Genomic DNA, 56,313 nt, shown 5'->3' with positions numbered 1-56,313 from the left:
TAATTCCAGCGATTTTATTTTTTCCCGAATATGTTCAGGTATTTCAGTTTTCTGCATATTTTTATTTAAGCATACAATTACTGCTTCTGAAGTGGCCACGATACTTTGCTGCTGTTCACTCCATAATAAATAATGCATTCTGACTGCACTATTCCGAATTTCATCAATTCGTGCCGCCACTTTTAATTGATCTGGATAAACCACAGGTTTTAAATAACGGCATTGATTTGAAGCCACTACTGTTAAAATATCTTCATCAAAAATATTTAATTTACCCAAATAAGCCAAACGGGCACTTTCTATATAACGGTAATACATGGCATTATTAACATGCCCAAACGCATCCATGTCTCCCCATGCAACAGTTTGCGAATAAATCACCGGATATTGTTGTAATTCTGACATTATTTCCTCAAATTCTGATTTCAATAAAATTAACATTCGATTCAAATACGGCATTTAACTGCTGTATTAAATCCTCTCTTCCCTGCAATACAGATTTAATTCTCAAATAGCTCATGCGGATGTCATCTGGATAGAGATCCAGCAATTGCTGAGCTTCTTCTACCCGGCCAGTCGCCTGTAGAATATGCCATTTGGCAAAACTTAATATTGGCAGTGCAGTATATTTTGCATCCCAAACTGAGATCTGTTGCTCAATATCTGCATAATCTGGAAACTGCTTTAATAACTGCTGCTGGAACCATAAATAAAATACATCCTGATTAAATTGGAGTTCCAGTAAATGTTTAGCAAGGCTTTCATGCTCAACGCTCATTTCCGGCATTCTAAATAACAGTTTCAACCATAATAGCTTGACTTCATAGTCACGATTAAATATGTCCTGTTTTAAATCCAGATAACGTTGTTTTAAATATTCCAAATCATCTTCAGTAGCCTGGTCATAAGCTATTAATAATTGCTGCAGCCATATTTTTTTTACTTCTTGGTCTAAATGCCCATATTTGGTTGAACGTAAATATAACCAGGGAAACTGTAAGGCAAATTGCCCCCATAAAGCATTTAAACGCTGCTCATAAGCGGTTTTCACCCGTCTTAACCAGGGAGATAACTCATGCTGATTTAAAAATTCTAAATGCGTTAATGCCTGCTGACCATCCTGCTGCGATAAATAGATTTCAATCCGCTGTAATTCTGCCAGTTCAAATGCCATTGGATTGGACTGATTTAAACTACTCAATGCTTCGCTATATTGTTGCTGTCCCCACGCTAATCGGGCATCAATAATATGCTTGAGCAATCCCGACTGATTAAAAGACTGCTGAATAAAATCCCGTTGATCCTGTGCAGCATTTAATAACCAAACCACAGCTAACTGCTCATAAGGATGCAGGCGGGCAAAGCTGAATACCGTTTCCTGTTTACGCTGTTTAAAGCTGAGATAACGCTTGGTCGCATACCACAGCATATGCATCATGAAGCTGATTACGATAAGCAAGCCCACCAGAAACCAGAAAGTGGTCTGGATCTGTAGTTCGCGCCAATACAGATAGACATAGCCCGCACCATAACCATAGCTCAGTACACTCAAGATCGCTAAGCCCAGCAAACCAACCAGTAAATAAGCAAGTAAAATCTGTTTCATAAGCAATTAACCGATCAGGGTACGCGTATTGAGCTGAGGAGTAGGCGTCTGAGGTGCTGCCTTGATTTGTTCCAGTCGCTGAATCCATTGTTTGCTTTGCGCATCCGGAAGTTGCGCCAATACCTCGATCACACTTTTCAGGGCTTGCTGGAAAGCTACCTGCTGTCCTTGTTGCACACTATTTTCTGCAATCAGTAAACGCAGCTGAGCTTCTTTTAAGACCAAATTGCGCTGCATTAAGACTGCACTCGGTTTCTCGACTGATTCAATCTGAATCCAGCGCTGCCAAAATGAGCTTTGGGCTGTAGCGCGGTGCTGATGCTGCACCTGGATTTCCTTTTCCATCTCAATATCAATCTGTTGCAGTAATTCTTTTAATTTATTCTGTTGTACTAAACGATTGTTGATGAACTGCTTAAGGACTTCCCGATCCTTGTCAATCGCCTGATTCAGGCTACCCAGAAGAGCAGGTGCCAGTTCTAGATGTTCAAGCTGATTGGATAATTGATTCAACTTTTCCATAGCCATTGCATATTGTTGCTGCTGCAAGGCAAACTCAACCAGATCCAGATATTGCTCGACCAAAGGCAGATCATCCTGCAAATCAGCCCTAGGAGTATCCTGAACTGTCCCCTTGTTCGGTGTTTCAGGGCTTAACGCTTGGCCCGTAGCAACTTGACGTTTTAAGGCCACCATCTGATCATTCAGATTGGCATTCTGCTGTTGCAGTTGCTTCAAATTCTGGGTCAATTCAGTCTGTGCTGAATTTAAGCCAAACAGGTCATAACTCAGCTTGGCAATCCACGCCAAGCTCAAGATGAAAAAAACAATAAATAATTTTTTCATGCGTTTCCTAGTACATCAGTAGCTGCTGCAAAATCGTCGATCCGCTTAAGTCCTCTAACTGAGCGAATTGAAAACCAGCCTGATGTTGCTGTTGATATTCCCCAAGCATGGCAGCCAAACGCGGCCCCAAAACCAAATACAATGCCCGATTAATGAGATGCGGATACGGCTGCATCAAGGCTAGCCAGTTAAGCCAGCTCGCTTCACTGCTGACCAAGACTGCATAACGGGGATTAGCTTCAAGGCTCGTCAAATGTTTAGCTAATATCTCGGAAGTCACTGGCGGACACTGACGATCATATAAAATGAAATTCAATATATGGATTTGCTGATCCTTTAAATGCTGCATCATAAACTGACGCCCACCTTCACCTCGCCAAAAGGCGACAGTTGATCCGGTAGCTAACTGCTGTAGCACAGGCAATTGCAGCATCCCTTCCGAAGTCTCCACATCAGGCACATAACTCTGGATACCGTAGCTTGCTAAAGCCTGCTCGGTAGCTTTACCTACAGCGACCCACTGGACACTTCCAAGATCATTCAATGATAGACCTGCCTGCTGCAAATATTGCATGCCCATCTGGGCAGCGGTCGGACTCACTACGACAATCAGTTTTGCTTGGGGTAGTTGTCTAAATAAACTGGCCAGCTCATCCGTATAAGGCTGCTGTAGCAGTTCTAGCAAGGGCAACTCTATCACCGGAATCTGCGCTGTCTGTAGGGCTTGCGTTAAATTTGCAGCACGATCACTCGGACGGGTATTAATGAACAACATTATTTTGAATAAAGGGCTTTCAGTAACTCGCCTGCGCCCTGATCTAGCAGATCTTTAGCCAGCTGCACGCCCAATTGCTCTGCATCTGCCATAGTTCCACTTTGCTGTGCGCGTAGCAAAGTTGCGCCATCTACGCTACCGACCCGGCCTTCAATCGAAATGACACCTTCATTTAAAGTGGCATAGCCTGCGATTGGCACCTGACAGCCACCTTCCAGATAGGCATTAAAGGCACGTTCGGCACGGACACAGGCATCAGTTTCTACATGTAACAGAGGCTGGATTAAATCTAATACCGCTTGATCTCCACTCCGGCATTCCAGGCCCAGTGCACCCTGTCCTACTGCGGGTAAACTTACTTCAGGCACAATACTATGACGAATCCGATCTGCAAGACCCAAGCGTTTTAAACCGGCACTGGCCAGGATAATTGCATCGTACTGACCTGCATCCAGTTTGGATAAGCGTGTACCCACATTACCGCGTAAATCGATAATCTCAAGGTCCGGACGCTGTTTTAAAATCTGGGTTTTACGGCGCAAGCTGGAAGTTCCAACTTTGGCACCTTGAGGCAATTCGTCAAAACTGGCATAAGTATTTGAGACAAAAGCATCCAGTGGATCTTCACGTTCACAGATGACTGCCAAAGATAAGCCTTCAGGCAAAGCCATTGGCACATCTTTCATTGAATGGACTGCCAGATCAGCACGACCATCTAGTAAGGCTGCTTCTAATTCTTTTACAAATAAGCCCTTACCGCCAATTTTAGCCAATGGCGTATCAAGAATTTTATCACCCTGTGTAACAAAAGTGACTAACTCGACCTGAAGTCCAGCATGCAGGTCCTGTAAGCGTGCACGGATATGTTCCGCCTGCCAGAGCGCAAGTGGACTTTGTCGAGTAGCAATTTTTAGGGTCTTCATAAATTTCAATAAACAGTCAATGAGAACAATAGTCTAAACTTAACCTGCTCACTTGAAAATGCAAGCGAATTTATACAAGTTTCAATACTGGTCCAGACGAACTCATTGATCCGTTTAGAGTTTCTGAATCCGTTCCCGCAAGAATGGCAAATGACGCCGGCTGACCGCCAGACGCTCTTCCAGTTCACGACAACGCACCTGATACTGGCCGGAACTCACCACTTCCAAGCCTTCCAGATAGTGAACCGAAACCAGTGCATTACGGTGAATCCTGATGAACTGATGTCCAAACTCCTGTTCCAACTCCTTCAGGGTTTCATCAATCAGGACACTGCCGTTTTTATGGCGTACGGTCACATATTTTTGATCCGCCAGAAAATAATAGATATTTTCAACTGGCACCAATTCGACCCCGCGATAGGTCTTTGCCGCAATTTGATGGCGGCTGATATTGATTTCTTCCATATTTTCTTTTTGTTTTAGTTGGCTCATTTGAGCTTGGGTAAGTTTAATTAGATGCTCTAAAACCTGTGCCAATTCCTGTTGCATCACCGGTTTAAGCAGGTAGCCGTCTGCATTAGACTTGAATGCATCCAGCGCGTGTTGGTCATAGGCCGTACAAAAGACAATAGCCGGCATCGGGTCGAGCTGACGCAAATGCTGCGCACAGGTCAAACCATCCATTTCAGGCATTTGAATATCTAATAAGATGACATCAGGTTCATGCTGGTGAGCCAGATCAATTGCTTGACGACCATGCGTAGCTGTTGCAACCACATCATGCCCCAGTTGAGAGACTAAACGTGATAGTCGCTCGACAGCCAAAGGCTCATCGTCACAAATCAGGACGTCCATTTCTCCTCCTTAATCCAGTCAACATTATTCATTTGATTATAAGTTAACTGTGATTTCCTTGATTTCTTTTTATTTATAGCGATATTGCACAACCGTGGTAAACACCCCTCCACCGGCGAAAGTTTGAAACGTCATCGTAGGTCCGTAATAGGCTTCCAGACGCTGTCTGACATTTTCAATTGCAATACCATGTCCCTTTTTTAATGTTTTATTATCCTGCGTATAGGGGTTTGTTATGATGATATTAATTTGATTTTGCAAGATTTCAATCAATATGCTTATGGTACTCTTTGTCAAAATTTTTTCAACTCCATGGAAAATACTATTTTCCACTAGGGGTTGTAAAGTCAATAATGGAATTTGGACTTGTGAGTATAAGTCTTTGTTTTCTAATTTCCATTCGACCTGTAAACGCTCTCCCAGACGAATCTGTTCAATCTCCAAATAGCGCTGGCAGAGTTCAATTTCTTCCTGCAACTTGACCAGTTTCAATTCCTGAAAACTGGCCCGAAATAAACGGGACAAATTCAGCAACATTTGTTCGGCTTTGTCCGGGTCAATACTGATCAGGCTGATCACGCTATTGAGACTATTAAACAGAAAATGCGGATGAATCCTGGCCTGCATGGCCTGAATCCGTGCATGTAATTCACTGTGCTGCTGCTGCGCCCATTGTTCACGCAAATACAGATAGCGAAAACAGAACATGCCTAACAGGATACCAAAACTCAGATGTAGGCCGACCTGATCCAGTGCGACTGCCAGACTCAGTCCCTGAAAATTCAAATTGCTGCCAAAATAAGTCAGCACATTCAGACTGGTCGTAGTTACCAAAACAATCGCCTGCAACAGCAGAAATCCGCAGATTAATGCCAGCTTAATCCCCATGCGCTGAAAATGCTGATGAAAAAGCTCGACTAACGCTGCAAAACATAACAATACCCAGTTGATATACAGCATATATTGAAGTAGATCTGCCAGATTAAGCGCCTGCCAGGACTGTGCTTTTGCCAAGGCTAAGACCATGGCCAGCACATTGCCGCCAATAAACATTTCCAGCAAATAGTGCAGCTTGCCGATCTGGCTAAAAAAATAAGAGCTTTGCACTGATCCGGTCGGAGATGTAAAAGATTGATCGACTTGGACTTCGGCAACGGGCTTTGAATTTGTTATACTCTTTTTCGTTCTACTGCTTTTAATCTGATTGAGCCGACATGACCACATCTTCTAATTCCTCAAATCCATCACAAGCCCAGACTTCGGGTATGTGGGGCGGTCGTTTCTCTGAAGCGACTGATGCTTTTGTTGCTGAATTTACAGCATCTGTTCAATTTGACCAACGTTTTTATAAACAAGACATTGCAGGCTCGATTGCACATGCAACCATGCTGGCAAAAGTTGGCGTACTGACTGAACAGGAACGTGATGACATTATCGAAGGTCTGACTGCCATTAAAGCAGATATTGAAGCAGGTAACTTCGAATGGCGCATTGACCTTGAAGATGTGCATATGAACATTGAGTCGCGCCTGACTCAGCGTATCGGCATCACCGGTAAAAAATTGCATACGGGCCGTAGCCGTAATGACCAGGTTGCCACAGATATCCGTCTGTATGTCCGTGATGAAATTGATGCCATCCTGGAATTACTGAAAAAATTGCAAAAAGGCATCCTGGGTCTGGCAGCTAAAAACACCAATACCATCATGCCAGGTTTTACCCATCTGCAAACTGCACAGCCAGTGACTTTTGGTCATCACTTAATGGCTTGGTTTGAAATGCTGGTACGTGACTCTGAGCGTCTGATTGATTGCCGTAAACGTGTTAACCGTATGCCACTTGGTTCTGCTGCTCTGGCAGGTACGACTTACCCGATTGACCGTGCTTATACTGCTGAGCTTCTAGGTTTTGAAGCTGTTGCTGAAAACTCACTTGATGCTGTTTCTGACCGTGATTTCGGTATTGAATTCAATGCTGCGGCATCTTTAATTATGATGCACCTGTCACGTATGTCTGAAGAAATGATCCTATGGACATCGGCTCAGTTCAAGTTCGTAAATATTCCAGACCGTTTCTGTACTGGTTCTTCGATCATGCCACAGAAGAAAAACCCGGATGTACCTGAACTGATCCGTGGTAAAACCGGCCGTGTATATGGTGATCTGATGAGCTTGTTGACACTAATGAAAGGTCAACCGCTTGCTTACAACAAAGATAACCAGGAAGACAAAGAACCATTATTTGATGCGATCGATACCGTCCGTGGTTCATTAATGGCATTTGCTGACATGATTCCTGCGCTTGTACCAAATATTGAAATCATGCGTGAAGCAGCGCTTCGTGGATTCTCAACGGCTACTGACCTGGCAGATTATCTGGTAAAAAATGGCGTGGCTTTCCGTGATGCTCATGAAATTGTGGGTAAAGCGGTAGCTCTGGGTGTACAGGAAGGTAAAGACCTGTCTGAACTGACACTTGAGCAACTGCAACAGTTCTCTGATCTGATTCAGGCAGATGTATTTGAAAAAGCTCTGACTTTAGAAGCATCTGTGAATGCACGTAATCACATCGGTGGCACTGCACCTGCACAGGTTGAAGCTGCGATCGAACGTGCGCATGCTCGCCTAGAGAAACTTTACGCTTAATTGCTTTCGCTTTAAATTGGAGTATTGATATGTCTCGACAAGTTTTTTGCCGTAAGTATCAACAAGAAATGGAAGGTTTAGACTTTGCACCATTCCCGGGTGCAAAGGGTCAGGAACTGTTTGATACGATATCTAAACAGGCTTGGCAAGAATGGCTGAAACACCAGACCACGCTGATCAATGAAAAGCGTTTAAACGTTTTTGAACCGGATGCGAAAAAGTTCCTTGAAGAACAACGCGAGAAGTTCTTTAACAATGATGAATCATTGGAAAAAGCTGAAGGTCTAAAGCCTGAAGAAAAATAAGGCGCTGCCTTATTTTTCTTCAAGACAAGCACCGAAGGTGCGCGTAGGTCAACATTTGAAAAGCTCCATAAACGGGGCTTTTCTTATATCAAAAGCACTGCTCCGCCACGCCGCAAGACAAGCAGCTATGCTGCGCGTAGGCTTTAAAAAGAATCTCCGTTATGGGAGATTCTTTTTTATGTACTGCTCTAAAAATTACTCAAGACAAGCGAAGCGCGTAGTTTCAAATGTCAAAAAAGAGCCTGACAAGGCTCTTTTTTTATGAATACTGCAAGAGCTAAACTGCGTTTTAACTAAGCAAGACAAGCGCATAATTTTACTTGTCAAAAAGGAAATCTATGAAAGATTCCCCTTTTAGTTTAAAGCCCTACTCTTTTTGTTTTTTACACAAGACAAGCAGCTATAAGTTCATAGAATAAAAAAACTCCTTACATGGAAATTTTTTTATCTAAGCTCAAGCTTTTCTCTTACGTAAATTAAGCGAAAGGTATCACTTCGAATGCTATAAAAAAGTAACCTATAAAAAGAATTCCCTTTTTAATTTGAAAATTACTTCTTCATCAGATCATGAGTTAAATACCTGACAAGAGACTCCTCGGATATTCTTTTTCTATAGATACTCTATTTCTCTTAAAAGCACTCTAAAAACTATTTTAACTTTCATGAAATCGAAAATTATTGACCTAAAAAACAGGCTCAAAACCTGTCATTTTCCTACCGTGTTTTTTAAATTTAAGCAGCCATTATCTTACTGAAAAGCAATCAGATTTGTATCAAAATAATCAATTGTAAATTCTGTATACATTGCTCTCACAAAACACAACATTCAGCTACAAGAAACCACATGATTTTGTGGAAGGTGCTCCCTATAATAACCAGCAAGAAGATGAGATATCTTTGAATAACTATAATAATAACTGAGAAATACCCCCGATTTCATCCCAGTTCTTCCCCCAAAGGCTGGGTATTTTTTTGCCTGCTATTTTTATATTTCCTATTTCAGCTATAAAAAAAAGCCCCTTTAAGGAGCTTTTATTGATTAAGGCTGTTTCAGATATGGCCAGGCTGCTTTTAGATAAATAAACATTGACCATAAGGTCAGTACCACAGCTGTATATAGCAAAGCATAAGCCAGCATTTCTAGCGGTGGCCAGTTCAGCAGGAAAACCGTAATTGCGATCATCTGGAACGCGGTTTTGTATTTACCCACTGTCGACACCGCCACACTGGTACGCGCACCGAGTTCAGCCATCCATTCACGTAAAGCTGAAACTGTAATTTCCCGTGAAATAATCACAATCGCTGCAAAAGCCATCGAGATCGAAGGTTGCCATTGCACTAAGACAATAAGCGCAGCAGCGACCATCAACTTGTCTGCAACTGGATCCAAAAAACGACCAAAAGCAGACGTCTGATTCAGAGTACGCGCCAGATAACCATCAAACCAGTCAGTGACTGCAGCCACTACAAAAATTGTCGTTAAGATAATATGCCGCGTCACATCAGGACTGGTTTCATTAAATCCCATTGCCGGTGGCCAATATGCGACCAATAAAAAAACCGGAATCAGGATAATACGAGCCAAGGTCAAGATATTTGGAATATTCAGGATACGACCTGTAGTCATAGACACCGCCAATTGTTCCCCTCATGTACGATGAAAATGCACACTTTTTTCGAGGTTTAATCCATCATTAATACGCTTCACTTTATACGAATTGACTTGAAGTGTCACTAGGCAAACACCGTCACTGTCTGTCTGGCCATCGCAATCAGCCGATTTTCTACATCCCACAGATAGGCATGTTCTGTTGAATAACCGTCAGCCGCATGGTCGGTAATCACTTTATATTTAAACCAATCATGTAGCTGATGCTGCACTGGATGCACATAGGTTACAGTCCAGGTCAGGCTGCTCGCTGGGGCCAGTGTCTGAAACATCGGTAACACCCCAGGTGGCCAGATGTCAAAAATGGCCATCAGGTCAGCTAACTGAAATTCACGGTCAGAATGTTGATCTGGATGGAAGCGGCACCAGCCTTCAAAATCAGGACGTACACTTGAACTGCACGGCAGATTCAAATCCGCCCATCTGAGTTCAAAATGATCAAAACACTTTGGAAGCTTGAACTGTGCAGGAATCTGGAACAGGGTTTCAGGAGGAGCATAATCCGGAGCCTGGATTTCCTGATGTACCTGAATGCTAGAATCGCGCGCTACGCCGAAACTGGCAATCAGAATGCTCTGAACAGCCTCATCCTGCCATAGACGCACTTCGATGGTAGTGACCGATTTGCCTTCACGCAGAATTTCCGCAGTTAGGCGTGCTTTGCCTTCCTGTACCGGGCCAACAAAAGTCACACTGGTACTCAGCAAACGTTTAGTAGGATCATTGATTATTACCACGGCTTTTTGCATCATGACTGCAGCTGCAAGTCCACCGTAGATGGTTCTTCCTTGTCCCCAGCCTGGCGGCATTTCAATCCATTCTTGCTGCGCAATTTGTGCGTACAGTGTTTGCAAAGACATATCGATCCTTCAACTTTGTCTGATGAACCGATATATTGCTGGAAAAATCTATGAATAGAAATGACCTTTGACTCGAAGGTCAATGTGCATTTTTGCACTTGTAATTGATATAAAACGATTACTCATGCAGAACTTTATAAATCATCCGGGCCATGACCGAACCCAGACCCGGTACCAGTTGCAGATCTTTTTCTGAAGCTTTAAGCACACCCTGAATCCCACCAAAATGGGTCAATAAATCACGACGGCGCTTCGGCCCCAGTCCCGGAATTACCTCCAGTACCGATGAACCCCGTTTTTTATCGCGTTTGGCCCGATGTCGGGTAATGGCAAAACGGTGGGCTTCGTCACGTACCTGCTGGATCAAATGCAGGGCCTTATGATCTTCTGGAAGCTGGATCTTACCGCCATCGGTAAAATGCAGGGTTTCCAGACCCGGCTTACGCCCTTCGCCTTTAGACACACCGACCATAAAGGCATCCAGCCCAAGTTCCTGCATGACTTCCATCGCCATATGCAATTGCCCTTTACCACCGTCAATCAGCAGCAAATCTGGCAGCATGGCTTTTTTATAACGACGGGTTAAGGCCTGACGCATCGCGGCATAGTCATCACCCGCCTGAATATCATTGATAGAAAACTGGCGATAATCGCGTTTGCGCGCGCCTCCACTATCAAAGACTACGCAAGAAGCAACCGTATCTTCACCCATGGTATGCGAGATATCGAAACACTCAATCCGATCTACCGGCCGTCCTACGACCTCCTCTAACTGATGGAAACGTTCATTCAGCTCAAAGTGATTGGCCAGCTTGCCCTGAATGGCATGTTGCACATTCATCTGTGCAAGTTCCAGCCATTCAGCACGGGTTTCCCGAACTTTGGATTTGATCTGAATTTTCTTGTCAAAATGTTGAGAAAGTGCGGTTTCTAGCTCCTTCCGATCTGGCATTTCAATATTTACGATCAGTTCAGAAGGAATTTCATCGGCAACCTGGAAGTAGAAGTTGGCAATAAAATCCGAGAGCATTTGTCCCAGATCGTCACTCAGCATATCCGGAAAATAGCCTTTACCGCCGAGCATCTTGCCATTACGCACATGCATGATCTGCACACAAGTTACTCCTGCTTGGTAGGCAATCGCCAGAATATCTGCCTCACCTTTGACTTTATAAATCGCCTGCTGGGCCTGTACATCACGCAGTAATGCCATCCGGTCACGATAAAATACCGCCTTTTCAAATTCCAGATTTTCTGCGGCTGCTTCCATCTTGGCAATCAGTTCCTGATTCAACTCTTTGGTATCGCCTTGCAGGAAGCGAATCGAATTATTGACATCTTCCTGATAATCCTCAGGTGAAATCAGGCCGACACAAGGGCCGGAACAGCGCTTGATCTGATATTGCAAACAAGGTCGAGTACGATTGGCAAAGAAACCATTCTCACAAGAACGTACATTGAATAATTTTTGCAGAATAACCAAAGTATCGCGGGCATTGTAAGCACTCGGATAAGGTCCAAAGAACTTGCCGACCTGATGTTTGCCCTTGCCACGACCGCTGGCAATCCGCGGATAGGGCTTGTCTGCAGAGACAAAAATATAGACATAGGATTTGTCATCACGCAGCATGATGTTATACGGTGGACGATGCAGCTTGATCAGGTTTTGCTCTAGCAATAAAGCTTCAGTTTCTGAACGCACCACCAAGGTCTGAATGTCATAAATCCGTGCCACCAAAGCTTGAGTCTTGGGATGATCAAGGGTTTTGACAAAATAACTAGATACCCGATTTTTCAGGTTCTTGGCTTTTCCCACATATAAGAGTTCGCCATCTTTGCCATACATCCGGTAGACCCCGGGTAAGGTGGTCATATTGGCCAAGATTTTTTCAATATGAGGGCGTGCGTTCTCGTTCACCTAAAACCTATTTTTCACCTGCAATATGCAGATATATGTGATGTTTAATGTGTCATTTTCAAGCGATGACACAAAATTCACCCGAACTGTCATCGAAAGTGAAACAGGTTATGCCCAGACCGCCGTATTTATAAGCAACCCAATATGGTCTGATTGCTAAAAGCTATAAGTCGCCTGAACTAACTTTGCTATGCTCGACAGGTTCAATCTCGAGATGATCCAAGATGACAAGTTCCCAATCCGGTATTCATGTTGTGCAACCTGCCACTTCTAGCCATAGCCAGTCTGAGCGTGACCGTTTAATTGGGAAACCGCGTTTTCATTTTGAACCTCTAGCTGTGATGCAGTTGCTACGGGAACGGATCATCGGTCAGGATGCCGCCTTAAATGAAATTGAAAAAATGCTGCATGTGGTCAAGGCTGACTTTTCCAGTCCTGAACGTCCGCTTTCGGTTACCTTAATGCTTGGCCCGACCGGTGTCGGCAAAACCGAGACCGTGCGTCTGATTGCCGAAGCAATTTATGGCCGTCCTGATGCTTTCTGCCGGATTGATATGAATACTTTGGCGCAGGAACATTATGCAGCTGCCCTGACTGGCGCGCCTCCGGGTTATGTGGGCTCTAAAGAGGGCCATAGCCTGTTTGATGAAACCGCTATTGCCGGAAGCCATCCCGTCCCGGCATCATACTGTTCGATGAACTGGAAAAAGCCAGTACTGAAGTAATTCGTGGCCTGATGAATGTACTAGATACCGGTCGACTGATGTTGACTGCTGGTACCAAAACCATCGATTTTCGTAACTGCATGATTTTTATGACCAGTAATGTCGGTGCACAGGCCGCGCAACAATATCTGGAAAAACTCAGCTATTTGCCGCAAAAAGTGCAGCAACTATGTCTGAAAAAAGTACCGACCCAGCAGATCATTGAAAAAGTCATGCAGCGCAAGTTCGATCCTGAATTTTTAAACCGGATTGACCGTACCTTGCACTATCAGGCTGTCCAAAATGATGCCCTGCCACGACTGGTTGAGATTGAACTGGATAAATTAAATCAACGTCTGCAACATCAGAAACGACAGATTCACCTCACTGATGCAGCCAAGGCCCATTTTTATCAGGGTCATGACATCCGTTATGGCGCCCGTCATCTGGGCCGAAAAATACGGACTGAACTGGAACCAATCTTAGCGATTTATTTCCTGAACCATCCAGAACAGCTACAACTCCATCTGGACTGTATTGATGGACAATTGCTAGTTCAGTCTCAATCATCCGATTCCAATTAAACTGTTTGATGCGCTTGAATCGCCTGAATCAATGCATCCGGGTCTTTAGGTGAAATCAGGATATATTTTTGCTGATCTGCCAATGTATAGCTAACTTTTAAACGCTTGAAAGACAAAGCAGGTGCAATTTCTGAGTGATCTGTAGGCTCGATATTCTGAATTGAACTGAGCGGAATTTGCCAGGTCAGCCACAAGCTTTTGATAATCAACTGCCCATCCTGGACGATATAACGGGTACTCCAAACCGGCCACCAGACCAAGAGGATTGTGAGTATATAAACTGCGGTATGCACCGGATATTGAGCCATCGTCCCTTTGGCCTGCATGGTCAGTAGCAATTGCAATAACAAACCACTCATACAGATCAAGAATGCCAGCAGCCACCAGTCTTTTTTGGAACGAAATACACGCATCATCTTCCCCCTATTTTGTTTTATCTTACACAAAATCAGGATGATGTGGTGAATCTCTGCAAGCAATAAAAAACGCCCATGTGGGCGTTTTATTTTTTTATGTTGCAGCTTAGACAAACAGATAAGGACGAACAAAGATCAGGAAGAAAATACCCAGCATCAGGAACCATTTCAGGAAATAGTACAGCTGGCGGTTTTGTGCTTTTAAAGCCTTAGCCTTGACCCGGAGTTGATAAACATAACCAAAGGCCTTGTTTAAGCCACCGGTCTGATCTCCGACTTCATTCGGTGAACTGGCCGCCGTCATTACTTTTTTGCCAAACCAGTGATTAAAGCGTTCCATCCAGCGGGTTTTTAAAGGTCGCTCGACATCAGCAAAGAAAATGATCCGGTTCTGGTCAGTCTTGTTTTCGGCATAGTGGATATAAGTTTCATCAAATACCACGCTCTCGCCGTCACGCCAGGAATAACGCTGGCCATCGACATCGATAAAGCAGCGGTCATCATTCGGGGTCATTAAGCCCAAGTGATAACGCAATGAACCGGCATACGGGTCACGATGACGGACCAGACGACTATCGGGTGCCAGCTCGGTAAACATGGCGGCTTTAATGGTGGGCAAGGTTTTGAGCAAGGCAGTAGTTTTTGGGCAGAGTTCTGCTGCAGAGGGATGCGCCGAGTCATACCATTTTAAATAGAAGCGTTTCCAGCCAGTCTTAAAAAATGAGTTAAACCCCAGGTCATCATATTTGCTCGAAGCCTTGATCCCGCCTTTCTGATAGAGTGCCTGTGCTTCGTCACGAATCATTTCCCAGTTTTCATCCAGCACTTTTAGGTCTTTAAAATGCTGCGTATCGATATAAGGCTGATTCGGTACGCGTGAAAAGGCGTACATCAGAAAATTGATCGGTGCAAACAGGGTCGAATGGTCAAAAAACTGGCGATAAAAAGAATGCCGAACTGTGCCACGTCGCTGAATATATAACGCTGAGATGACAAAGATGGCCAAAATAATCCACTTAAGCATATCAATACCCAAAAAATCCTAGCCCCAAAAAGAACAGGGAAAAATAAAAAAGTCACATCTGGGCCGCATTATAACAAAGCTGCTTTTGCTCTCCCTACCCGCTTGTAGAACACAGCGTTGCATACATTTTCTTACATCCATATCGGATGATTTGAATCTCAATTGACTATTTTGACCAAAACACCACACAGCAAACATTCCCTATCTGGTCAATTTGCGTTATAAAAACAGCGCAACAGCAATAAAAAAGTGAAATTGAAACAATAACTTCATTACACTGCGATAACGGTTCACTGTATTCCAGATATGACAACACCTTGATTGAGCGATGAAAATTGATGACCCTTGCGTCACGGCTTGATACAACTTGTGTTGTTCTTTTTGGATATAGTTATCGTAAGATTAGCGAAGTAAAAAAGTGCGCGGGAAATGCGCGCTTGCTTCACAACATCAACTTAGAAGTCCTCCAAAATAAAGGAGATCAGGGCATGATCCACGCTGGCAATGCCATTACCGTCCAAATGCTTGAGGACGGAATTGCAGAATTCCGCTTTGACTTACAAGGTGAGTCGGTTAACAAATTCAACCGTGCAACGATTGAAGATTTCAAGGCTGCGATCGACGCAGTTTCCGCTGCTGACATTCAGGGTTTAATCGTGACTTCAGGCAAGTCTACATTTATTGTAGGTGCTGACATTACTGAGTTCGGCGATAACTTTGCTCAAGGCGAACAGGCAATTGTTGACTGGGCACTACCAGTTCATGAAATTTTTAACAGCTTCGAAGACCTGGACATTCCTAAAGTTGCCGCGATTAACGGTATGGCACTGGGTGGCGGTTTCGAGATGTGCTTAGTCTGTGACTACCGTGTGATGTCAGAACAGGCGCAAGTCGGCCTGCCTGAAATCAAACTTGGTATCTTCCCGGGTTTCGGTGGTACGGTTCGTTTAAGCCGTCTGATCGGTATCGACAATGCAGTTGAATGGATGGCCATGGCTACTCCGAAGAAACCGGCTGCTGCACTGAAAGATGGTGCTGTTGATGCGGTTGTGGCTGCAGACAAACTGAAAGATGCTGCGATTGACCTGGTGAAACAGGCGATCCATGGCCGTTTAGACTGGCAGGCAAAACGCCAGGAAAAACTGGATCCAATCAAGCTGAACATGCTTGAGCAAATGATGGCGTTCAATACGGCGAAAGGTGCGGTTCTTGCAAAAGCAAACCCTGCTCAATACCCAGCGCCAAAACTATTGCTTGATTCTCTTCAGGCAGGTGCAAGCTTACACCGCGATGAAGCGTTAAAAGTTGAAGCTCAAGGCTTTGCGAAAGCTGCGGTAACTCCACAAGCAGGTGCGTTAATCGGTCTGTTCCTGAACGACCAGGTGGTGAAGAAAACTTCTAAGAAATATGAACAGGGTGCACATCCAGTGAACCAGGCTGCCGTTCTAGGCGCAGGGATCATGGGTGGTGGTATTGCTTACCAGGCGGCAAGCAAAGGCACTCCAATCATCATGAAAGACATCGGTAACCAGCAACTTGCACTGGGTATGTCTGAAGCAAACAAACTGCTGACCAAGCAGGTTGAACGCAAGAAGATGAAGCCGGCGCAAATGGGTGAAACCCTTGCTCGCATCCGTCCTACTTTAAGCTATGACGAGTTTAAAGAAGTCGACATCGTGATCGAAGCAGTAACTGAAAACCCGAAAGTGAAAGGTATCGTACTGAAAGAAACTGAATCTAAAGTACGTGAAAACACGATTATTGCGTCGAACACATCTACGATTTCAATTACGCGTCTGGCTGAAAATCTGGAACGTCCTGAAAACTTCGTGGGTATGCACTTCTTTAACCCGGTACACATGATGCCATTGGTAGAAGTGATTCGTGGTGAGAAGACTTCTGCTGAAGCGATTGCAACGACTGTTGTGCTTGCTCAGAAAATGGGTAAAACACCAATCGTAGTGAATGACTGCCCGGGCTTCCTGGTAAACCGCGTACTGTTCCCTTACTTCGGTGCATTTGACCTGTTACTGAAAGATGGTGCTGACTTCCAGCAAATCGACAAAGTGATGGAAAAATTCGGCTGGCCTATGGGTCCTGCTTACCTGATGGACGTGGTTGGTATCGATACTGGCGTTCACGGTGCAGAAGTGATGGCTGAAGGCTTCCCGGATCGTATGAAACCTGATTTCAAAGGTTCAATCCAAGTGATGTACGAAAACAACCGTCTGGGTCAAAAGAATGACGTTGGTTTCTATAAATACGAACTTGACCGTAAAGGCAAAAAAGCCAAAGTGGTTGATCCAACCGCATACGAACTTGTGGCATCTGTTGCAACTGCTGAAAAACGTGAATTTGATCCTCAAGAGATCATTGACCGTATGATGCTGGCTTTCTGTAACGAAACTGTTCGTTGCCTGGAAGACAACATTGTTGCAACTCCGGCTGAAGCAGATATGGCGATGATCATGGGTGTAGGCTTCCCTCCATTCCGTGGTGGTCCATGCCGTTATATCGACCAGACTGGTGTAGCTGAGTATGTTGCACTTTGCGACAAATACGCGCACTTAGGTAAGGCTTATGAAGCGCCGCAATCATTGCGCGACATGGCTGCTAACAACAAAAAATTCTACGGTTAAGGAGTGACGTGAATGGCTACTTTAAATCCACGTGACGTTGTGATTGTTGATGGCGTACGTACTGCCATGGGCAAATCGAAAAACGGTATGTTCCGCAATGTACGTGCCGACAGCATGTCAGCTGAACTTATCCGTGCGTTGATGGTTCGTAACGAATTCGACCCGAATGAAGTTGAAGATGTGATCTGGGGCTGTGTGAACCAGACTCTGGAACAAGGGATGAACATTGCGCGTAACATCGCATTGTTAGCTGACCTTCCTAAGACTGTTGCAGGTCAAACGGTTAACCGTCTGTGTGGTTCTTCTATGCAGGCAATCCACACTGCGGCTGCACAGATTGCGACTAACCAGGGTGATATCTTCATCATCGGTGGTGTAGAGCATATGGGCCACGTAGGTATGATGCACGGCATCGACCTGAACCCTGCTGCATCTAAGCACTATGCAAAAGCATCAAACATGATGGGCCTGACGGCTGAAATGCTGGGTCGCATGAACGGCATTACTCGTGAAGAACAGGATGCGTTTGGTGTTGAATCTCACCGCCGTGCCTGGGCTGCAACTGAAAATGGTCTGTTCCAGAACGAGATCGTAGGCATTGAAGGTCATAATGCTGACGGTTACAAAGTTCTGTGCGATATCGATGAAGTGATCCGTCCGGATGCCAACATTGAAACTTTCCGTGCTTTGCGTCCAGTATTCGATCCTAAAGGCGGTACAGTGACTGCTGCAACATCTTCAGCATTGTCTGATGGCGCATCTGCAATGCTGTTAATGTCTGCTGAACGTGCTCAAGCGCTTGGTTTGAAACCACGTGCTGTGATCCGTTCTATGGCGGTTGCAGGTTGTGATGCTGCGATCATGGGTTATGGCCCTGTTCCAGCAACTCAAAAAGCATTGAAACGTGCTGGTCTGACCATTGAAGACATGCAAACTGTAGAGTTAAACGAAGCGTTTGCCGCACAAGGTCTGTCTGTTCTTAAAGGCTTAGGTCTATACGAGAAACAGGACATCGTGAACTTGAGCGGTGGTGCGATTGCATTGGGTCACCCATTGGGCTGTTCTGGTGCGCGTATTACCACTTCCCTACTGAACATCATGGAACAGCAAGATACTCAAATCGGTCTTGCAACGATGTGTATCGGTCTTGGTCAAGGTATCGCGACCATTATCGAACGTGTTTAATTCTTAAATAATTCGAGACAGAAAACCCCGCTTATTGCGGGGTTTCTTTATTGCGAACTATTCATTCAAAGTTTTGTAAAATACACATAGCCTTATTTATGATAAAGTTGAATATTAAATATAAATTTAAAATAATTATGAAAAAATATTTAGCATTTACAGTTCTGAGTCTAAGCTTGGTAGGATGTGCCAGCACACCAAAAGCACCACAATCTGATTACTTTGCAAGAATTCAAAAAGAATTTAGAACCCAACCTGTGGCTATCTTGACAGATGCCTGCCTACTACGTAAAGAACTTGGTGACAGTCATATTTTACTGGATCAATCTAATCGTACTGCCGAAGCAATATCTCAATCATTGGTAAAACAGTTAAACCAGAATGCGGTTCAAGTGACCAAAACCTTCCAGCCAACACATCGCGGTTTCTTTGAAAAGCGTACCATTCAGACTTATAAAAAACGTAATACTTTAGAGTCGCAACCTGAATATTTAGGCACTTATCCTGTTTTGGCAGCCAACCAACCTGCAATTACTGATCTGGATGGTGCAAGTATCCAACTGCTGCTTCAAAAGAGTTTTAAAGCCAGCCATGGGCGTTATGCGTTAAGCAATAACTATCAACCTGTAGATATTGATATTACAGATCGCCTAACTGACCATCTCAAGCCTGTGTTAGGCACATCTAAGGTTCTGGTCATCCAGGTCTTAGGACAACAGCCTTCTTTAGGAAAACGGATTGGTAATATTGCCGGCACAGCTGCTTTCGCAGTTTTAACAATGGGTGTAGTTGTAGCAGATGATCCAGTACCTACAGAAGGCCAATACTATGTACTTTCTTATGTTGATTTGGATAAGAAACAAATTTTATGGTCTAAGCATCAAAAATTCGATGGAAAACTTTATCAGACCGGCCCAGTTAGCGTAACGACACCAAATATGCTAAAACCTTTGGGTCTTTAAAATAGAAATAAATAAAAAACCCTGTTTAATAACAGGGTTTTTTATTTAAAAGAATGTTATCCCTTTGTAAATTTAGTTGAATATTCAACCAATAAAAACTTATCCATCAGCCACTTATATTTGACAGGCGCATCATAACCCCACATTTCTCTCCTTTATTTATGGGGTTATGCATGAAAATGCTTAAAACACTTCTAGCAACTGCAATCGTTGCAACTTCAGCTTCTGCTATGGCTTCTGCAACAGTTTCTCCTGTTGCTGCAATGAAAGAACAAGCAAAAACTGTTGCCGCTCAAACTGCTCAACAAGCAACTGCGCCTGCACAAGCAAAAGTAGCGACTGCGACTGTTAAAGCACAAGACTCTGCTGCCAAAGCTACTGCTGAGAAACAAGCGGCTGTCGCTAAAGTAGAAGCAACTCAACAACAAGCTGCTCAAACTAAAGAAGCAGCAAAAACTGAAGCGGCTCAAAAAGTAGAAGCTGCAAAAGCTGCACCTGCAGATATGAAAAAAGTAGCGGATTCTAAAGTAGAAGCCGTGAAAACTGATGCAGCTGTAAAAACTGCTGAAGTAAAAGAAGCAACTGTAGCAAAAGCTGAAGAAGTAAAAGCAGCACCTGCCGAAGCAGCTGTAAAAGCCGAGAAAAAAGGGTGGTTCTCTTGGTTTAAAAAATCTGCTTAAGATATTTTAAATCCATAAAAAAAGATGTCCGAGTGACATCTTTTTTTTGTTTTTTGGCTCTTTCAGATTTAAAGTCAAAAATATAAAGACCTATAAATCTCTTATTAGACCTTTCGGGCTAGCATAGTCGCAAAATGCTGCTTGATCCGGTTGCCCTGCTCATCTACTCGGTGTAATTCACCGACATTTTCATTATATTTCACCAGATTCCAGCCTTCATAATAGGCACTAAGCTGTCCCGGCTTAAAACTAAACGGAAAGTCTGGCTGTACCGGAATATCATCGGTATCCATCGCACAGACAATCAGGTTATAACCGCCCGGCACTGTCGCCTGCTGCATCTGTGCAATAAGTGGTGGAATGGTATCGGCCTGCAGGAACATCATCACCACTGTACAGCAAATGAAGTCATATTGACCCTGAATACTGGGGTCAAGATTTAAATCCCGTTGCTGAACCTGAATATTCCCGATTTCTTCATTCTGAATGATCTGTCTTAAGGTCTGTAGACTATTTTCATTCACATCCCAGGCGTCGACTTCAAAACTGTTCTGACTCAAATACAACGAATTGCGGCCTGAACCACAACCGACATCCAGCGCACGACCACCCTTTAAATACGGCATAGCCGCCAGAATTTCCGAATGGGTCGGGCTTAGCTGATATTTCTTAGTGAAGTAATCCTCAGGTTTGCAGTAAAAACGCAGCTGACATTCTGCATCTTCACTAGCCGCAACGATCTTATGCCAGACCTGTGGCTCAATGAACGGCGGTTGCTGCTCTGGCGTAAATACATGTTCAGACTGTATATGACCTGACGGATCCAGCATGGCAAAATGCAGCTCACCTTTAAGAACGGTCAGCTTTGCCCAAGTGCCTGCTTTGGTATTGTGTGGCTGCTTGAACCCTTGTGGGATAGCTTGCTGCGTCCAGACCGGAAATTCTTTATAACATTTCAATTGTTGCATAAAAGATTGTGCTCCCTCTTCTCGCTTTCCGTCTGCAAGCATGCTTCTGGATATTCATTTTTCTCAAGCATAGCTGGTTCTATTACCAATGAGAACTGGTACATCTTTGATGTAAGCAATGCAGCAGGACTAATCGATCTAGCAAGAAAACATCATACAATTTAGGGCATAAGAAGCCATAAGATCTTTATGCTTAGAGTTTGTTCTCTGCTTCTTTAAGTGCCTGCTGATCGACTTGAGTCATTTGCTGGTTGAGCTGCACTATTTCCTGATACAGCTTATTGAATTGCTTTAAGGGTGCATCTTCATAGAACATAAAGGTCTGATTTTTCTTTTCCCATTTATTGTTTTTCAGCACCAGAAATAACTGGTCTGCTTTGGCCAGACTCTGTTTTTCAATTTCAAAAATTGCATGGGCATTATCCTGCTGCTGATTGGCTTTCAGATTATCTGCCAGCTGCTGACGATAACGGTTTTTAATATCCAGCTGTTTCACCTGCTCTAACTGCTGGGTTGCCCGCTGCTGAATTGTCTGTTCATAGCTATCGACAATTTCATGCACGCGCTTCAGCATGGCTTCAGTTTCTTTATAGTCTTGAGCCTGATCTTTGGCTAAGCGGTCAATGTCCAGAAAACGATCCCAGTTCGCTGCTTTGAGGTCACGTAAATACTGATTACGAGCCTCGGCACGATCACGCATCTGACCCAGAATAAACTGGGCCATTACGGCATAATCTCCATCCAAACGATCATCTTCCAGATCAATCTGAATCGGTTTAGACCAATCCTGTGCCTGTTGCAAAATAGATCGGGTTTTTTCTTCCAGTACCGTTTCATATTCTTGCAAATCGGCCTGCTGTTTCTGCTCTACAGAATTTTGATAAAATAACCAGATCAAAATTGCCAGTACCACTCCAGCGATAATCATAAAAACACGGGGCATCTACACGCTCCAGGTCTGTCATCCAGATCTTGTTGATTTTTTACACTATGCTTATTTTTCCAGCATAATTCAAGACATAGAGCTTTTCACATTTGTGAACGTGCTTCCTCAATACTGAAAAAATGAATCCAGTAAAAAGCCTGAAGAAAGGAAATAAGTTTTCAGACTTCCTTTCTTCATGACGTGATCTGGCTATACCGAAACTGACTGACCTGATCAGCCTGACCCATCGGATTGTGTGCTAGCGCGAACCAAAAGGCAGACTGAGCTCAAGCCGATTCGGATCAAACTGCTCCCTGACGATCTGGACATTGGTGGCATTCCGGTCAATGCCAAAAGGTTGCAAAATCACATAGATTCCATTTCTTGGATCTGAGGACTGCAAGCCTTGCGCTACTGCCAGTACATATTCCCGGAACACAGTAGGCAGACTGTCCAGATCTGGATTAGGCGCTGCTGCCCCCATGTCAATATTTGCAACGACATCACCATCGACACTATAAGCCTGGATATCGCGTTCAATTTTCATCAGGCGCATCTGCAAAGCCTTACGCTGGCTGGCACCTTCCTGATAAGGCGTTATTTCCGTCACAGCACGCATTTCAGGCTCTGCCATGACAGTTAAGGTGGGAAGTACCGTTGCTTCAGAATGAGCAGGAGCTGCATGACTCAGTACAGGGAGAGTAAAAGCAGTACAGGTCAGCATCAGGCCCAAGCTTTGAATGTATTTTAGGAGATTCATCTTATTACCCCTCGGTTGGAAAAGGGAAAGCGTCAGATTAAATCTTACAAGTAATACAGCTTCTTATTGTTAAGTTTGATAAACGGTCAATCGAATCCATTACACCCTCATAAAGCCAACCAGCACATCAGGAGCAAAGCTCCTAAAAAATATGAATTATTCAGAAGTTAGATTTAAAAAAGCAAAAATCCCCAATATGGGGATTGATTTGCATTACTGGCTCATCCTTTAAGGAGATCTTGGAAATTGCGCTACAGGAGATGGATTGTTGTAGTTTTCTAATAAGCCCAGATTCACCTTGTCCAGATTAATCTGTAGTTGAAGACCGCGTCCTGGTTGCAAGCTGCTGCTACGATCGATCCCGACATTCTCCAGCAGTGTATACAGCCCTTGGGTTGGATCACCAGATTGTAAGCCCTGGGCAATGGTCATCACATACTGTTGCAGTGCAGGTGACAGTAAACTCAAATCTGGAGCTTGGGTCGGCTTGATATCAAGGTTTGCCAGCACATTTGGATTGACCATGAAATTTTCTGCATCTTTGGTTCCCCGGATTACCTGATGCTGCAAAGCAAGACGATTGGCTTCATTCTCAATAAATGGAACATAGCCAGTCTCGTTACTCATTTCAGGTTCAGCCATAATGGTCATCGTAGGCAAGGTAAGCACCGGTTTCTGTTCTTCCGCATGCACTGCTATGCTAAATGTACCTAACAGAGCCCCAAATAAAGATGTTTTTAGACTATTCATGGGCTTTCCCCTACTTCAAATTTCACAACCTGAATGCCTTCATCGGTTGCTAGAGTCTGTATTTAATTTAATTATCTATTAGATTACCTTGATTATTTAGAGAACTCATTCTTGCTCAGATGAATGGCAAAACAAGTTAATTCTTAGGCTGAATCAAAAATCACAGGCGAAAAAAAACCTCAAACAATGTTTGAGGTTTTTTCGAATATGGTGGCGAGACCCAGGATCGAACTGGGGACACACGGATTTTCAATCCGTTGCTCTACCAACTGAGCTATCACGCCGATGCGGTGTATTAAGCCGTATCTAGACACATTAGTCAATCGAAATTATGAAAAAAAAGATTGAGTGTCTGAATTTTGGCCTAAAAAAAATCCCTGATGGGATCAGGGATTGAAAACTTTAAAATCGTTTTGAATATGGTGGCGAGACCCAGGATCGAACTGGGGACACACGGATTTTCAATCCGTTGCTCTACCAACTGAGCTATCACGCCGATGTCGCGTATTAAACAGTTTCAGCTCTTAATCGTCAAGTACATAACGTATAAAAATCATCAAATGTTTACTTTTCCATCGATTTACATGCTTATACAGCAATATTTTCACTATTCTCAGCAAATACCTGACTAATAAAACAAATTGAATCCGGTATTTATAAAAAAAGCAGCCCGAAGGCTGCTTGGAATTTATCTGTATCTAAATTTTTTCAAGATTTGCCAGACAACGGTGAATGGCACCGCATCCCGGTACGAATGCTTTTACTCCTTTTTCCTCTTCCATACGGCATGCCTCACTCACCAGCCTTTCTGCAACCCCGCGTCCACGGTTGGCCGGATGCACCACAATATTTTCCAGGGTTCGGCTTTCGCCTTGTCCCGTGCACCAGATGGCGCCGATGATTTTGGTGTTAAATTCTGCGGTATAAAGTAAGGTATACTGTGCAAGGTTTTGCTCTAGATGTTCAATGGCATCTGCCCCATCACTAAATTCAGGGCTAGTGTCATACAGTCGCTCAAGCTGGCTGCGCACTTCGTCGTTTTCTAGAGAAGTATAAGCATGTACGGTAATAGGCATTGATAAACCCTCCTGAGCAATCTAATATGCGGTGACGTCGTCACGGCGAAAATATTTTCTACATCAATCATTTTGACGTATTTGAGGAACGTGTCTATGACAGATCGTATCAGTGAAGTGGTAAGAAATACCAACGAAACCAAAATTCGAGTTCGTTTGAACCTCGATGGTACTGGTCAAGGCACTTTAAACACTGGTATTCCATTTTTAGATCATATGATTGATCAAATCAAGCGACATGGTCTGTTCGATATTGATATTCATTGTGACGGAGATCTGGAAATTGATGACCATCATACCGTAGAAGACTGTGGTATTACCTTAGGTCAAGCGTTCGCTCAGGCTTTGGGTGATAAAAAAGGCCTACGTCGTTATGGACACTTCTATGCGCCGCTTGATGAATCTTTAAGCCGTGTCGTGGTGGATCTGTCTGGCCGTCCGGGTCTGTTTATGGACATTCCATTTACCCGCGCCATGATTGGCCGTTTTGATGTAGACCTGTTCTCTGAGTTTTTCCAGGGCTTTGTCAACCATTCGCTGATGACTGTACACATTGACAACCTGAAAGGTAAAAACAGTCACCACCAGATCGAAAGTGTATTTAAGGCATTTGCCCGTGCACTGCGTATGGCATGTGAAGTTGATCCACGTGCTGCGAATACTGTTGCTTCAACCAAAGGTACCTTGTAATGACCCGTATTGCCCTTCTTGACTATGGCATGGGAAACCTACACTCAGCAGCCAAAGCACTTGAACACGTCGGTGCAACGGTAGATGTAACCAATGATCCAAAACTGATCGCTCAAGCCGACAAAATCGTTTTTCCGGGTGTGGGTGCAATGCGTGACTGTATGCAAGGCATGCATGAAGCCGGAATTGATGAAGTCGTACGTAATGCCGTGTTCAACAAACCGGTATTGGCCATCTGTGTCGGCATGCAGGCCCTGATGCAACGTTCCGAAGAAAATGGCGGTGCGGATGCACTGGGCATTTTTGCCGGTGAAGTCAAACACTTCCCGGAAATGGCAGGTTTAAAAGTACCGCATATGGGCTGGAACCAGGTACATCAGGCCGATCCAAGCCATCCGATGTGGAAAGACATTGCTCAGGATGCACGTTTCTATTTCGTACACAGTTACTATGTGGAACCACAAGATCCAAGCATCGTGGCAGCGACCTGTAACTATGGTATTGATTTCTGTACTGCCCTGCATAAAGACAACCTGTTTGCGACCCAGTTCCATCCGGAAAAGAGCCATACTGCAGGCCTTCAATTGCTAAAAAACTTTGTGGATTGGAATATCTAATCCAATACATTCAAAAAGCTCGCATCATGCGGGCTTTTTTATGGGCTACAGCTTAAAAGTTTATTTTTGAAAAATAATTCACATCCAAGCTTCCTTCTCTAAGGTATGCTCTATTCAACCTGAATATTCATCAATGGAAGATGCTTTAATCATGGATACCCAGCTTAACGATATTCTGCCGAGTAAAGAGGCAATAGCGACTTTTCCACCTTTTCAAAATATCGCGCCTGAAAATATTGTGGTGATTAACAGTATTCAGCAATGTGAAGCTCTACGCGAAGAACTTGAGCAGATCGCGGTCTTTGGTCTGGACACTGAGTCCAAACCGACCTTCAAGGTCGGTGAAGTGTCCACTGGTCCGCATCTGATTCAGCTGGCCACTCTGGAAAAGGCCTACCTGTTTCAAATGAATACTGCCATTTGGGATTTTCTGAAACCGATTTTTGCCAATCGTGACCAGATTAAAGTTGGTTTTGGCCTGAAAAATGATGCGCATCTCTTCCGTAAAAGAGGCATTGAGCTGAATAGTGTCATTGAACTGTCAAAGTGCTTTGGTGCGTTCGGCATTAAAAATCCTCTTGGATTAAAAAATGCGATGGCTTTGCTATTTCAGGTGAATTTTCCTAAATCGAAACGGGTTACGACATCGAACTGGGCGAAAAAACATCTCAGTCAGGCACAGATTGAATATGCGGCTGCAGATGCCTATGCACCTTTACTGGTCTTTGAAGAATTGCTGCACCGTGGCTTGGGTCCTAAGGAAGTTCCCAATACTTCACTAAAATTGAAAATTCGCCCGCATTCAAAAATTTGAACAAACAGAAGATCAGTTTTCTAGCGAAATATCATTTTGATATCAGACTCCATCAGGAGTATTGCAAAGAATAAAAAAATTGAAGAATAAAATCCTGTCACTCCAACATATCTTCAGACAGGTTTTCTTTTTTCATACCGTTTAAGAGTTAGAAATTTCGACTTTATTTGCTAAGATGAACTCACTGAAATTCATTCTAAAGATTAAGCAAGGAGCGAAAGCATGCTGATCATCCCTGCAATTGACCTGAAAGATGGCAAATGTGTCCGTTTAAAACAAGGTCGTATGGAAGACGATACCGTATTTTCTGACGATCCGGTGGCAACAGCACAGCATTGGGTAAATGAAGGCGCTCGCCGCTTGCATTTAGTAGATTTAAATGGTGCTTTCGCAGGTACACCGATTCATAAGCCAGTGGTAGAAGCCATTGCCAAATCACAGCCAGAATTGCCTATCCAGATTGGTGGCGGAATCCGCTCACTGGAAACTATCGAGCATTATCTGGAAGCAGGTGTATCTTTTGTGATTATTGGTACAAAAGCAGTGCAAAATCCTGAATTTGTGGAAGAAGCATGCAAAAAATTTGCAGGCCATATTATTGTGGGTATCGATGCCATGAACGGCATGGTAGCAACGGATGGCTGGGCGAATGTGACTGATGTAAAAGCGACTGATCTGGCAAAACGTTTTGCGGATGCTGGCGTGTCTAGTATTGTTTATACCGATATTGCCCGTGATGGCATGATGCAGGGTGTCAACATCGAGCAAACCGTACATCTGGCACAATATTCAGGTCTGCCTGTGATTGCTTCAGGTGGCGTAACCAATATGGATGACGTGCGTAATCTGAAAGATCAGCCTGGCATTTTAGGTGCGATTACCGGTCGTGCGATCTATGAAGGCACTTTAAATCTGCGTGAAGCACAATTATTGCTGGATGAACAAGAAGCGCTATAATAGCATCTGCTGAAAAAGAGGTCTGTGGACCTCTTTTTTTATTGTTCAATTTTTTTGATCCTCTCTCCCATGTCAACATCCGTTTCCCAAACTCCCTCTATCTGGAGAACTAAAGTTCCTCAACTTGCTCTGATCCTGATTACCATCATCTGGGGTGGCAGCTTTATCACTGTACAATATGGCCTGAGTTTCAGTAGTCCGGTGATCTTTGTCGGATTACGCTTTGCAGCGGCGGCAATTGCCGTAACTATGCTGTCGCTGAAGCACTTGAAAGGCATGACACTTAAAGAAGTGGCAGCGGGTGCCATCATCGGGGCTGTAATTGCAATCGGTTATGGAACCCAAACGGTGGGCTTGCAAACGATTAGTAGCAGTGAATCGGCCTTTCTGACTGCGCTGTATGTTCCCTTAGTGCCTCTACTGCTGTGGCTACTGTTCCGTAAAAAACCATATTTCATGACCTGGGTCGGTGCCCTGTTTGCCTTTCTCGGTCTGGTGTTTTTAACCGGTAATGGCTTTGGTGCCATCCAGCTGAATTTTGGTCAGGCGCTGACTTTGCTCGGCTCGATTGCCATTGCGCTTGAGATTATTTTTATCAGTCATTTTGCTCCGAAGGTGAATACCCGGCGTGTCACCGTGCTACAACTCATTTTTGCCTCGCTATTTTGTTTTCTGATGGCACCGATACTGGGTGAATCTCAGTTACCTGGCTTCCACTGGCATCTGGCAGGTATTTTGGTCGGTATCGGTATCGCCAGTGCCTGTATTCAGCTAGTGATGAACTGGGCGCAGGAAATGGTAGATCCTTCTCAAGCTGCGATCATTTATGCCGGTGAACCGATCTGGGCAAGTTTATTTGGACGTATGGCGGGAGAACGTTTGCCTGCGCTGGCACTTCTAGGCGGATTGATGGTGGTACTTGGGGTGATTGCCAGTGAGTGGAAACTCAAGTTTTTCAGAAAAGAAAAAATAGAAGAGTTGAAGGAAGATCTTTCCTAAGCTTATGAACTCCCCCTCTTAAAAAAGGGGGAGTTTTTTATCTAGAGAAATATAGCTAATCTTATTTGGTATACATCGGTCGATTGTCATTCAGACGCATAATGCCGCGAATCGCGCGATAGACAATCCAGATCCAGGAAACAAAGACCACAACCAGACAGAAAGTGGATGCACCAAAAGCAACCCCTGCAAACAGGTCCGGATCTTCATGGGTAAAGAACAGGAATAGGAATGGCACAAAGGCTACAATATTCCAGAATAGATACCACCAGAAACTGCGGATTTGCCAGGTAAAGTGACTTTCAAAAATCGAACCTCGTACATCCGAGCGCTTCACATAGTTAATAATCAGTGCAATCACTGCCAGCAAGCCACCACTAAAAATGGCCACGATATATAAGATATAAAGAATCAGGGTTAGCGTGCGATTTGAGTCTTTATCAATTGAATAGTTCATCTACGCTCCTGTGGTTGTTTCTAGATATTCAGGCTGTTAAAGGGAGAAATCAGCCATATAATCAAAATGATGTTAAAAGCTATAGTACAAAAATAAATTTGCCGGAAGGGTTGTTTTTGTGTTTTATGACGTAATTTTTGCTGTGCCAGCCAGGCTGCCGGCCACCCTCCCAGAAAAGCCACCAGATGCAGGGTATTTTCCGGAATACGACGATTGCCCAGTTGTGCCGCTTCCTTATCCTGGGCATATAGCCAGTAACTGAGGACATTCATCAGGCTCACCAGCAACAGGATCATTCCACTCAATAAGCCGGCTAAACTGAGTCCCGCCAGTACCAGAATATAGGCCACAGAAGCAACCTGCATCGGCTGCAATTTTTCTTGCTGGCTTCGGCCTGATATTTTAGTTTTTACTTTTGCCGTTTTGGTTTGTGATGCTTTCAGGTACATAACCTGCTGGGCACGATAACGGCCCTGCTCGTCCAGAATCACCAGATAATGCAGCGCACAGCCGACAATTGGCCGTGGACCGGGACGGGCAAAATCCTTGATATGCAAAAACACGCGATCTTTGGTTGGATCATTCGGCTGAATAAAGCCATAGCCTTTGTCATCAAACCATTCTACTAAACGTCCCTGATCGCGCATTTTGCCTGTTCCTGTTTATTTTAAATTTAAACTGTTACGAATTTTAAACGTTCAATCAGCATGTTACGCATCTCTTCCGGATTTTTTTGCAGAATATCTTCACCGGTGCGGCCTTCAGCCGCATTTTTCTGTGCCACTTGTAAACGCATCATCCAGAAACGGCCCGCAGCCATTGCCAGGTAAAGCTCCAGACATGATTTTTCATCCTCAGTCAATGGACGCACAGTTTCATAGGCTTTTAAAAAGGCATTGGCCTTTTCTTCATTTAAAGTAACTTCCGGATAATTGGTACAGAAGTCATTTAAAGTAATTGCAATATCAAACAGGAATTCATCTTTATTCAGCTCGTAAAAGTCCAGAATACCTTTCAGTTGGTCACCCTCAAACAGGGTATTGTCACGGAACAGATCCGAATGGATAAAGCCACGTGGACGATCCGGATATACTGCGGTTAAAGCTTCATACAGGCCCAGAAGTTTACCCAGTAAGACTTTATCTGCTGCGTTCAGGCTCGGTTTAATTTCCTGTGCTACGTTATACCAGTAGGCATGGTCACGGACAAAGGCACGCTCAAGTTTAAAATCTTTCAATGCCACATGCATTTTGGCCTGAGCAATGGCAATCGCTTCCGCCTGTGCGACGGTAGATGGCATTGGATGCTCGCCCATCATGCGTGGCGCAATTTGTGCCGGTTTATTTTTTAGTGTGTGAATGGCTTTGCCTGAGTGGGATAAAGGCACCGGTACGGCGAGACCTGCCTGACCCAGATGCTGCAAGACCGGCACCAGTTCTCCGGCGGCCTGTTCATCCATATCTTCAAAAACGGTCAGCACATATTGCTGGTTTTCGCAGACCAGAAAATAGTTCGTATTCTGGATACCTCCTTGAATGGGAATCAGATCAATCACCTCAAGTCCATAAGGTGCTGCGAAATCCTGAACTTCCTTTAAAGTCAAAGTGGTATAAACCGACATAGAAAACCTGCGAAAAAACTTACATATTTTTGCTAGAATACCGTTTCCATCTACCAAGGTGTAGCGCTTGCGTGGGTGAGTTTCATAATCGGCTGTAATAATTGGAAAAATTTATGCTAGCTAAACGTATTATTCCTTGTCTGGACGTCGACAACGGTCGCGTAGTCAAGGGTGTTCAGTTCCTTGATATTCGTGATGCGGGTGACCCGGTAGAAGTGGCACGCCGTTATAATGAACAAGGTGCCGATGAAATTACTTTCCTTGATATTACCGCTACACATCATGGACGCGACACCACTTACCGTACCGTTGAGCGTATGGCTGAATCTGTATTCGTACCGCTTACCGTAGGCGGTGGCGTGCGTAAAGTCGAAGATATTCGTCTACTATTAAATGCAGGTGCGGATAAAGTCAGCATCAACTCGGCAGCCGTCTTCAACCCTGAGTTTGTACAGGAAGCCTCACAGCGTTTTGGCGCGCAATGTATCGTGGTAGCGATTGATGCCAAAAAAACTGGCGAGAATAAATGGGAAATCTTTACCCACGGCGGACGCAAACCGACCGGCATTGATGCCCTGGAATGGGCAGAAAAAATGGCCAGCTACGGCGCAGGCGAACTGTTAATTACCTCTATGGATGCCGATGGCACCAAAGCAGGTTATGACATTCCACTCATGCGTGCTATCAATGACCGCGTCACTGTACCAACGATTGCCTCTGGTGGCGTAGGCAACTTGCAGCATCTGGCTGACGGGATTATCCATGGTGGTGCCGATGCAGTACTTGCCGCCTCTATTTTCCACTTTGGCCAGCATACCATTCCTGAGGCCAAGGCTTATCTAGCTGCTCAAGGTATTGAAATGCGTCTTTAAACGACAGCCTTCAAATGAAAAAGAGCGTGAATATTACGCTCTTTTTTTATGCATTATTCTTAGAAATCATTTAAATTCTGGACAAAAAAAAGGAGTCTTGCGACTCCCTATAAAAACCAAGAAGAACTACAGCACTTGGTATCTTTGACATTTACAATATAACTCAATCTGTATGCAGGTTGATAAGACTTTCAATCATCAACAGACGCAAATATAGGTGAAATCCTGAGCACAATATTGACAATATATGCAGAATTTATTGACAAATCACGACAGGGTTAACCAAAGTGAGAAATGGTTAACATTTTATGTGGCAAATTACTCGAAATTTAAGTTATTTAATCACGATCTTTAGCCCATTTAGCCGGGAAATAACGCTGGGTTAAGTGGGTTAAGCGCATAGAGATCTGTTCCGGCAAGACAATACCAAGGGGATTTTTTTCCTGTAAATCTGCTGAGGAAATCACCCGGGTTCCCATCAAATAATCAAACCAGGGCTTGGTTACACACCAGTTGGCGTCTTGGTTACTATTCATATGGTGATCATAATGCCAAGGAATTTTTTTTCTGGCCCATTCTGGCTCCAGATGTGCTCGCCGATGCATATAGAAATAATTGCCTGCACTATACAGCGTGGCCAAAAACATACCTTTGGACAAGGGATAAAAAGCCAGCCCGAATACGCTTGCTGCGACGGCCAGTGAACCGATTTCATTGCGGATTCGCCAGTTTTTCAAACCTTCCACATAGGCATAATCAGAAAATCTGGTCTTGCGAACTTCACGATGATGTTCCCAATGTGAACGCATGCTGTCCGGCACTGGGCTATAACGCGTCTGCCCTGCTCGATGCGTACCATGCAGCACATATTTATGCGCAAACCATTCAAAGCCATTGGCTACGACCAGTCCTGCTAGAAAGCCTTTCCACATGATCTTTTCCTCCCTGTTTGTTTACACTATAGGTCAAACAAAGGGCTAGATATTGACCGATAATTTCAATATCATTGACAAAAAACGACAGAACAAAAGAATTAAAAAATGCACGTTCCCCAAGATTATGTCGGTTCGGTATATGGTGGTTTAGGACATTTGCTTTTGGACTATTACCAGCTCAAACAACTGGACATCCCCAAGAAATTATTTGCGATCCAGAACCTGGAGCGTTTTGATTATATTCTCTGGCGCGATCTGCTCAGCCAGCTGGATCAGGAGTTGCAGCGGCCAGCACTCGGCCTGGAAATCGCGCAACTGGTGCAGGCCAAACATCTGGGTATTATTGGCTATCTGGCATTATCCAGTGAAACGCTGGGCGAAGCCTTTATGCGTTATCATGACTATCATCGCCTGATCTATGATGGCAGTCCTTTACAGGTCAGTCTGGATCGAGATTACCTGTCTATTTCCTGGAGCGAGATTCCGTTTAAAGTGAGTACGCAACTCACAGATGAGATTGCTATCGCGCTCATGACAGAATTTATTCGCTCAAGCATTCTTGACCAGCATCAACTGCATCTGCATGAAGTCCATTTTCAACATCCGGTCAATAAAAATATTGCGGTCTATGAACAGTATTTCCGCTGCAAGGTCCGTTTTGGACAGGCCAAAAATCAGGTATTGATTCCTGTGAGTGAAATGTCTACGCCTTTAAAGAAAGGTGATCAGACCTTACAGAAATTACTGATGCAACAGGCAGAAGCGGTGCTGGAAAAACTTCCGAACTCCACCCAGATTGATCAGCGCTTGCAACAGGCGATTCTGGTGGGTCTGCAGAAAAATATGTTCCAGATTGAACATATCGCCAAACAGATGAATTTTTCTGTACGTCAGCTACAACGTTACCTGCAAAAACAGGGTCAGACCTATCAGCAGCGTATGCAGGAAATCCGCTGCATGATGGCCATGCAATATCTGAAAGACCCTCATCTGAGTCTGCAGGAAATCAGCATGCTGCTTGGCTATTCTGAGCAGAGCGCATTTCAGCGTGCCTTCAAGCAGTGGACGGCTCAGACCCCACAACAATGGCGCTCAGAATACCTGGAAACCCAGGTGCAGGAAAAATTTCTGGACTATCCTGCTACTGCAGAGATTAATGTCCCACATCAGATTTAAAAATTTGAATAAAATAAAAAAGCTCCTCATTAAAGAAGCTTTTTTCTAGCCGGAATAGTGATTTTAAGAAATTTCTATAAAAATGGATTTTCAATTTCATCTGCATCATTGCGTTCAATTTTTTCTGGCAGATCCGGTGTTTCTTCGAGCTGCTGCACAATATCATTTAACAGTGCCTGCAAGACTTTGGCTGCCTTGAGACCAGCCTGGTCTTTGGTAATTTGCAGATTGCCATACAGACTGACACAGTCCAGATCATTCTCAACTGTCAGATCATGAATCGCATGCGATTCGGTTCCATTTTCAAATGCTTTAAACATTAATTTATACTCTGTTTTATTATTTTTACTCACCTGTCTTCAGCATGCTACCTGAAGCCTGCTTTTTACAGCAAGCTCCTTTTCACTATTTCAGCAGCTGCAGGATGTATTGCAGTAAGGCCTCAATCAGCTGTTTAACAATCGTGTCCTGGGTATCATGATCGATCCCGTTCTTATTAACTGATGAGCTGGTATTGCTTGTACTGGCCGAACTTGAAGCCGACGGTTTGAACTCACGCTGCAGTTTTTCCAGATCTTCTTTAGGCACATCTTCAGCACACTGGCTTTCTGCATCCCAATTCGAATAGGCAATTTTCTGGTTGGCCTTCACAGCATTTGCAGTCAGTGGCAGATGATAGGTATTGCGTTTCTGTTCTTCAGTTAACTGAGGAAACAGGTTAATGCCAAGCTGCTCTTCCAGATAGCAGACACTGACAATGCGAACCTTGAGCGAATTATCATTAGGTGCATAGTAGGCACCAATGGCACCAGTTTTCGGCATGTAGATCGCTTTATACACGGCAGTTGGTACAATTACACCCTTGCCAATAGTTTTCAGCTTTTTGGCAGCAAAGACTGGCCCGGTCACTACATACACGTCCTGCTTCTGCTTGGTCACAATTGCTCGGGTCGCTTCTTCCAGCTCGCGCCAGACCTGCTGATTGTTCTTTGGTGCCTGCGGGACCATATTGGCCAGCGAGAAACTGTCAGACTGTGCAGCTTTATTTGGCATATCCGCATTTGGCGCCATATGGCCTCGGTCATAGCCTGAACCCCGGTAGTCAGCCAAAGTCGCACGATGAGCAGCATTTAGTCGTGTTTCTTCATGGAAGTTGTCTTCACGTGGAATTTTCTGGCTCAGACGCTTCGGTGTTAAGGCCTCCGCCACCCATAGTGGCGTTTTGGATACCCCAGAATAACCCACATTAAAGCCATTAAAACACAGTGAATAACTGTCTTTTTTCAGGCTGTCTTTCATTAAGTAAGGCGGGATGTCCCGGTAAAACTGTTCCAGACAGCTCGAATTCGATGTAGACGGCAGAGAAATCCACTGACTGATTTTTTCCTGGCCAAACGCAATCGCAAAACTCCCGGAAGCGACCATTGCCAGGATCACTTTCACGCTATTTTCATTAAAAAATTGAAAAATTGAATTCTTCGACTTACGCTGCTTCTTTACCATGCTACACGTGCTTTTAAGATCAAAATCGGGGGTTTTGCGAGCTTAACAAGCCATGTATATGAAGTATATCTTACCCTCTTTATTTGCCTAATAATTACACAATCTACCCCTATATTCTTAAATCTTGTAACAAAGTGTCGTTTTTTTAGTGAGCTTTCAGCGCGGTTTTTTAACCTTTAAGTAGCTTTGATTGTGACCTCGTCTTGAGTGTGCAAAGCTATTTGACTACTCAAATTACGTACAATTATTAGCAATGGAGTTAATTTATGAATTCCAAACTATCTAAGTTATTAGGTCTCGGAATATTTACAAGTGTGATCAGTGCCGGCGCATTCGCTGAGCCTCCTGTACAAGCGGGTGAAACACTTGAAAGCTTGTCTAAAGCTAAAATTAGTACCACTGTAAATGGTCAGCAAGCCTCACTGGAAAGCCTGGTGAATTCTGGACAGATCCGTCTGGTAAACCAGCCAATGTCTGCACCCGCTCAGCCAGGCCAACAGCCACAACAATCAATGCCAAATCAGCCAATGCCAACACCAGGCATGCCTGATGCACCTGTTGCACAACCAGAAATGCCGGATACCAATCCAGCTCCAGCCAATCTTGAGTCTGAACCAGCAGCGCCTGCTACAGAACAGGAAATGACTATGGGTGAAGCTGTAGAGCAACCAGTTCTTGAAGAACAGCAAGCTGCTGCACCTGAAGCAGCTGCGATGACTGAGCAAACTGAAATTGCGGTAGAAGCTGAAGCCGATCCTGCAGTAGATGCACCTTTAAACGCCGCCCCTGAAATGCCGGCTGAGACAGAAGCAACAGAACAATAATTTGTTATAAAGCTTTCTAAATTTCTCTCCCCTAAAAAACCAGAGCCTCGCTCTGGTTTTTTTATTTTTACATCTCGATCTGGCTACCCAGTTCAACCACCCGGTTGGTCGGAATCTGGTAGAAGTCGCTGACCGGACTGGTATTCCGCTGCATGGAAACAAACAGTTTTTCCCGCCAGGGTGCCATTCCCTCTCCCACCGTATGCATAATCCGTTCCCGGGAGATAAAGAAACTGATCTGCATCAGGTCATATTCAAAGCCCCATTCTGCATACGCATGCTGCAATGCTTCCGGAATATTGGGCTGATCCTTAAACCCGTAATACATCGTGACTCGATAAAAATGTTCACTGAGTTTTTCCAGTTTGATGCGTTCTTCATCACCGACAAAAGGAATATCCCGGGTAATGACTGTTACCAGAATATTGCGCTCATGTAGCACCTTGTTGTGCTTGATATTATGCAACATCGCATGCGGTACAATGGTCGGGGTTCCGGTCAGAAAAATCGCTTCACCCGGTACAAACTTGGTGCCTCCCCCAATTGAGATACTCTTAATAAACAAGTCAATCGGTAGTGCATCTTTTTCCAGACGGTTCAGAACCAGTGCACGACCATCTTTCCAGGTCATCAGAATCGTAAATAATGCCGCCCCGAGCAGGATCGGCACCCAGCCACCTGATGCAATTTTTAAAGAGGTTGAGGCTACAAAAACCAGATCCAGCATCAGGAATGGTGTGGCAAATAACACCACTTTCCAGATTGGCCAGCGCCAGAAACCGTAAGCCAGAATGCTAATTAAAATGGTGCCACACAGCATAGTCATGGTGACTGCGACCCCATAAGCACTCGCCAAGCGGGCGCTATTTTCAAAGAGTAAAATCAGAATCACTACAGAAATAAACAGCATCCAGTTAATGAATGGCAGATAAATCTGGCCACGCTCTTCGGCTGATGTGTGCTTTACACTCAGGCGTGGCAAATAACGCAGTTGAATGGCCTGATTCACCATGGAGAACACCCCGGTAATGACGGCCTGTGAGGCGATCACAGCAGCTGCTGTGGCCAAACCAATCATTGGATATAGGCTCCATTCCGGAAGCAGCATATAAAAAGGATTTTCCAGTGCTTCAGGACGGCGCAGCAACAACGCGCCCTGCCCAGCATAATTCAGTAACAAACAGGGCAACACAATAATGAACCAAGCCAGACGAATCGGCAGACGGCCAAAATGCCCCATATCGGCATAAATGGCTTCACCACCAGTCATGGTCAGAATCACGGCGCCCATGGTCAAGAAGGCTACAAAAGGCTGATCGACCACAAAATGATAGGCCCAGTATGGATTCACCATAGCCAGTACTGTCGGGGTCTGAATAATACTCCACAAACCGAAACCACCAATTGACAGGAACCAGAGTAAGGTCAACGGACCAAAAAATTTGCCCATGGTTCCAGTACCATGACGTTGTACCAGAAAGAGTCCCGCAATAATCCCGATCGATAGAGGTTCTAACCATTGATTAAACACAGGTGTGGCTATACTCAGCCCTTCAACCGCAGATAACACAGAAATTGCCGGGGTAATGATCCCGTCACCAAAAAACAGCGATGCCCCAATAAAGCCGAGCGCAATCAGGTAAATTTTCTTGTCATCAGAAATGCGTGTGGTTCGCAAATTGAGAGCTAGTAAGGACATGATTCCGCCCTCACCGTTGTTATCGGCACGCATGATAATGGTGACGTATTTAAAGCTCACCGTCAGCATGATGCACCAGAAGATCAAGGACAAAATGCCCAACACCGAAGCTTCACTAATGGCAAGGTGCGACGTCAGAAAACATTGGCGTAGTGCATACAATGGACTGGTTCCAATATCTCCAAAAACAACCCCAAGCGCAGCCAGCGTAATTACCGGGAGAGCTGCTTTCTGTGCAGTGCTTTGCATATATCGTCTTCGTTTTTAACAAGCATTTTTGCGAATCATAACACTGCGCTCAAAGTTTTTCCGCAAATCAATTGTTTCAAGCTTGGCAGACTGGCTTTTTTTCTATATCATCCACGGCCATGGTGAGGTGTCCGAGTGGCTGAAGGAGCACGCCTGGAAAGTGTGTATACGTTTATAGCGTATCGAGGGTTCGAATCCCTCTCTCACCGCCAAATTCAAAAGAACTGCAATCCAATGCAGTGCACAAAGGTTTAAATCTAAAGGGTTTAAGCCTTTTTTGTTGTCTGTAGCAAAGAAGTGCATTCCCCTGCAATCGTTGGTATATTGTTGGTATAAGGGTTGGTATGGAGACAATACCAATGCATTTATACCAACAAAGGGGTATGCCAATATGCTTACCGATACCAAAATTAGACGCCTCAAACCAACTCCTGACAAGAAGAATCCAGACAAATACAGTGATGGTAATGGTTTACAGCTCCATGTATTCCCTACTGGTCGTATGACTTGGATCTTCGCATATCGCTTTAATGGGAAACAAAAGAACCTGACCTTAGGTTCTTACGAATTTATGAGTTTGGCACAAGCCAGAGCCAAGCATTTGGAAGCTAGGTCATTACTTGCTGAAGGGGTTGACCCAGGTGAGCAGAAAAAGAGGCAGAAGTCTAAAGCAAATGAGAACACCTCATTTAAAAGCTTAGCGCTTGAATGGTTAGAAGGTAAAAAAGGCTTTGTTAAAGAACCTACTTATTTAAGAGATCTGTCTGTCTTTGAAAAAGACCTTTTTCCCTATATCGGTAAGATGCCAATTGAACAGATAAAAGGAAGAGATGTCCTGGACTGTGCTCAACGAATTGAGGCTCGTGGTGCTCAGGAAATGGCTAAACGATCCATTCCGTTAGCAGGCCGAGTATTCAGGTATGCCATCAGAAAGGGCTTAATTGAAAACGACCCTACCCCGCACCTGCACGAAGCATTAAAGCCTAGAAAAGTGAAAAACATGGCTCGACTGGATATATCAGAGTTTCCAGACTTTCTACATCGTATGGATCGGTACCACGGTAATCTCCTGGTGAAGACGGCGCTACAACTGATGACCCTAACCTTTGTTCGGACGGCTGAACTCAGGATGATGGAATGGGATGAGATTAATTTTGAAGCTAAAGAATGGCGTATCCCACCTCATAAAATGAAAATGGCTTTACTGCACATTGTTCCACTATCCAATCAAGCTATTGAACTACTGGAAAGCCTGAAGCCATTGACCGGACATAAGCAGTACGTTTTTTACAACCATAGTACAGGCAAGCCGTTAAGCAGTAATGCCTTTCTGAGTGCTATTAGAACCATGGGCTATATGGGCAAAATGACTGGCCACGGCTTTAGAGGGTTAGCATCAACCACCTTGCACGAACAGGGATATCTACATGATGCCATTGAAGTACAGCTGGCACACAAGACTGGTAACGCCGTCTCTCAAGCCTATAACCATGCTCAACACTTACAGTACAGAATCAAGATGATGCAGGAATGGGCAAATTTTATAGATAGCCTTAGAAATAATGTTGTTCCATTTCCTAAAGGGAAACGTGCCTAAATCTAAGCAATGAGTTAAGCGATTTAATACTGGTAATAACTTAGTTATTTGCTATATTCAGTTTGCTAAGTCTAGCCCGACGGGGTGAAAGTCGGATACCCAATCCGATTGGCTTAGCTACATTTTGGGGATGCTGTGGGAGGCATATGAAATCATTTTATTCGCTCGAAGAAGTCATTGCGGCTTCAAAAAATACCCTTTCTGTTAATGATATAAAACACTACTGTCGAATAGGACAATTACATCCTTGTATTTACTTTGAAGGCAACTTGGTATGTATTGGTGAAGAAAGACATCAAGATGATATCTATTCAAATGCTCCAGTAGTTCATATAGAAGAAGTAAAATGGTCAATGATTTTTAAAGGCTATATTCATTTCTCAAAATTAATAGATCATCTCGATCCCAAATATTCTTCAGATTCAGGTATTTTTTTCAATGTAGATAAAATCATTGAGTTCATAACTCAACCAACTACATATGCTCCTTTAATTCCTCCTTCAAATGGACAATATCTAAAAGCTTTTCCAAGAATGATTGATGACGATATCAAAAAAATTAGATGGCTAGTTGAAGCAACAGACTTTAAAGGAAATGAGTTCCACTCGAGCGAAATCATATTTCCAAGTTCTGAGATAAATGATTTATTTTCAGTAAAAAATAATACAGTCGCAGTAAATTTAGATAATCCCATTTTATCTCACACGAATGAAATCCCTATCTCTGCCCAAGAGAATGATCCTGAGATCTTCTTCAAGGAATCGAACCCAACCAGTCTCTCAGATCAATTAGAGATAATGAATCAACAGCTACAAAAACTGGAAAAAGAAAAGCTGGAATACTTGAAAAAAATTGAACGACTTGAGCTTGAAGTAGAAATTAAGAATGACGACATCATAAAAGCTAGTGTCAATAATGGCCTACTATCTGCAATAGTCAAAAAACTTGAGGATAGGCAGAGCATCACTGTTGATGAGCTTATCCATCTTCAGAAAAATGGGGGGTGTGAATTTATAAACATCAACCAAAAGGTTTATACAACACCAGCTCTGGAAGCTGTATATGGCGTCATTAAAGAATACTGGTCTAACTATGATCCTGAAAGCAATCAACCACCACCAAAACAGAGTACTGTGACTAATTGGATAAAAGAACATTTTCCTGCAGTTCAAGCGGAGGACATCTGTAAATACATTGATAAAATTTGCCGTCACCCCAAAGCCAAAAGAGGTGGAAATATCAAAGTAATAAACAACAAAATACCACCAAAGGCATCACCCCAATAAAACAATAAAAATCATATTCTTATTTTGGGGTAATAGCAGTTTTTCCGCGTTACTACTACCCCTTTCCTTCTTCACCACCCCATTATCAATTTGCTCTTATGCACTCATCAAGCTACCGCAAACTATTGCAATGAATTGCAAGGAGATAGCGGTAGCAGCTATCTCAACTGAATAGGATGAGTGTTATGACATCTCTTAACCAAGAGCGTTTTTTGCGAATTAAAGATCTAGCAAACTTTCCAGAAAAACAAGCATCTACTCATATATACAAAAGCGGTATTAATAAGGGTAAATCTAAACTTGTTAATGCACGCCCTGCTTCAAAAGGCTTACTTGGGGTTTCAGATAAAACTATCTGGAATTGGGTAAAACGTGGTGAATTCCCTGCTCCAGTAAAATTAAGCCCAACAGTTACAGTATGGCGTCTTTCTGAAGTTCAAGCATGGATGGCTTCTAAAGGACTGGAGGCTTAATTATGAATACTTCCATCACTTCTTTTTTGCCAGCACAACAAATGCTTAGTTCAGATATTTCAGCTATTACTAACATCCGCTTAGATTCTGTCAAAAGAACAATCGAACGTTTAGCTGAACGGCGTGTCATTACTTTACCACCAACGGTGGAAAAGCCTACAGCCGGGCGTACAAGCACTGAATATGTGTTTACTGGAGAGCAAGGAAAGCTTGATTCAATCACTGTAGTTGCGCAACTTTCTCCTGAATTTACCGCAGCCATTGTAAAGCGTTGGTACGAGCTTGAGCAGCAGACTCCAGCATTTGATATCAGCAATCCTCAGCATCTCCTACAAGCGATTGAAGTCCAGGCAAAACAGAATCTACAGCTAACGTCAGAGAACCAGGTGCTAACCAAGGCAATCGAAACTATTACCCATACTGAGCATGGAGTAAAGTTCCAGCAAGCATGTAAAATTTTGAATGTAAAGCAGCAAGAACTAGCCGAATGGCTTCGGAAACATAATTGGGATAGGTATCTAAACAATGCCAGGGCTTCAACTTATTACAGTGAAAACCGCGGCTACTGTGAAACTAAATACTCACTTAAAGAAGGCGTAAAACCCTCCGGCCAATCATATAGCTATACACAGACTGAGTTCTTCATATTGCCAAAAGGTATGCAGATCTTAGCTAAAAGGTTTGGGGAGCGGCCATGAGTTTTCAAAATATTTTCTGTTTAAGGCTTCTCAAATTAAAAATGATCGGCTATATTGATCGTGTTCGGTGCAAAATCACTGAATTAGCTTTGACAGGCTATAACTACGAAGGCGCATATAGTCCGCTCTGGGCTTTTTTTATGCGTAAAATCTCTATGCTTCTGCATCTTTATGTGGAGCTTGGGAGGGACACTTTCGAGTGTGCTGGTTCCCTTTGTAGCCAGTCTGTCAACCTTCTCAAGCTTCACACCAATCATTTGACAGTGACGTGTGTGGCTCTTAATTACAAAGGAGCGCATTCATCATGAACGCTAAAGTACAAATTCAATTTCCAGAACAATTAATTCCTTTTTACAGTGTCGCTGATATTATCAGTGCTTACTCAGTTGCATCTGAAGCTGCCACACAGCTTCGAACTTTGGCTAATCAGATCAGCAAGGCAACGGCCTTCGTTAAAACATTTGTACAAGAAAATGATAGAGCCAACATCTCTGCTTTTGCTGAACTAGAAAATCTAATCATAATTTCTCAGCAGCTTGCTACTAGCCAAGCAGATACCTACGGCCTTGAGCTTAAGAAACATCAACAAGAACCCGATGATCACTACAACGTGGGTGATCTATACGATGCGTATTCATTAGCTTATGAAAATACATCATGGCTTGAGACCATGTTTTATCAAGCTAAAGACGAAGTCGAAGTAGTCAAAGAGGCTATTAAGCAAAATACTCATGGCGCCGTCTTTGCGACCCTTGAACGTTTAATCCATATCGCCGCCTACCTAGCCGAAAGCCAAGCTAATACATTCGATATTGAACGCGAAAAGTATGAGATGCAGTGGGAGGCTACTACAAATGAATAAGTCTTCTATTGCTTCAGAGAAAACTCAAGAACAGCCAGAGCCTGTTGTCGAGCAGCCAGCACCACCCCCATCAGCTGCATATGTTGAATCAGTACGTATTACTCCGACGCGGCTCTGGAATGCAGTGCTGGAAAAGTCTCATCAAGGGGGATCAAAAGGAGGTCGGAGTGAGTAATATGCTGATTAATGAGCCTCCTCTCATGTTCTCTCCTACTCTTGCTACTGAGCTTGGAAGCATTGAAGCTGCTGTTTTCATGCAACAGCTTCATTTCTGGCTGAGCGTATCAAAGCATCAGTACGATGGTCGGGCGTGGATATATAACAATACTGATCAATGTGTTGAAATGATGCGAAATACAGTATCAAAACGCACTATTGAACGTATCATTTCGAACTTAAAAAAATTGAACCTCATCGATGTTCAGAAATTGCATTCGAATAAGTGGAATAAAACTAGTTTCTTTACTATTAATTATTCGGAATTGGTAAAAATTGATCAGAAATATAGCTCAAACCCAATAGCTGTGCATACCGCCAAAATGGCGGAATCGATACCGTCAGAATGGCGGAATCAAGACCGTCAAAGTGGCGGAATCGAACGCGCCAAAATGGCGGAATCTTTACAGAAGAATACAACAGAAGATAACAAACAGAATATTACCGATGTTCAGTTTGAAGAATTTTGGAAAGTTGTACCGAATAAGGATGGCAAAAAGCCTGCACAATCAGCTTTCAAAAAGGCTATTAAAAAGGTGTCTCTTGAAGATCTAATTATTGCCTACAAGGCCAATGTACAAGTGTGTGAGTCTCAGAATCGTTTTAAGAAAAACCCTGCAACCTGGTTAAACCAAGAATGCTGGAATGATGAATCTATTCAGAACGTGATTAAGCAATTAAAGAATCCACAACAAGCCCCAAACCCTCAAAACTTTCAAGCTGACATGGGGGATTGGTAATGATCGAGATTCATAACAACTCCATCGAGCAATGCGTACTTGCTGCACTGATGACCGTTCAGAACTCACTTGAAACCGTGATGAACGATCTGGACGAAAATTGCTTCTTTGCCAACCGTCATCAAGAGATCTACAAGGCCATTACCGACCTTGCCAATGAGAACAAGCCATACGATGTGGTTTTCGTTGAACAGAAACTGAATGAGAAAAATTCACTGGTTGGCATAACGCCTGCTGAATACCTGATGACACTGATGGCAGATGCACCATCGAGTTTCTACAACCTGGAATCTTATGTTGCTGAACTCAACAAGCTGAAAGCGCATCGTGAAGTTGAAAAGATGGGCCGAAGTATTCAGGAAGTGGCTAGAGATTTAACCGTACCTGATGTGCATAACGCTGCTGAAAATATTCTGAACAAGGCGACCACCAACGAGAAATTGGAGAAGTCTAGTTTTACGTTTGAGGAAGCATTAAAACGCGCTGGTGATCAGTTAATCCAGAAAGCAGAAGCAAAAGCTAACAAGCAGTACACAGGCGTTAAGTTTAACCTGCCTCATCTGGACAACGTAGTGGGCACCATTCAAAGCGGACACTTTTGTGTGATCGGTGGTAGACCCGGATCAGGAAAGTCCACTTTGGCGCAAATGGTGGCGATTCAGACCGCTATGCAGTTCAAGGAAGCGGTACTGGTTGTATCTGCCGAGATGGATGTGGAGACATTCACCAATCGCTGTATCTCAGCACTTACTCAGATTCCATACGACAACATCCACAATGCCGAGCTATTCGACGGAATGATGAAGGATTTTGCATATGCTCAGGATCGTTTTAGCAAGCTACCGATTCACATCGAAGATAAGCAGAAGCCCACCATTGCAGAGATTCACTCTTATGCACGTAAGGCCAAGCGCAACTACAAGAAATTGGGCTGCATCATCATTGATTACCTGCAACTGGTACGTGATCCGACCAAGAAAGACCGCTATCAAGAAGTCAGTTCAATCAGTCGTGATCTAAAGGCCATGGCAAAGGAATTTGATTGTCCTGTAATCGCACTGGCACAGCTCAACCGTGAATCTGAAAAGGGTAAACGCCCAAAGGCATCTGATCTGAAAGAGTCTGGCCAGATTGAGCAAGACGCAGATCAGATTTTATTGGTCCACCCAATCATGAATAGTGATGATGAAATGCCAAGTGGTATTACAGAAATCATTATCGCAAAGAACCGTCACGGCAAAAAAGGCCTAGTTCGAGTGATGGATCGTCTGGACATTTGTCGATTTGCGTCAGTGCGCTTAGAAGAGTGAGAACAATACATGTGCCATAAATTAATTTACTTAAATAACGATGCGCTTAATCAAATTCAGGGGAATACAATATGATGTTTATTAATGGTCAAGGTATCGACTCTACTGTATTTAAAAAGTCACCAGCAGAGAGATTTATCAACCTCAGGACTCAAAAGAAAGTTAAGGAATTTATTGTCAAGCTTCGTGGTTATAAGCGCCCAGACTTCAATCGTATAATTTTGGATCTTAGTCGTCTCGGTTGGACACATGAGAAAATAGCCTTTGTATTACCTGTTTCTGGTGCTTCTACGGTGTCTGAATGGGCGCGTGGGGGTACTCCGAATTATGAGAACGGTGAAGCCTTAATTGAGCTCTGGCGAGCTGAAACAGGTATTAGCCGTGAACCTCGTGAAGGTGAATGGGGAACGTATCAATATAAGATTGGACAGCTGGATCTTCTCTGATACCGCTTTAATTAAAGCATTTCATCAAATTTAATAATGACTTTTCATATGTAGCGAGTCATTAAATTATATGAACAGCCCATTTCTCATACATGAAAACACACTGTTTTCATGTATGTAACGCATAGTTTTTATGCTGTGTAACGCACAGCTTTTATGCTGTGTAACGCACGGTTTTTTGGCATGTAACGATGGTGAATTTCAACATTTTTTGTTTGAAACGCACATTTTGGGGCTGTGTAACGGTAGACATGAGTAAAATTTAATCTATGTATTCAAGAATTATTAATCAGTCTGTTATTTAGCTACTATTCTCATAGGCTGAAAATCATCAATATGAACTTTTTTAGCCTTCAGTAGATCTTCTCTTTCACCATCTACGACCAGGACGGCGCGCTTAACCTGAACTGTCCAAGTGCGATCAGCTCCGCACATTGTTTCCGATTCAAGAAAAACATTTCCAAATGCTTTACCTTGAAGGTTTTGTATATCGCCGTAGGTTATTACATTTTCAGAGGTCCCCTGCACTCTGCCGGATCTGTCCTTTGCTACCAGGTCTAAATACAGTTTGTCATAGGTCCCAAGAAAATCATGGATCGTCACATCCACCACGGCGGAACAGATCCCTGAGTTCACATAGCTGGTCTTAGAATGCTGAAGTGTAATTGGGGTGGCCAAAGAGACTGAGCTCATGAGAGCCATTAAAGAGAATGCTATTATATTCTTCATGATGCGAAATTCCTTTTTCTACTAAAATTATGAATGTGGTGTTATCAAAGGCTGTATTTCAAGTGAATCAAGCAAGCCACTGTCTCTTTCCCAGGTATCGACCGCTTTGATTCCGTAACGGCTACTGGAACGTCCATGAGCCTTAATCACTGGCTCAGGAAAGTTCTTTTTATTACGCCAACTGATCAGAGTACCTTTAGTAATTCCATAGCGCTTCAGTAGCTCAGGTGTTGAGATATATAAGGTCATCAGGATATCCCCACTCTAAATCTTGTATTGCTGTCATCCCTTAAGCGATACCTACAGATACGATTATTCATTATGAGAGTCCACTCTGTATAAGGCTCATAAGTGAATCTAAATTATCCCAACCAGCATCTACAATTTTCATTGTCAGGTGCTTTAGCCCTTCTGCTGGCAGCTCTTTAATAGCATCTATCATAGTAGTTTTGCGTTCACAACTAAGGTCAGAACTCATGATTTTTGCAGCAAGAATGGCTCTAAGTTGCTCGGTTTCAAACTTGATTGTAACTGTACCAAGAATTGCGGAGAGTCCGCCGTCATCAGCTAAAAAGTCCATTCCTCTATGGTTTAATCTAGTATTTCCTAAACTCCAACTTTGCCCTCCACCGATCCCAAGGGTTAAATGAATACTCTTTGCCTCCAATAATCCATGAGACTGTAAATAATAAAGATTAGTAAAAAGCTTTGTTTGAAAGTCACTATCCCTATATTGCTCATCTTGTGAGAAATTATAAGCAGCTGGATATACCTCAGCCATTTTTGTCATAAGTTCAAGCTGAAATGCTCTATCTAAAATCATTTTATTTTTCATCCTATGACTGCAGGTAATTCTCAGAAATTATCCAACTCTTCTTCTTACCATCATAAATAGGCTGTAACTTAGCAATAGTCACATAATGCCAAAATCCATGACGTTCATTATGGATCGGAAGTACGACCACGAAATCCCCTTTCTTAAATTGGGCCAGCACATTTCCGCATGGTGCACTTACTTCCTGATACCCATCTTTAGTCACAAGGTTTACTTGTACATCAATGGCCGATCGTCCCAAGCTTGCCATAGCTGGATCTTGTAAGGTTATCTGCAGGGATGCTTCATCTAATACGAAACCATGGATAGGCTGATTACTCTTAACCTCTGAAGTATATTTTTTACGGAGGAAGGCTGTTAACTCCTCTCTACTATCAAAAACTCTGACCTGATTCATTTTATTTTGGTATAGCATGAATCCTAAACTACTAATGGCTATTGCTATAATCAGAGCCAGAATATAAAGCATCTCAATTCTCTTTATTTTGATATTTCAAATGAACAATACATATCCTATCTATAGAAAAATAGAAAGGAGCCGAAGCTCCTTTTTTTATTGCCCGATGGCTTTACCAAAATCCGGGGCTTCTATCTCATCCCATTCTCCCCACCACTGTGTCCGGTCCTGCTCACGCTCGGCCTTTCTAATAAGCTTTTCACGATAACCTGGTGCAATGGCATCTTGAAGGCCATCAAAGATTAGTTTGTTAGTAGCAGCCTTTGTATACCAAAGATTTTGAGCAGGGATTTTGCTTTTAAGCAATCGGTAAGCTTCGTTGCCAGCATTAGTATCCTTGCCCTCATACCATTGATTCAGGTTACCGAAGGTTAGAGATAGGATAGCTTTTGCATCACTACCTACTGGACCAACTAAAAAGTCAGTAGTATCACGCCCACTTGGGTCCATACCTGCCACCATAATGTCACCTATGATTGGCATACCGCCACCAGCAACAAAGGCGCGAGTGAAAAACTTTGCTTCTGTCTCCAGGTTGTCATCATCATCAAACATGGCAGCCGGATCATTACCTAAGGCAAGCTCTTTAAGTTGAACAACTAATCCACCAAGTAATGTAGTCATGCCAAGTAATGAGCCAGCATACCAAGCCCTACTAGCCCAACCGTTTTTAGATAGGGTACGGCTGCCATGTCGCATAAGGAAGGCTAGAGGGAACGATTTAAACTGAGTTACACAGCGCCAAAACTCCCCCATTTCTGTACCAGCTCTGCCTACTTGGAACTTGGTACGCTCTCGAATGCCTGCCTCAATAATTGCCATACCTTGCTCATCAAGAATATGAGTATGCAGTCTGGTTGATACTTCATCCTTAATTCGTTTTGGATCGCCAAACTCAGCGAGCTTCTCATCTGGAATACGTTGGATAGCTTGGGCATGCATTAATGGGTTGCCCTTTGGATCTATTATTGGCTCGGCTAATTGCATCACCTTCCAATCCATTTCTGAGAGGCCACCCCCTTGGATTAACTCACGGTCTACGGCGCTAAGATCGTTCCAGTTTTTAGAGCGTGTTAAATCTGCAAATTTGTTCATCATCATAGTGGAATAGCCCATCTTAGATGCAGCAGTAAGAGCGTTTAAGCCAGATACACGTAGCACCTGAGTAGCTAGAGAACTTGAAGCCTTAGCAATCTGTTCAGCACGGCCATGCACAGACGTTAGGCCATCGTCCGACCAGCGATTAAGAGAACCTAGCATCTCCTCAGTGGCAAGCCCTAGACTATGAGCGAAACGCCTGTCTTCTGCATTTGCTGGATTCAACATCCGAAGCATCTCACCAAATACTTTCCGGTATGCAATTCCATTTACGTGGGCTGTTTTCAGCATCATAGCCTGATCAGTGGCAGAGGATAGGACAGTACCGCCCAGCATGGATGCCACATTCATGGAGCGATATGTTAGTCCAGCATTGGCAAGCACCTTACTCTCTGGGGGATTCTGCCCGGTGAACTCATCAAACATAGTCTCAGCACGTACAAGGGACTTGTTTACTTTGTCCGGCTTAATACCATTCTGTACAGTGTCGATATGCCTAGCACTCTGCATAAGGATCTGCATGGCTGGGCGTGGGTTACTTCCGAAGGTTTCCACTAAGGCAATATCTTTCGACATGCTTGTAATGTGACTTTCTAGGATGTCTACAAGCTGCATACCACCATATTGGGATTGATAGTCCATCCATGCATCTGCATTCTTGAAGTTAAGTACACGCCCTTCCTGATGCTTGCTAGTGACTTTTGCACCGCCACCGACATAACCTTTCCCTACTTCAATTTTATTAGCGCCGTCAGTCACAATAGACGTGTAGATATTCCCTAATACATCTCTCAATTCATCATCAGACATTAGATTACCTTGAGCGTCTACGAAGTCCTCACGTTTGATTAAGCCAATGATGTCATTGGTCCACTGTTCTTGACCTGCCTCAGCTACCTTTTGTGGGCTGTGATGTTGTGGTAATGCATAATCACGGCGTTTTTTAATGTCGCCACCTGCACGATTGAAACGCTCCAAGATGTCATCAAAGGTCTTGCTAATGCCTTGAGCTGCTTTAAGCGCCGTAGCATCTCCAGTGCTTTCCATATGCAATTCTTTAATAATATTCTGTACTAGGGACTTGTCAGTGAATATCCCTAGGCCACCTTTGATATTTAGATAGGTGTCTACCAATTGCCCTCGGTAAAGGTCTGCTATCACTCTGGTCTTAGAGTCTGCAGACTGAATGCCTGACATGTCGCCATACGCTGCAACCATCCGGTCTATACGCTCTGATGCAGTTATCTTTAGTGCCGGATCTTGAAGGATGGCCAGGTTTTTATTTTGGATAAGAATGTCTTGTACGGCTATCCGCTTCTTGCGTTCAAAATCAGCCCGAATATCTTCTGCTACTTGCTTACTGGCAGCAGACAGCTTTTCCAGATCGGTTAAGCCTCTCCAGTGGTCAATGTCTTTACGCGCTAGATTCACCATAGCCTGATTGATTCGGGCTTCAATATTCTGAACCTCTTGAGCATTTAGTGATGCTTTTCCTAAAGCCTTAGCTACGGCCTGCTTGCATTGTTCTTTCATTTCTAATTCCTAAGTAATCCAGCACTGAAACCAGTGCTCCGTCATACCCCTAAATTAGTCCGGCTGTAGTCATTAAAAAATGGGTGTGTTTATAAAAAAAGAGCCATTAAAGGCTCTGCTGAAATCGCTATTTATTTGAGATATATCCCTCCTATTTCCATCCCAATGCTGTGGCACCTGCAGAAACTAATGAACTTGCAGACCGCATGCTGTAGCTATTCCGCTTCATTTTCCCCTGCAAGAGAAGTTGATTCGCTTGATTGTTTGCATCTGACATAGTCATAGAGGCGTTATAAGCTGCATCACCGATATGCTCATCCTGAATCTTTGCTGCTGCACCCACATCCACATTTACGCCGTTTTCCGCAGCCACCGCACGTGCAGTGGAAGCATTACTTTTGCCCTGGCGTTTTATTTTTTCAGCTTCTGCCAGCGCAACGGATCGAACAGTCTTAGCATTCCCCTTAGAGACTGCACTAGCCATCTGAGCATTTGCCATGTCTTCAATTCCGCTAAATACATCTCCAACAATGTTCCCTTTACCGCACATGCTTACTCTCCATCATATTGAACAATTCCACTTAATCCCATCACATTAATGGTTTAAGTATCCTCAAAAAATGGGTGTGTACAGCAATGAAAAAAGGAGGCTATGAAAGCCCCCTTTTATACTAGAATATTCTTAAAAAGAATGTGAAATGCTTCTAATACCGGACTTTCGGCCTACAGCGAGTGATTGTAATACTGGCTTTATAAACTGAATTTTTTTAACAATTTGTCTGACTTCATAATCAAACGTATTCCGATTAAGTAAACGCTTAAACTCATGATTAGGATCCAGATGGTATGCCGTAATGATTAATGGATTAGGTGCGTAACTCAAACTTTTAAGAATCGCGAACAAATGCCTAAAGTAAAATGCCTTATTATTTTTATTCGCCAAATAAGTGAGCCGGTGGATCAGCTCTTCCAGGTGGGATGCTATCTTTAATAATTGAGCCTGGTATTCGCTATTAAATAATTGACTCGACTCCTTCCCATTAGTTTGTCTCTGAAACTCATCAATTAAATATTCAATACCATTGCATAGCTGAATGGATCTCTCCATTTCATCACAATCTAATGGCTTAAAAGATGTTGTCTTAATATTCCCCATATTCCTACACACTCCGGTAATTAATTCTTGGAATATCCTGATCTGTCTTATCAGTAAGAGTTTTCCATAGTTCTATTAATGCTTCACCGTTCTCATAATTTGGCTGTCCACCTTTAGTCCATTCAATCACACTGGAAGCACCAGAGACGGGTAGTAAGAAAGCAATTTTTTCGCTACTCATCTCATGGTATTCATAAAGCTCTCGCACTATCGCAGAGTAATCAGGTGCCTGATATTGAGTCTGCGCTTTGAGAAAAATTAGCCTTTTGGATACTTCGAAATTATTAAGCTCAATATAAATCCCCATAGCCCCTCCAATAATTTTCAAGTTATTAAGAGGTGATCTAAGTCATCAAAAAATGGGTATATTTAGACAAAACGCGCGCGCGCGCGAGGGAGACCGCTCAACACTATATTTTTAGTCTTTTACTCCACCTGGTAATCAATTGCCCTGCTTCAATCATCTTTAAGACTACGGCGTATTCAAATGGATTAAATGACACTTTTTAAAAGCATTCCTAAAACGCTCTTATTCGCCGTATTAGCCCCTTTAATATTTTTATGTACCTTTGTTTGTTTTTCTTACTAAAGTTGCTCAGTGATGAAATAGGTGTGAAATTCCCCTATGGATTTACCCATCTTTAGATATTCCTCATTAAAAAAGAGAGTAATCGTCAAAATAGCAGTTTCGAAATACTCTAATGAACACTTGAAAGGTTGAACTTTTCTTCTCAGAGAAGCTGACAGATTCTTTGGTAGATTCATTGATAGGTTCTGCATCCCAAAAACGGGTACATTCAAAATCCCAAAAACGGGATCGTTCAAAATCCCAATATTGGGAATATTACCGTTTTCGGAATGATACCAATAACGGGTATATTCCCAATTTAAACTGTCTTGACTGATGACAACTTCCCATTATTTTCTAGTCTTATTTATTTGGACAAAATGTTAGACAAATCATCTCCATAAAATTTAATAAGACTTTTATTTAGAAAATTATCCCATAGACAAAACTAAGACATTTTTTATATCAGGTTTTGGTAATCACTTCAGGGGGAAACAAATAGGAGAATAGGAGAAGTCACTAGTAAGGAATCTACTATGTCCTGATCTATATGTTTTAATTTTGAGTAGACATTATTTCCAATCTCCACACATATAAAACCTATCCCAAAAAACATCAAAAAATATGGTTTCAAATAAGGTTTTTTATACTGGGAAAATGTCAGGTTTTGTCAGGTTTATATTATGTTTTTTTTCGGATGACTCATAAATATAGGTCCATATACCCCATGTCCGTACTTTTGATCGTTTTATATACGTGGACCATGTTACTACATCAAAAAAATGCTGTTACCACATCAAAACCTGTATATCGGATTTCCTGTTACCACATCAAAACGACATGCCTTATGCGATGTTTCATACATAATTTTTCTTATAGAAATCGGTAAATTTGTGCTGACTTACCCAGGTATATATTTTTAAAATCTCAAGCAAGCTAAAGCATAGCCAAACATGGCATAAGTTTTCTAATTTCCCCTTGTCTGTTCTGTATCTAGAATTTTGGCATGACGAGCTGCGCCTTTCCCCCTAACCCACCCCAGCGGTGGGGTTTAACTTAGATAAAATCCAAGGCAAAATAAAAATACACCTGGCAACATACATAAGAAGCCAGCAGCTTGTGCATCCATATAATTCTTGACCTTTTTATGCAAAATATGAGGCCCGAAAATAATCCCTGTAAAACATAATATAAATCCTGAAATTATTAAAAATGATGACATGTGTCCTACCTCTTTATTTTTCTTAATTTTATCCTATTTTATATAGTTCTTCTTTTTCTCCGACTGACTTATAATTCAAAGTCCAATAACAATAAAACTATAACTATGAAGCACATTACACTTGTCACCCTACTCTTGTCTTTAACTTTTACCGGCTGCCAAAAGCAACCCACAGATGATATGGATCTACTTGCCATTACTACGGCGTTCGAGAAATCAGATAGCATTCTAAATAAATATATAAAGAAATTAGATTCAGAGTTCACCACTCAAGATGTACGTGTGAAGATTTTATGTAGGGATTATCCACGCGAGTACAAAATGAATTACATGCCTAATTTGCTTAAGCTCTCCCCTGGTGAATATTCTGAAGCAACATTAATGGCGGATTTGGATATCGCTTTAGATCACTATAAAGAAAGGGGCCAGATCCAATGCTAGAGACTCAAACACTATTTATTAGTATCCGTAAAAGAGTCGACTCTTTATCAGTTTCATAATATTTCTATTGCATTATATTGCCAGAGATTGCATTTTACTCTTAAACAACATATTAATAGTCATTGAACAAACTAATAAATTAACTACAATAGCTGTCAATTTATAGACAGCCTACTGATTGGAGTAAAACGCTATGTCTTACGCTGATACAGTCTTAAAAAATTTCTGGGATGGGTTTTTACCAGTAGATGTAAACTCTATTGCCACAAAACTAGGTATTGAAGTTCACTTTTTAGATTGGGATGAATTCCATCTAAGTGGAAAGGCTTCTTTAGAAAATGGTAAACGCATGATCTATGTTAATCCTATGGATAGCCTAGTGCGCCAAAGATTTACTATATCACATGAATTAGCGCACCATATTCTTAATCATGTAACACCAGAAGACTCATGTTTTCGTGATGAGAAGCATAGTTTTAATGGTGATTATGCTTCATTTCAAGAACGTGATGCCAATAGACTAGGCGCTGAAATTTTAATGCCTGAATATGCAATTCGACATTCTATTGATAAAGAAAATATCCGTACAGTTGAAGGATTAGCAACAAAGTTTAATGTTTCTGAAAGAGCTATGTACTATCGCTTAAAAGGTCTAAATTTGGTTAGATAACCTAAATTAGTATTATTAATCCCTTTTTTATAAAGGGATTTTTTATATCAGAGTAAAAATGAATTCAATAACTAATCCACCCCCGAACACGGATCATGAAGATCAATTGCCTAATCTAGTAGCTACAGATGTGAACAACTATTTAGATAGCAAGGCTAAAGATGATGAACTCTTAAGAGATTTTAAAAGCAAATTATTTTGGGTTGGTCTCGTAATAAGCTGCTTATTTTTAGGTATTGGTTTATGGAAGTCATATAGCTTCATTGATACACAATTAGAGTTAGCAAAGTCCACTATAGAAATTCAACAAAAACAACTTTCAATAGATGAAAAGAAAATAGAACTTCTAAAAGAAAAAAGTATCAAACCAGACCAAATTAAAGAATTAAATTTAATACAGGACAAAGAGGAAAAGGCTCTAAATAGCAAAATTTTGTCTACTGGAGTCATTCTGACACTAATTACAGTTATCTTCGCTGTTGCACTAACAATACTATTAAATTTAATAAAACATGCATTTAGAACAGAGGACACAAAAGCAGATGATAAGACAGAATTAGCCACCCCATTAGGTAATTTAATTTTAGATTTTATTGCTGTTATTAAAGAAAAGATTTCAAAAAATTAAAAATATTTCATATAACTTTTTATAGAACGAGAGGATAGCTTTGTTTTTTGTTGGTATTTTTGTTGGTATGTTAAAAATACACATACATAATAAACATTAATATTTAATAACTTAAATAAATTAGCTTATTCCCTCTCTCACCGCCAAGATTCATAATCATGTAGCCACATGATATCTTACAAGGCTTAAATCTAAAGGGTTTAAGCCTTTTTTGTTGCCGAAATTATTAGGGAATGGATTAAAAATAAAAGAATAACTATATAAGTTACATAAATGATGCCGGATGGCTATTGAATGACACTGAGGAATATTCGAGCATGATCCTATCTTAGTAAAAAAATGATGGATTGCTATGAAAGATGATGAAAAACCCCTAAATTTTGATGATGATAACGAGCCTCTGGATTTCGAAGATGAAGAGTTCACTGACGATAAAAAAGAGGATGAAATGTACAACCCGATTACCAAGGATGGATCAAGTGTAGATCCTGCGGATGATGGCACACGTCATCTTCGTCCTGAAGATGGTGATCCGCTAGAAGTCGAGCCTTAAGCCCTAGCCCAATTTTATATTGGGCTTTTTTTATAGTCTAAAACCTTAAAAGTGAGCATCTTGGACAGATGAATTGAAAAAGGATAATTCATTTTACTGGTTATTTTTGAGATGAGCATTGCTTGCCTTTTCTTTTGATAGATTTAAAGATGTAAGGATATAGGTTGGGATATATTGAAAGGCTCTAGACTAGCAAAATGATTATGTTAGTCTAGAATCATGATAGAAAACAGTAAATTAAGTCACTACAAGATTAAAAAAATTATTCAATGCTTTTGTGTTGATATTCCTGCTTCCAAAACAGCCT

The 56,313-nt window shown here is 42.8% G+C and carries 59 protein-coding genes, 3 tRNA genes and 2 pseudogenes (1 of these 64 only partly in view); 31 read left to right on the top strand and 33 right to left on the bottom strand.

Annotated elements, in window-relative coordinates; genetic code table 11:
• From ACEWB7_RS06410 to ACEWB7_RS06380, 7 genes are all read right to left on the bottom strand, one after another.
• On the bottom strand, nucleotides 1-405 hold the 5' portion of the coding sequence (locus ACEWB7_RS06410) for an acyl-CoA thioesterase (protein ID WP_004781650.1). It extends 21 nt beyond the left edge of the window; the window shows 405 of its 426 coding nt (coding positions 1-405); it begins with the start codon at nucleotides 403-405; its stop codon lies off the left edge, out of view.
• Nucleotides 406-412: 7 nt separating this feature from the next.
• Nucleotides 413-1,606 (bottom strand): heme biosynthesis protein HemY, encoded by a 1,194-nt coding sequence (locus tag ACEWB7_RS06405; protein ID WP_411580518.1) that lies wholly within the window; start codon nucleotides 1,604-1,606, stop codon nucleotides 413-415.
• A 6-nt stretch (nucleotides 1,607-1,612) separates the two neighbouring features.
• On the bottom strand, nucleotides 1,613-2,452 hold the full coding sequence (locus ACEWB7_RS06400) for a hypothetical protein (RefSeq protein WP_180034156.1): 840 nt from the start codon (nucleotides 2,450-2,452) through the stop codon (nucleotides 1,613-1,615).
• 7 nt (nucleotides 2,453-2,459) lie between these two features.
• The gene (locus ACEWB7_RS06395) at nucleotides 2,460-3,227 is read right to left on the bottom strand and encodes a uroporphyrinogen-III synthase (protein WP_312316434.1); all 768 of its coding nucleotides are present in this window, start codon (nucleotides 3,225-3,227) and stop codon (nucleotides 2,460-2,462) included.
• A complete protein-coding gene (gene hemC, locus ACEWB7_RS06390) occupies nucleotides 3,227-4,150 on the bottom strand; it encodes a hydroxymethylbilane synthase (RefSeq protein WP_159123732.1) in 924 nt (307 codons plus the stop codon). Before hemC ends, ACEWB7_RS06395 begins: the two co-directional genes overlap by 1 nt.
• 114 nt (nucleotides 4,151-4,264) lie before the next feature.
• Nucleotides 4,265-5,005 carry a LytR/AlgR family response regulator transcription factor gene (locus ACEWB7_RS06385; RefSeq protein ID WP_005232557.1) on the bottom strand — a complete coding sequence of 247 codons (741 nt, stop codon included), beginning with the start codon at nucleotides 5,003-5,005 and terminating at the stop codon, nucleotides 4,265-4,267.
• A 69-nt stretch (nucleotides 5,006-5,074) separates the two neighbouring features.
• The gene (locus ACEWB7_RS06380) at nucleotides 5,075-6,229 is read right to left on the bottom strand and encodes a sensor histidine kinase (protein WP_312316437.1); all 1,155 of its coding nucleotides are present in this window, start codon (nucleotides 6,227-6,229) and stop codon (nucleotides 5,075-5,077) included.
• Here ACEWB7_RS06380 and argH point away from each other — a divergent pair.
• Both argH and ACEWB7_RS06370 read left to right on the top strand, forming a co-directional pair.
• Nucleotides 6,220-7,650 (top strand): argininosuccinate lyase, encoded by a 1,431-nt coding sequence (gene argH / locus ACEWB7_RS06375; protein WP_051065353.1) that lies wholly within the window; start codon nucleotides 6,220-6,222, stop codon nucleotides 7,648-7,650. The two genes, ACEWB7_RS06380 and argH, sit on opposite strands and share 10 nt — an antisense overlap.
• 29 nt (nucleotides 7,651-7,679) lie before the next feature.
• Nucleotides 7,680-7,955, top strand: coding sequence for an oxidative damage protection protein (locus ACEWB7_RS06370; protein WP_004781637.1), 276 nt, complete (start codon nucleotides 7,680-7,682; stop codon nucleotides 7,953-7,955).
• Nucleotides 7,956-8,994: 1,039 nt separating this feature from the next.
• Here the strand turns inward: ACEWB7_RS06370 and pgsA are convergent.
• From pgsA to uvrC, 3 genes are all read right to left on the bottom strand, one after another.
• Nucleotides 8,995-9,582, bottom strand: a complete 588-nt coding sequence (gene pgsA / locus ACEWB7_RS06365) for a CDP-diacylglycerol--glycerol-3-phosphate 3-phosphatidyltransferase (protein ID WP_004781631.1) — start codon at nucleotides 9,580-9,582, stop codon at nucleotides 8,995-8,997.
• A 107-nt stretch (nucleotides 9,583-9,689) separates the two neighbouring features.
• Nucleotides 9,690-10,484, bottom strand: a complete 795-nt coding sequence (locus ACEWB7_RS06360) for a thioesterase family protein (RefSeq protein WP_180002515.1) — start codon at nucleotides 10,482-10,484, stop codon at nucleotides 9,690-9,692.
• Nucleotides 10,485-10,602: 118 nt separating this feature from the next.
• Nucleotides 10,603-12,402, bottom strand: coding sequence for an excinuclease ABC subunit UvrC (uvrC, locus tag ACEWB7_RS06355; RefSeq protein ID WP_312308512.1), 1,800 nt, complete (start codon nucleotides 12,400-12,402; stop codon nucleotides 10,603-10,605).
• A 224-nt stretch (nucleotides 12,403-12,626) separates the two neighbouring features.
• Here uvrC and ACEWB7_RS06350 point away from each other — a divergent pair.
• Nucleotides 12,627-13,690, top strand: a pseudogene (locus tag ACEWB7_RS06350) (AAA family ATPase).
• Here ACEWB7_RS06350 and ACEWB7_RS06345 read toward each other — a convergent pair.
• Nucleotides 13,687-14,103, bottom strand: a complete 417-nt coding sequence (locus ACEWB7_RS06345; RefSeq protein WP_312308545.1) for a PH domain-containing protein — start codon at nucleotides 14,101-14,103, stop codon at nucleotides 13,687-13,689. The pseudogene ACEWB7_RS06350 and the gene ACEWB7_RS06345 overlap by 4 nt on opposite strands.
• Nucleotides 14,104-14,212: 109 nt before the next feature.
• On the bottom strand, nucleotides 14,213-15,130 hold the full coding sequence (gene lpxO / locus ACEWB7_RS06340) for a lipid A hydroxylase LpxO (protein ID WP_312308513.1): 918 nt from the start codon (nucleotides 15,128-15,130) through the stop codon (nucleotides 14,213-14,215).
• A gap of 488 nt (nucleotides 15,131-15,618) precedes the next feature.
• On the opposite strand from lpxO, the gene fadB reads away from it, so the two are divergent.
• The 4 genes from fadB (at nucleotide 15,619) to ACEWB7_RS06320 (ending at nucleotide 20,596) form a co-directional block, all read left to right on the top strand.
• Complete coding sequence (gene fadB, locus ACEWB7_RS06335) at nucleotides 15,619-17,769, top strand: fatty acid oxidation complex subunit alpha FadB (RefSeq protein ID WP_005232577.1); 2,151 nt, start codon at nucleotides 15,619-15,621, stop codon at nucleotides 17,767-17,769.
• Between the two features lie 12 nt (nucleotides 17,770-17,781).
• Nucleotides 17,782-18,954, top strand: a complete 1,173-nt coding sequence (fadA, locus tag ACEWB7_RS06330) for an acetyl-CoA C-acyltransferase FadA (RefSeq protein ID WP_180002512.1) — start codon at nucleotides 17,782-17,784, stop codon at nucleotides 18,952-18,954.
• A 137-nt stretch (nucleotides 18,955-19,091) separates the two neighbouring features.
• Nucleotides 19,092-19,916 carry a hypothetical protein gene (locus ACEWB7_RS06325; RefSeq protein WP_312316444.1) on the top strand — a complete coding sequence of 275 codons (825 nt, stop codon included), beginning with the start codon at nucleotides 19,092-19,094 and terminating at the stop codon, nucleotides 19,914-19,916.
• Nucleotides 19,917-20,089: 173 nt separating this feature from the next.
• The gene (locus tag ACEWB7_RS06320) at nucleotides 20,090-20,596 is read left to right on the top strand and encodes a hypothetical protein (protein ID WP_159123721.1); all 507 of its coding nucleotides are present in this window, start codon (nucleotides 20,090-20,092) and stop codon (nucleotides 20,594-20,596) included.
• A 104-nt stretch (nucleotides 20,597-20,700) separates the two neighbouring features.
• On the opposite strand, the gene tehB is transcribed toward ACEWB7_RS06320, so the two are convergent.
• The 7 genes from tehB to ACEWB7_RS06285 all read right to left on the bottom strand — a co-directional run bounded on the left by tehB (nucleotide 20,701) and on the right by ACEWB7_RS06285 (nucleotide 25,075).
• Nucleotides 20,701-21,564 carry an SAM-dependent methyltransferase TehB gene (gene tehB, locus ACEWB7_RS06315; RefSeq protein ID WP_312316448.1) on the bottom strand — a complete coding sequence of 288 codons (864 nt, stop codon included), beginning with the start codon at nucleotides 21,562-21,564 and terminating at the stop codon, nucleotides 20,701-20,703.
• 193 nt (nucleotides 21,565-21,757) lie between these two features.
• Complete coding sequence (locus tag ACEWB7_RS06310; protein WP_411580515.1) at nucleotides 21,758-22,507, bottom strand: hypothetical protein; 750 nt, start codon at nucleotides 22,505-22,507, stop codon at nucleotides 21,758-21,760.
• A gap of 241 nt (nucleotides 22,508-22,748) precedes the next feature.
• Nucleotides 22,749-23,249, bottom strand: coding sequence for a hypothetical protein (locus ACEWB7_RS06305; protein WP_312316454.1), 501 nt, complete (start codon nucleotides 23,247-23,249; stop codon nucleotides 22,749-22,751).
• 228 nt (nucleotides 23,250-23,477) lie between these two features.
• A complete protein-coding gene (locus ACEWB7_RS06300) occupies nucleotides 23,478-23,999 on the bottom strand; it encodes a hypothetical protein (protein WP_180159202.1) in 522 nt (173 codons plus the stop codon).
• Between the two features lie 208 nt (nucleotides 24,000-24,207).
• Nucleotides 24,208-24,283 (bottom strand) — tRNA-Phe (locus tag ACEWB7_RS06295).
• A gap of 136 nt (nucleotides 24,284-24,419) precedes the next feature.
• Nucleotides 24,420-24,495: transfer RNA gene (locus ACEWB7_RS06290), tRNA-Phe, on the bottom strand.
• Between the two features lie 202 nt (nucleotides 24,496-24,697).
• Nucleotides 24,698-25,075: a GNAT family N-acetyltransferase gene (locus ACEWB7_RS06285; protein WP_004781604.1), complete on the bottom strand. Its 378-nt coding sequence runs from the start codon at nucleotides 25,073-25,075 to the stop codon at nucleotides 24,698-24,700.
• A 96-nt stretch (nucleotides 25,076-25,171) separates the two neighbouring features.
• On the opposite strand from ACEWB7_RS06285, the gene hisB reads away from it, so the two are divergent.
• The 5 genes from hisB to ACEWB7_RS06260 all read left to right on the top strand — a co-directional run bounded on the left by hisB (nucleotide 25,172) and on the right by ACEWB7_RS06260 (nucleotide 29,152).
• Nucleotides 25,172-25,765 (top strand): imidazoleglycerol-phosphate dehydratase HisB, encoded by a 594-nt coding sequence (gene hisB / locus ACEWB7_RS06280; RefSeq protein WP_005232589.1) that lies wholly within the window; start codon nucleotides 25,172-25,174, stop codon nucleotides 25,763-25,765.
• On the top strand, nucleotides 25,765-26,382 hold the full coding sequence (gene hisH / locus ACEWB7_RS06275) for an imidazole glycerol phosphate synthase subunit HisH (protein ID WP_004781601.1): 618 nt from the start codon (nucleotides 25,765-25,767) through the stop codon (nucleotides 26,380-26,382). The genes hisB and hisH overlap by 1 nt, the downstream gene beginning before the upstream one ends.
• Before the next feature lie 133 nt (nucleotides 26,383-26,515).
• A complete protein-coding gene (locus ACEWB7_RS06270; protein ID WP_376745836.1) occupies nucleotides 26,516-27,196 on the top strand; it encodes a 3'-5' exonuclease in 681 nt (226 codons plus the stop codon).
• A gap of 222 nt (nucleotides 27,197-27,418) precedes the next feature.
• The gene (hisA, locus tag ACEWB7_RS06265) at nucleotides 27,419-28,153 is read left to right on the top strand and encodes a 1-(5-phosphoribosyl)-5-[(5-phosphoribosylamino)methylideneamino]imidazole-4-carboxamide isomerase (protein ID WP_005232592.1); all 735 of its coding nucleotides are present in this window, start codon (nucleotides 27,419-27,421) and stop codon (nucleotides 28,151-28,153) included.
• Between the two features lie 69 nt (nucleotides 28,154-28,222).
• Complete coding sequence (locus tag ACEWB7_RS06260) at nucleotides 28,223-29,152, top strand: DMT family transporter (protein ID WP_312316458.1); 930 nt, start codon at nucleotides 28,223-28,225, stop codon at nucleotides 29,150-29,152.
• A gap of 61 nt (nucleotides 29,153-29,213) precedes the next feature.
• Here the strand turns inward: ACEWB7_RS06260 and ACEWB7_RS06255 are convergent, their stop codons facing one another.
• From ACEWB7_RS06255 to ACEWB7_RS06245, 3 genes are read right to left on the bottom strand one after another with little or no spacing between them, the layout of a single operon-like run.
• The gene (locus ACEWB7_RS06255; RefSeq protein ID WP_004781593.1) at nucleotides 29,214-29,609 is read right to left on the bottom strand and encodes a DUF4870 family protein; all 396 of its coding nucleotides are present in this window, start codon (nucleotides 29,607-29,609) and stop codon (nucleotides 29,214-29,216) included.
• A gap of 20 nt (nucleotides 29,610-29,629) precedes the next feature.
• Complete coding sequence (locus ACEWB7_RS06250) at nucleotides 29,630-30,256, bottom strand: DUF1294 domain-containing protein (RefSeq protein WP_312316461.1); 627 nt, start codon at nucleotides 30,254-30,256, stop codon at nucleotides 29,630-29,632.
• 26 nt (nucleotides 30,257-30,282) lie between these two features.
• Entirely contained in the window at nucleotides 30,283-31,230 is a 948-nt protein-coding gene (locus ACEWB7_RS06245) for a homoserine kinase (RefSeq protein WP_180057556.1), read from the bottom strand.
• Between the two features lie 113 nt (nucleotides 31,231-31,343).
• Between ACEWB7_RS06245 and hisF the strand changes: the two genes are divergently transcribed.
• Nucleotides 31,344-32,102 carry an imidazole glycerol phosphate synthase subunit HisF gene (hisF, locus tag ACEWB7_RS06240; RefSeq protein ID WP_004781588.1) on the top strand — a complete coding sequence of 253 codons (759 nt, stop codon included), beginning with the start codon at nucleotides 31,344-31,346 and terminating at the stop codon, nucleotides 32,100-32,102.
• A 338-nt stretch (nucleotides 32,103-32,440) separates the two neighbouring features.
• On the opposite strand, the gene ACEWB7_RS06235 is transcribed toward hisF, so the two are convergent.
• On the bottom strand, nucleotides 32,441-33,034 hold the full coding sequence (locus tag ACEWB7_RS06235; RefSeq protein WP_179991945.1) for a hypothetical protein: 594 nt from the start codon (nucleotides 33,032-33,034) through the stop codon (nucleotides 32,441-32,443).
• 108 nt (nucleotides 33,035-33,142) lie between these two features.
• On the opposite strand from ACEWB7_RS06235, the gene ACEWB7_RS06230 reads away from it, so the two are divergent.
• Nucleotides 33,143-34,213, top strand: coding sequence for an AraC family transcriptional regulator (locus ACEWB7_RS06230; protein ID WP_214001689.1), 1,071 nt, complete (start codon nucleotides 33,143-33,145; stop codon nucleotides 34,211-34,213).
• A 74-nt stretch (nucleotides 34,214-34,287) separates the two neighbouring features.
• Here ACEWB7_RS06230 and ACEWB7_RS06225 read toward each other — a convergent pair whose 3' ends face one another.
• Nucleotides 34,288-34,533: a hypothetical protein gene (locus ACEWB7_RS06225; RefSeq protein WP_004781584.1), complete on the bottom strand. Its 246-nt coding sequence runs from the start codon at nucleotides 34,531-34,533 to the stop codon at nucleotides 34,288-34,290.
• A gap of 85 nt (nucleotides 34,534-34,618) precedes the next feature.
• Entirely contained in the window at nucleotides 34,619-35,716 is a 1,098-nt protein-coding gene (locus tag ACEWB7_RS06220; RefSeq protein WP_312316472.1) for a DNA/RNA non-specific endonuclease, read from the bottom strand.
• Between the two features lie 266 nt (nucleotides 35,717-35,982).
• Here ACEWB7_RS06220 and ACEWB7_RS06215 point away from each other — a divergent pair, with 266 nt between their 5' ends.
• Nucleotides 35,983-36,540 carry a hypothetical protein gene (locus ACEWB7_RS06215; RefSeq protein ID WP_180057553.1) on the top strand — a complete coding sequence of 186 codons (558 nt, stop codon included), beginning with the start codon at nucleotides 35,983-35,985 and terminating at the stop codon, nucleotides 36,538-36,540.
• 67 nt (nucleotides 36,541-36,607) lie between these two features.
• Here ACEWB7_RS06215 and ACEWB7_RS06210 read toward each other — a convergent pair whose 3' ends face one another.
• Nucleotides 36,608-38,488, bottom strand: a complete 1,881-nt coding sequence (locus ACEWB7_RS06210; protein WP_034170213.1) for a potassium transporter Kup — start codon at nucleotides 38,486-38,488, stop codon at nucleotides 36,608-36,610.
• A 121-nt stretch (nucleotides 38,489-38,609) separates the two neighbouring features.
• Between ACEWB7_RS06210 and ACEWB7_RS06205 the strand changes: the two genes are divergently transcribed.
• From ACEWB7_RS06205 to ACEWB7_RS06155, 11 genes are all read left to right on the top strand, one after another.
• Nucleotides 38,610-38,700: transfer RNA gene (locus ACEWB7_RS06205), tRNA-Ser, on the top strand.
• 179 nt (nucleotides 38,701-38,879) lie between these two features.
• Complete coding sequence (locus tag ACEWB7_RS06200) at nucleotides 38,880-40,085, top strand: tyrosine-type recombinase/integrase (protein WP_411580513.1); 1,206 nt, start codon at nucleotides 38,880-38,882, stop codon at nucleotides 40,083-40,085.
• A gap of 146 nt (nucleotides 40,086-40,231) precedes the next feature.
• Nucleotides 40,232-41,371 (top strand): hypothetical protein, encoded by a 1,140-nt coding sequence (locus ACEWB7_RS06195; RefSeq protein WP_411580511.1) that lies wholly within the window; start codon nucleotides 40,232-40,234, stop codon nucleotides 41,369-41,371.
• Nucleotides 41,372-41,556: 185 nt separating this feature from the next.
• Nucleotides 41,557-41,844, top strand: a complete 288-nt coding sequence (locus ACEWB7_RS06190) for a helix-turn-helix transcriptional regulator (protein WP_411580510.1) — start codon at nucleotides 41,557-41,559, stop codon at nucleotides 41,842-41,844.
• 2 nt (nucleotides 41,845-41,846) lie between these two features.
• On the top strand, nucleotides 41,847-42,542 hold the full coding sequence (locus tag ACEWB7_RS06185) for a phage antirepressor KilAC domain-containing protein (protein WP_411580509.1): 696 nt from the start codon (nucleotides 41,847-41,849) through the stop codon (nucleotides 42,540-42,542).
• Nucleotides 42,539-42,850, top strand: a complete 312-nt coding sequence (locus ACEWB7_RS06180) for a hypothetical protein (RefSeq protein WP_004964724.1) — start codon at nucleotides 42,539-42,541, stop codon at nucleotides 42,848-42,850. The genes ACEWB7_RS06185 and ACEWB7_RS06180 overlap by 4 nt, the downstream gene beginning before the upstream one ends.
• Entirely contained in the window at nucleotides 42,847-43,404 is a 558-nt protein-coding gene (locus ACEWB7_RS06175) for a hypothetical protein (protein ID WP_411580508.1), read from the top strand. Before ACEWB7_RS06180 ends, ACEWB7_RS06175 begins: the two co-directional genes overlap by 4 nt.
• Nucleotides 43,397-43,579 (top strand): hypothetical protein, encoded by a 183-nt coding sequence (locus ACEWB7_RS06170; RefSeq protein ID WP_411580507.1) that lies wholly within the window; start codon nucleotides 43,397-43,399, stop codon nucleotides 43,577-43,579. The genes ACEWB7_RS06175 and ACEWB7_RS06170 overlap by 8 nt, the downstream gene beginning before the upstream one ends.
• Before the next feature lies 1 nt (nucleotide 43,580).
• Nucleotides 43,581-44,360, top strand: a complete 780-nt coding sequence (locus tag ACEWB7_RS06165) for a hypothetical protein (protein ID WP_313042290.1) — start codon at nucleotides 43,581-43,583, stop codon at nucleotides 44,358-44,360.
• Nucleotides 44,360-45,670, top strand: coding sequence for a replicative DNA helicase (locus tag ACEWB7_RS06160; protein WP_313042220.1), 1,311 nt, complete (start codon nucleotides 44,360-44,362; stop codon nucleotides 45,668-45,670). Before ACEWB7_RS06165 ends, ACEWB7_RS06160 begins: the two co-directional genes overlap by 1 nt.
• Before the next feature lie 71 nt (nucleotides 45,671-45,741).
• Nucleotides 45,742-46,116: a hypothetical protein gene (locus tag ACEWB7_RS06155; protein WP_411580506.1), complete on the top strand. Its 375-nt coding sequence runs from the start codon at nucleotides 45,742-45,744 to the stop codon at nucleotides 46,114-46,116.
• A gap of 297 nt (nucleotides 46,117-46,413) precedes the next feature.
• On the opposite strand, the gene ACEWB7_RS06150 is transcribed toward ACEWB7_RS06155, so the two are convergent.
• The 7 genes from ACEWB7_RS06150 to ACEWB7_RS06120 all read right to left on the bottom strand — a co-directional run bounded on the left by ACEWB7_RS06150 (nucleotide 46,414) and on the right by ACEWB7_RS06120 (nucleotide 52,231).
• Nucleotides 46,414-46,845, bottom strand: coding sequence for a hypothetical protein (locus ACEWB7_RS06150; RefSeq protein WP_312328044.1), 432 nt, complete (start codon nucleotides 46,843-46,845; stop codon nucleotides 46,414-46,416).
• Nucleotides 46,846-46,872: 27 nt separating this feature from the next.
• A complete protein-coding gene (locus ACEWB7_RS06145; RefSeq protein ID WP_346793978.1) occupies nucleotides 46,873-47,094 on the bottom strand; it encodes a hypothetical protein in 222 nt (73 codons plus the stop codon).
• Between the two features lie 70 nt (nucleotides 47,095-47,164).
• Nucleotides 47,165-47,668 carry a hypothetical protein gene (locus ACEWB7_RS06140; protein WP_411580530.1) on the bottom strand — a complete coding sequence of 168 codons (504 nt, stop codon included), beginning with the start codon at nucleotides 47,666-47,668 and terminating at the stop codon, nucleotides 47,165-47,167.
• 13 nt (nucleotides 47,669-47,681) lie between these two features.
• A complete protein-coding gene (locus ACEWB7_RS06135; protein ID WP_411580505.1) occupies nucleotides 47,682-48,149 on the bottom strand; it encodes a hypothetical protein in 468 nt (155 codons plus the stop codon).
• Nucleotides 48,150-48,233: 84 nt separating this feature from the next.
• Nucleotides 48,234-50,768, bottom strand: a complete 2,535-nt coding sequence (locus ACEWB7_RS06130; RefSeq protein ID WP_005171714.1) for a hypothetical protein — start codon at nucleotides 50,766-50,768, stop codon at nucleotides 48,234-48,236.
• 151 nt (nucleotides 50,769-50,919) lie between these two features.
• The gene (locus ACEWB7_RS06125) at nucleotides 50,920-51,318 is read right to left on the bottom strand and encodes a hypothetical protein (protein WP_411580504.1); all 399 of its coding nucleotides are present in this window, start codon (nucleotides 51,316-51,318) and stop codon (nucleotides 50,920-50,922) included.
• 610 nt (nucleotides 51,319-51,928) lie between these two features.
• A complete protein-coding gene (locus ACEWB7_RS06120) occupies nucleotides 51,929-52,231 on the bottom strand; it encodes a hypothetical protein (RefSeq protein ID WP_148334697.1) in 303 nt (100 codons plus the stop codon).
• Between the two features lie 1,588 nt (nucleotides 52,232-53,819).
• On the opposite strand from ACEWB7_RS06120, the gene ACEWB7_RS06115 reads away from it, so the two are divergent.
• The 5 genes and pseudogenes from ACEWB7_RS06115 to ACEWB7_RS06095 all read left to right on the top strand — a co-directional run.
• Entirely contained in the window at nucleotides 53,820-54,155 is a 336-nt protein-coding gene (locus tag ACEWB7_RS06115; protein ID WP_411580503.1) for a hypothetical protein, read from the top strand.
• 193 nt (nucleotides 54,156-54,348) lie between these two features.
• The gene (locus ACEWB7_RS06110) at nucleotides 54,349-54,825 is read left to right on the top strand and encodes an ImmA/IrrE family metallo-endopeptidase (protein ID WP_411580502.1); all 477 of its coding nucleotides are present in this window, start codon (nucleotides 54,349-54,351) and stop codon (nucleotides 54,823-54,825) included.
• A gap of 58 nt (nucleotides 54,826-54,883) precedes the next feature.
• The gene (locus ACEWB7_RS06105; protein ID WP_411580501.1) at nucleotides 54,884-55,453 is read left to right on the top strand and encodes a hypothetical protein; all 570 of its coding nucleotides are present in this window, start codon (nucleotides 54,884-54,886) and stop codon (nucleotides 55,451-55,453) included.
• A gap of 352 nt (nucleotides 55,454-55,805) precedes the next feature.
• The gene (locus ACEWB7_RS06100) at nucleotides 55,806-56,006 is read left to right on the top strand and encodes a hypothetical protein (RefSeq protein WP_004781578.1); all 201 of its coding nucleotides are present in this window, start codon (nucleotides 55,806-55,808) and stop codon (nucleotides 56,004-56,006) included.
• Nucleotides 56,007-56,225: 219 nt separating this feature from the next.
• A pseudogene (locus tag ACEWB7_RS06095) lies at nucleotides 56,226-56,313 on the top strand (IS1595 family transposase); the annotation flags it as partial.

The organism is Acinetobacter sp. NIOH-H-8, from assembly GCF_046635365.1.
Classification (GTDB): Bacteria; Pseudomonadota; Gammaproteobacteria; order Pseudomonadales; family Moraxellaceae; genus Acinetobacter.
Note: the sequence above shows the minus strand (reverse complement) of the source record. Positions and strands in the feature narration are given on the sequence as shown.

Bases quoted from the DNA above. Each gene is read 5' to 3' on its own strand.
- ACEWB7_RS06405 (WP_411580518.1), bottom strand. From the start codon at position 1,606: ATGAAACAGATTTTACTTGCTTATTTACTGGTTGGTTTGCTGGGCTTA.
- ACEWB7_RS06400 (WP_180034156.1), bottom strand. From the start codon at position 2,452: ATGAAAAAATTATTTATTGTTTTTTTCATCTTGAGCTTGGCGTGGATT.
- ACEWB7_RS06395 (WP_312316434.1), bottom strand. From the start codon at position 3,227: ATGTTGTTCATTAATACCCGTCCGAGTGATCGTGCTGCAAATTTAACG.
- hemC (WP_159123732.1), bottom strand. From the start codon at position 4,150: ATGAAGACCCTAAAAATTGCTACTCGACAAAGTCCACTTGCGCTCTGG.
- ACEWB7_RS06385 (WP_005232557.1), bottom strand. From the start codon at position 5,005: ATGGACGTCCTGATTTGTGACGATGAGCCTTTGGCTGTCGAGCGACTA.
- argH (WP_051065353.1), top strand. From the start codon at position 6,220: ATGACCACATCTTCTAATTCCTCAAATCCATCACAAGCCCAGACTTCG.
- ACEWB7_RS06380 (WP_312316437.1), bottom strand. From the start codon at position 6,229: ATGTGGTCATGTCGGCTCAATCAGATTAAAAGCAGTAGAACGAAAAAG.
- ACEWB7_RS06370 (WP_004781637.1), top strand. From the start codon at position 7,680: ATGTCTCGACAAGTTTTTTGCCGTAAGTATCAACAAGAAATGGAAGGT.
- pgsA (WP_004781631.1), bottom strand. From the start codon at position 9,582: ATGACTACAGGTCGTATCCTGAATATTCCAAATATCTTGACCTTGGCT.
- ACEWB7_RS06360 (WP_180002515.1), bottom strand. From the start codon at position 10,484: ATGTCTTTGCAAACACTGTACGCACAAATTGCGCAGCAAGAATGGATT.
- ACEWB7_RS06345 (WP_312308545.1), bottom strand. From the start codon at position 14,103: ATGCGTGTATTTCGTTCCAAAAAAGACTGGTGGCTGCTGGCATTCTTG.
- lpxO (WP_312308513.1), bottom strand. From the start codon at position 15,130: ATGCTTAAGTGGATTATTTTGGCCATCTTTGTCATCTCAGCGTTATAT.
- fadB (WP_005232577.1), top strand. From the start codon at position 15,619: ATGATCCACGCTGGCAATGCCATTACCGTCCAAATGCTTGAGGACGGA.
- fadA (WP_180002512.1), top strand. From the start codon at position 17,782: ATGGCTACTTTAAATCCACGTGACGTTGTGATTGTTGATGGCGTACGT.
- ACEWB7_RS06325 (WP_312316444.1), top strand. From the start codon at position 19,092: ATGAAAAAATATTTAGCATTTACAGTTCTGAGTCTAAGCTTGGTAGGA.
- ACEWB7_RS06320 (WP_159123721.1), top strand. From the start codon at position 20,090: ATGAAAATGCTTAAAACACTTCTAGCAACTGCAATCGTTGCAACTTCA.
- tehB (WP_312316448.1), bottom strand. From the start codon at position 21,564: ATGCAACAATTGAAATGTTATAAAGAATTTCCGGTCTGGACGCAGCAA.
- ACEWB7_RS06310 (WP_411580515.1), bottom strand. From the start codon at position 22,507: ATGCCCCGTGTTTTTATGATTATCGCTGGAGTGGTACTGGCAATTTTG.
- ACEWB7_RS06305 (WP_312316454.1), bottom strand. From the start codon at position 23,249: ATGAATCTCCTAAAATACATTCAAAGCTTGGGCCTGATGCTGACCTGT.
- ACEWB7_RS06300 (WP_180159202.1), bottom strand. From the start codon at position 23,999: ATGAATAGTCTAAAAACATCTTTATTTGGGGCTCTGTTAGGTACATTT.
- ACEWB7_RS06285 (WP_004781604.1), bottom strand. From the start codon at position 25,075: ATGCCTATTACCGTACATGCTTATACTTCTCTAGAAAACGACGAAGTG.
- hisB (WP_005232589.1), top strand. From the start codon at position 25,172: ATGACAGATCGTATCAGTGAAGTGGTAAGAAATACCAACGAAACCAAA.
- hisH (WP_004781601.1), top strand. From the start codon at position 25,765: ATGACCCGTATTGCCCTTCTTGACTATGGCATGGGAAACCTACACTCA.
- ACEWB7_RS06270 (WP_376745836.1), top strand. From the start codon at position 26,516: ATGGAAGATGCTTTAATCATGGATACCCAGCTTAACGATATTCTGCCG.
- hisA (WP_005232592.1), top strand. From the start codon at position 27,419: ATGCTGATCATCCCTGCAATTGACCTGAAAGATGGCAAATGTGTCCGT.
- ACEWB7_RS06260 (WP_312316458.1), top strand. From the start codon at position 28,223: ATGTCAACATCCGTTTCCCAAACTCCCTCTATCTGGAGAACTAAAGTT.
- ACEWB7_RS06255 (WP_004781593.1), bottom strand. From the start codon at position 29,609: ATGAACTATTCAATTGATAAAGACTCAAATCGCACGCTAACCCTGATT.
- ACEWB7_RS06250 (WP_312316461.1), bottom strand. From the start codon at position 30,256: ATGCGCGATCAGGGACGTTTAGTAGAATGGTTTGATGACAAAGGCTAT.
- ACEWB7_RS06245 (WP_180057556.1), bottom strand. From the start codon at position 31,230: ATGTCGGTTTATACCACTTTGACTTTAAAGGAAGTTCAGGATTTCGCA.
- hisF (WP_004781588.1), top strand. From the start codon at position 31,344: ATGCTAGCTAAACGTATTATTCCTTGTCTGGACGTCGACAACGGTCGC.
- ACEWB7_RS06235 (WP_179991945.1), bottom strand. From the start codon at position 33,034: ATGTGGAAAGGCTTTCTAGCAGGACTGGTCGTAGCCAATGGCTTTGAA.
- ACEWB7_RS06230 (WP_214001689.1), top strand. From the start codon at position 33,143: ATGCACGTTCCCCAAGATTATGTCGGTTCGGTATATGGTGGTTTAGGA.
- ACEWB7_RS06225 (WP_004781584.1), bottom strand. From the start codon at position 34,533: ATGTTTAAAGCATTTGAAAATGGAACCGAATCGCATGCGATTCATGAT.
- ACEWB7_RS06220 (WP_312316472.1), bottom strand. From the start codon at position 35,716: ATGGTAAAGAAGCAGCGTAAGTCGAAGAATTCAATTTTTCAATTTTTT.
- ACEWB7_RS06215 (WP_180057553.1), top strand. From the start codon at position 35,983: ATGAATTCCAAACTATCTAAGTTATTAGGTCTCGGAATATTTACAAGT.
- ACEWB7_RS06210 (WP_034170213.1), bottom strand. From the start codon at position 38,488: ATGCAAAGCACTGCACAGAAAGCAGCTCTCCCGGTAATTACGCTGGCT.
- ACEWB7_RS06200 (WP_411580513.1), top strand. From the start codon at position 38,880: ATGCTTACCGATACCAAAATTAGACGCCTCAAACCAACTCCTGACAAG.
- ACEWB7_RS06195 (WP_411580511.1), top strand. From the start codon at position 40,232: ATGAAATCATTTTATTCGCTCGAAGAAGTCATTGCGGCTTCAAAAAAT.
- ACEWB7_RS06190 (WP_411580510.1), top strand. From the start codon at position 41,557: ATGACATCTCTTAACCAAGAGCGTTTTTTGCGAATTAAAGATCTAGCA.
- ACEWB7_RS06185 (WP_411580509.1), top strand. From the start codon at position 41,847: ATGAATACTTCCATCACTTCTTTTTTGCCAGCACAACAAATGCTTAGT.
- ACEWB7_RS06180 (WP_004964724.1), top strand. From the start codon at position 42,539: ATGAGTTTTCAAAATATTTTCTGTTTAAGGCTTCTCAAATTAAAAATG.
- ACEWB7_RS06175 (WP_411580508.1), top strand. From the start codon at position 42,847: ATGAACGCTAAAGTACAAATTCAATTTCCAGAACAATTAATTCCTTTT.
- ACEWB7_RS06170 (WP_411580507.1), top strand. From the start codon at position 43,397: ATGAATAAGTCTTCTATTGCTTCAGAGAAAACTCAAGAACAGCCAGAG.
- ACEWB7_RS06165 (WP_313042290.1), top strand. From the start codon at position 43,581: ATGCTGATTAATGAGCCTCCTCTCATGTTCTCTCCTACTCTTGCTACT.
- ACEWB7_RS06160 (WP_313042220.1), top strand. From the start codon at position 44,360: ATGATCGAGATTCATAACAACTCCATCGAGCAATGCGTACTTGCTGCA.
- ACEWB7_RS06155 (WP_411580506.1), top strand. From the start codon at position 45,742: ATGATGTTTATTAATGGTCAAGGTATCGACTCTACTGTATTTAAAAAG.
- ACEWB7_RS06150 (WP_312328044.1), bottom strand. From the start codon at position 46,845: ATGAAGAATATAATAGCATTCTCTTTAATGGCTCTCATGAGCTCAGTC.
- ACEWB7_RS06145 (WP_346793978.1), bottom strand. From the start codon at position 47,094: ATGACCTTATATATCTCAACACCTGAGCTACTGAAGCGCTATGGAATT.
- ACEWB7_RS06140 (WP_411580530.1), bottom strand. From the start codon at position 47,668: ATGATTTTAGATAGAGCATTTCAGCTTGAACTTATGACAAAAATGGCT.
- ACEWB7_RS06135 (WP_411580505.1), bottom strand. From the start codon at position 48,149: ATGCTTTATATTCTGGCTCTGATTATAGCAATAGCCATTAGTAGTTTA.
- ACEWB7_RS06130 (WP_005171714.1), bottom strand. From the start codon at position 50,768: ATGAAAGAACAATGCAAGCAGGCCGTAGCTAAGGCTTTAGGAAAAGCA.
- ACEWB7_RS06125 (WP_411580504.1), bottom strand. From the start codon at position 51,318: ATGTGCGGTAAAGGGAACATTGTTGGAGATGTATTTAGCGGAATTGAA.
- ACEWB7_RS06120 (WP_148334697.1), bottom strand. From the start codon at position 52,231: ATGGGGATTTATATTGAGCTTAATAATTTCGAAGTATCCAAAAGGCTA.
- ACEWB7_RS06115 (WP_411580503.1), top strand. From the start codon at position 53,820: ATGAAGCACATTACACTTGTCACCCTACTCTTGTCTTTAACTTTTACC.
- ACEWB7_RS06110 (WP_411580502.1), top strand. From the start codon at position 54,349: ATGTCTTACGCTGATACAGTCTTAAAAAATTTCTGGGATGGGTTTTTA.
- ACEWB7_RS06105 (WP_411580501.1), top strand. From the start codon at position 54,884: ATGAATTCAATAACTAATCCACCCCCGAACACGGATCATGAAGATCAA.
- ACEWB7_RS06100 (WP_004781578.1), top strand. From the start codon at position 55,806: ATGAAAGATGATGAAAAACCCCTAAATTTTGATGATGATAACGAGCCT.